The organism is Dielma fastidiosa, assembly GCF_000313565.1.
GTDB lineage: Bacteria > Bacillota_I > Bacilli_A > Erysipelotrichales > Erysipelotrichaceae > Dielma > Dielma fastidiosa.
In genome coordinates, this window is sequence record NZ_HE578929.1 from 126946 (window position 1) to 184616 (window position 57671).

The window sequence follows — 57671 nt, forward strand, 5'->3', positions numbered from 1 at the left end:
CTTTTAGGTTTATTGTCATTGGCTTCCTTACTGCTGGTTTTGTCAACCGTCTTTTCAATCAATCCTTCATTATCTTTTAGAGGTTCATCCAATCGCAATGAAGGATTTCTGACTTGGTGCTGCTATTTCACTTTGATGTTTGGTGCTTTGTGTATCAGTGAGGAAAAGCATCGGCAATGGATCTGTTTCGGTATCTTGGTCATGGGATGTGTGAATGGGTTTTATACCTTTCTTCAATATATGGACCTCTTTCCAAGGCTGACACATTACTCGACCTTATTTTACAAATATAAGCTAGTACCAGGTTTGTGCGGAAATGCAGTATTCCTTGCCACATATATGGTTGCTTTCAGTGGCATTGCGATGGGATTGTTGGTTAAGGCAAAGCATTGGTGGCAGGAGGCAATCGCCCTGTTCTGTTTATTGATAGGAATCGTCGTGATCGTCATGACTAAATCTACCGCAGGGCTCTTAGGCTTAGGGATGGTTTTGTTTTTGGCGTCGATTTATGTTTATACTCATCGTGATGAGCTGAAACGCTGGTACTTTGATGCTTATCCGTTGATGATTACATTGATGATTGCTTTCGTAATCATTTTGTGCCTGATGGTTTTAACTCAGAATGCATGGCTGCTTCGTTTTCAACATGAGCTAGAGGATGCAATTATGCCTCTTCTAAGTGGTGTGATCACTGAACAGTCAGGGTCCGGCCGTTATATGGTCTGGAAGAATGCAATCACATTGATTCCTGATCATTTGTTATTAGGGAGTGGCCCGGATACTTTTGGCAAGTTGTATCATTCGATTTTCCCGTTGAATAATGGTCAGTATTTTGATAAAGCGCATAATGAATATCTGGAAGTCTTGATAACGATGGGATTACCGATGCTGATCAGTCTATTAAGTATCTATGGAGTGGTGATTAAGGATGTTTTCAAACGGCTTTGGAGCAAAGAAGGGACGATGGTTAGTGCTGCCTGCTTCTTTGGCATCACTGCTTATCTCGTCCAAGCGTTCTTTGGCATTGCAGCGATTCTGTCAGCACATTTATTTTGGATCTTATTGGGACTTGGTGCAGGTCAGCTGTGGAATGAATCAAGAGTGAGAAGTCATGAATGAGCGGCCCCTGTTGAGTATCATCATACCGGTCTACAATGTCAGTAATTATCTAGAGGAATGTGTAAAGAGCATACTGAATCAAAAGAAGGTCTTCGCGTATGAAATCATTTTGGTGGATGATGGTTCGACCGATGGCAGTGGCAGTCTGTGTGACAGCTATGAGGGTGCAGGGGTCAAGGTGCTTCATCAAACAAACAAAGGTTTGTCGGCTGCCCGTAATGTAGGCTTTCGCCATGCCAAAGGGGAGTATGTCTGGTTTCTGGATAGTGATGACTGGCTGGTGGAGGATGCCTTCGATCAGCTTGCAGAATATATGAATAAAGAGAATGAGGTAATTTTTTTTGAATCGAGAAAGAGTATCAATGCGATGTTGAATCGAACACCGTTGGTGCTTAAACAGATCCTGAAAGAGCAGGTAGCAAAGGAGGGACTGTTAAAGACCATGATTCGTTTGAATTATCCGCTTGGCTGTGCGTGGAATCGCATCATCCGGCATGAATTGATAGAAAAGAATAAGTTGACGTTTGAAGAAGGTATCTATTGTGAAGATATAGAATGGAACGTCAAGCTACTGCGCGCGCAGCCCAAACTGGCATTATGTCCGCATGTGGTGCATGTGTATCGTCAGCACCCAAAATCGATCACAAAGAATTATCAAGGGATCGCCGAGGATTTTAAGAATGTTGTGCTGCGCTGCATCAAAGAATGTCAACCTGACAGAGAACCGGAGCTAGCCTCTTTTCTAGCGTTTCAATATGCATCACTATTGGAGTTTGTTCCCTATTTGGAACCAGCAGAGGGAGCAAAGGTCGAGGCCGAAGGGTGGATCATGGATTTTGCATCCGATAAAAAAGCACGGTGCTGTCAGAACCTGATCAGGGTAATTGGATTTAAAAGAGCGACACGAATATTGTATATCTATTTAAACAGTAAGCGTGGCCGGTGAATGAGGAGAAGAAAGAATGAAAAGGAAATTGATAAGTTTAAGCATGCTAGTCCTGCTAGCGGGATGTCAAAAAGAAGGTGTCGTGAATCAACAGGCAATCTGTACGTATGAAAATGAAGACGTGAAGGCAGAGACGATCTTTGAACATGATGGAAAAAATGTGATCATGCAGACCAATCATAATCAGATTGAATTGGAAAAGGTCGAAATAAGCAAAGAGGAATTGGAAGCAACGGCGATGATAGCCAGTGAAATCTATCGGCCGTTAAGTGGTGTGACATATTATTATGAAATCGATGACACATATTTTAATGAGACATTGATCATAGATTTCGACAAGGCATCATTAATTGAATTGGCAGATATTGGATTGGTGCGGAACATGAAAGAAGAAGTGACGTCAATTTCCATCGAAGCAACGATAAACAGTAATCGAGAAATGGGAATGACCTGTAGTGAGGGACAGTAATGAATGAAGAGGTGAAGCCTTCAATCAGTGTGATCTGTCCGGTATATAATGCTCAGGATTATTTGCCGGATTTACTTCAGTCGATCCTTCATCAGACTTTTCAGGATTTTGAGTGTCTGTTGGTGAACGATGGTTCTACGGATCAAAGTGAAGCAATCATTCTGCCTTATTTAAGTGATCCGCGCTTTAGATTGTGGAAACAGACGAATCAAGGAGCACCAGCGGCACGAAATCAAGGGATTCGGCAGGCAAAGGGACAATATTTGTATTTCTGTGATGCGGATGATGTGTTGGATGAGCATTGTTTGGCAGTCTTATTGGCCGCTGCAAAAAAGAATCAAGCAGAGATCGTCTCAGCCGGTATTGAGGCTTTGGATAAGCCTAAAAGTTTTAAGGACAAAATAAAAAAATAATTGGAAAGTTGGAACATCGTGAAGCGGGCTGGTTTGATTCACCCATTCCAGGAGGAAAATTATATCTTCGCTCTTTTGTTTTGAACCATGAGCTTCAATTTGCACCGCTTCGTTTAAGTCAGGATCTTCAATATTATTTAGAAGCATTACTTTGTGCCGAAAGCTTCTGTTTTATCGATGAAATCGTCTATTATCATCGCAGTGATGTGGCAGGCAGTATCAGCTGTTCCTATGGCAAACGAATCATGGATATCGAGAAGTGTTTTGATATCGTTCAATCAAGGATGGATCAAATGAATGAAGGCTGTGCTTTGGCTAAATTGATAAGAACCTTGAAGCTGCGTCATTTGATGTATCAATGGTGTAGGATTTCAACGCTTGCTTTCGAGGATCAACAAGAGGTGGAGGAATGGCTGCGTAAAAGAATAAAAGAAACGATCAAGCAAGGGGTCATTTGGCATGATTGTTACCTGCATTATGGTGAGTATTTATGTAAATTGATCCTGCATAGGAGGTAAGCATATGGAAATAGCAGTAGTAGGAGTAGGGTATGTAGGGTTGGCTGTCGGCTTGATCTTTGGTGAAATGGGACATCAGGTGACCTTTTATGATTGTGATAAAGAAAAGCTAGAAGGTCTAAAACAGGGAATCATGCCCCTTTATGAACCTGGAATGAGTGAATTATTGAATGAATTGTTAGCATTGGGTCGAATCAAGACTGCCATGGATGAACAGAACACCTATCGCAATAAAGCTATGATTGCGGTATGTGTAGGTACACCATCTACTGAAAGCGGTGAAACGGATCTTACCAGTTATTGGCAGGTGATTGAAGAGGCCGCCAAGGCAGCGAATCAAGAGTTTATCCTGCTGATTAAAAGTACGGTACCGATTGGAACCGGAAATCAGACTGCCACCTATCTGCAAGAGCATGCCAAGGATAAGAGTATGGTAGTGAATAATCCGGAATTCTTATCACAGGGAACGGCCCTGATGGATATGCGAAAAGCTGATCGCATCATTATTGGAACGGTCGATAAACAGGCTGCAGCCATAATGAGTGCATTTTATGCACCGTTATCACGGCCGATGCTGTTTACTGATAATTTGGGAGCAGAGCTGATAAAGTATGGCAGCAATGGTTTTTTGGCAGTGAAGTTATCGTATATCAATGAAATTGCGAAACTATGTATGCACTATGGCGCAGATATCAAAGAGGTAGCGGCCGGCATCGGTATGGATCATCGCATTGGTCACGGCTATATGAAGGCAGGGTGTGGGTATGGCGGCAGTTGTCTGCCCAAGGATACCCATTCCTTGATTTATCAGGCAGCGAAGCAAGGATATGAACTAAAAAGTGTGAAGGCAGCGGATGCCGTGAATGAGGAACAGAAACTAATATTATTAAAGCAAGCCAGAATTCAGATGCAGGGGTTTGATCAGAAAAGGATTGCGATATTAGGAGTAGCGTTTAAAGCAAATACGGATGATCTGCGGTGTTCACCGGCGGTTTTGAATATCAAGATAATGATTGCTGAAGGAGCAGAAGTGGTCGTCTATGATCCACAGGCGGCAGCCAAACTACAGGCAAGCTATCCGCTAATCAAACGATGTGAGAGCATAGAAGAAGGGTTAAGAGCCGCCGATGCGTGCTTCATCTTTACAGAATGGGAAAGCATTCAGCAATTAAAGCGAAAGGATTTTGCGCGGGCGATGAAACAGGTGCTGATTTATGATGAACGCCATTGTTTAGATAAGCATGAATTTGCACGGAATGAGTTATATACTATCGGTTAAAAGGGAGACCTCTATTAACATTAATTGTTATGAAAAACTTTACTTTTGAATTAAAAAGATGCCTAACGCCAATTAAAAGTAAATAAAGTTGAATTTTAAAGTTTGTAAAGTAAACAGAAAAAACCTTCCAGGGGAAGAAGGTTTTTTCCTGCTTAAAGAGATAGAATTTTAATACGAAAAAGGGATTAAAGGGGAATGGTTTTTCGTATGCAAGTTTCCTTGCACGTTTACTATACCAAATGCAATCTGCGGAATTTGTCGAAAAATAGGTTTAAAATAAGAAGTTTAATTTTATCGCTTATGATCTGCCGAATAAAATATTTATTGACGGGTATATTTAAAAATGATATGATTAATCAGTTATTGTTAATATAGGCTAGAGTACATTAGTTTGTACTCGAATCATTAGAAAGAAGGTACAAATGACAAATTTTAATGAATTAGGTTTAAGTAATGAAATTTTGAGAGCCGTCAGTGAGATGGGATTTGAAAATGCAACCGACATACAGGCACAGGCAATCCCATATATCTTACAAGGGAGAGATGTGTTAGGTCGTTCTAATACAGGTACAGGCAAAACAGCAGCCTTTGGATTACCAGCTATCGATAAGGTAGATCCAACAAATCGCAAGCCGCAAATTCTTATTCTAAGTCCTACCAGAGAATTGGATATTCAGATTGCGACTGAATTAAGAAAGTTTTCTAAATATAAAGAAGGTGTCAAAATCGTTCCGATTTATGGCGGTCAGCCAATTGACAGTCAGATTCAGCTGCTGAAGCGCGGCTGCGGTATTGTCGTAGGGACACCGGGCCGTGTGATGGATCATTTACGCCGCCGTACTTTAAAGCTTGATGAAATCAAGATGGTAATTCTTGATGAAGCAGATGAAATGCTGAATATGGGCTTTAAAGAGGATATTGAAGAAATCTTAAAGGGCATGCCAAAGGAACAATATCAGATGACTTTGTTCTCTGCAACTATGCCAAACAGTATTATGGAAATTACAAGACAGTTTCAGCAGGATCCAGTCAGTGTTGAAATCAAGAGTACACAGCGTACGATCGATACTGTGGAACAAAGCTATTATGAGTGTGGCCGCGGCAAGAAAACAAATGCGCTACGTATTCTGCTGAATGCTTTTGATCCAGAATTGACAATGATTTTCTGTAATACAAAAAAGATGGTGGATGAACTTGTCGATGAGTTGAATTCATATGACATTAAAGCTATTGGCCTGCATGGCGATATGAAGCAGCAGGCGCGTACTCGTGTCATGGATCAATTCCGTACTGGTAATTATCCGATATTGATTGCTACTGATGTTGCTGCAAGAGGCATTGATGTTGATAATATTGATCTGGTAGTCAATTATGATATACCGCAGGATAATGAGTATTACATTCATCGTGTAGGCCGTACAGGCCGTGCCGGTAAAAAGGGCAAGGCGATTACATTGATTGCCGGCAAGCGTCAGCGTCAGTTCATTCGTGATATCATGCGTTATACGAAGACAGCCATCGCGCATCGTCAGCTGCCAAGCAGTGAAGAGTTATTGGAAGAGAGCAAACGCGCATTTGTGGCTCAGGTCATGAGTGCATGCTCTGAGGATATCAATGAGGAAAGTATTGAAATAGCAAATGAAATTCTCGGTGAGGGAGTTGCTATTGAGAACGTATTAAGTGCTTTGATTTCAATGCTTTATAAGCCTGAGGTAATAGATGCCGGGGTTGTGGAAGAGGTTTTCAATAAGAAAAAGGAACGTAAGTTCAATGATGCTGACGCGACAACGCTGCATTTCAATATTGGCCGTAATCAAGGAGTTGCTGCTAATCATTTAGTATGCGCCATTGCTGAAGAGACAGGTCTGCCTTCATCGGTTATTGGTAAAATTGATCTGAAAGCCAAATATACCTTGGTTGATATCGCCAATGATTCAGTAGATAAGGTGCTTGAACATATGGCAAACTGCACGATCCGCGGATTCGAAGTAAATGTTAAGATTGACGGCGGTGCGCCAGTGCGCAAGACAGTTAAGAAAAATAATGAGGGCAGCTATAAGCCTAAAAAGATGAGCGAAGATTCATATAAGTCAAGAAAAACGACGGAACATGCCCGCCGCAATAGCTCAAAGAGCAAGAATGAAAAGCCGCGCCGCAAGACACGGTATGATGATTAAATAATCCTTGAACTGGTCATTAATTTGATCAGTTTTTTTTAAATTAAGAAGTGTGAGGGTTTCATCCGCAGTATAGAGACGAGTAATGAAACAGCTTTATTTTGCCTGCTTCATGGCCTTGCAATCATTAAAACTACCGTAAAACCTTGTTGCTTTGAAAAGCATAATGGGGTACAATTAAATTAATAATAGCGTAATTTTTGGGGTTTAATTAATTACTGTGGCAGTCATTCACAGCCGTTAAATTAAATGGAAGACGGGAGATTCAAACAATGAGAACGAAACGGGGATTTCAGCTATATACCGGCATGTGGCTGCTTGCCGTCCTGCTTTTGGCATTGATGCTTATAAGGACAGTTGGCGACGCTAGAATCATCAATTACAGTGGTTTAGTGCGCGGTGCAACACAGCGTTTGGTGAAGGAAGAAATGAATGACAAGCCGGATGATGAACTGATTGTGCAGCTTGATGGTATCATTTATGATCTTCAGACCGGTAAGGGTGACTTTGGGCTTACTAAAAATAATGATAAGGAATTTCAAAGACAGCTGTCTGAATTGAATGGGGTTTGGAGCAGTATTAAGGATGAGATATACGCTGTTCGTTCTGGCCGTTCAAAACTTGAATTGTATACATTAAGTCAGCAGCATTTTGAGATGGCAGACCGTCTCGTACTGCAGGCTGAACAAGATTCAAATCATAAGCTTGTAAATTTTATTTTAGTTTACTTTTTAATATTGCTTTTATCCATTGCTGTGTTTTTTGTTGTGAATAAGCGGAATGAGAAAACATTAGAAACGGCGGTATCAACTGATAAACTGACAGGGCTTTTGAATCGTTCCGGATTTGAAGCAGCAGCTGAAAATTTGCTTCAGCAATCTAAAGGGAACTATACTGTGGCAGCTTTTGATATAGATAATTTTAAGATTATTAATGATTCCTTTGGCTATGTTCAAGGGGATCAGCTTCTGAGGGCTATCGCTTCAGCATTAAAACATTGGAAAAATGCAAATTATCTATGCGCGCGTCTTGATGCGGATGATTTCATCCTGCTTGGTGAAGCGAGTGATACATTTGCTTCTGAGTTAATGGCTGTTCTAAAGCTTGCGGCAGAGGAACAGAGTTTTCTGAAACCTTTTGGTACTGTTGGAATTACATATGGCTGCTATCAGCTGCAAAATAATGATGAGCCGATTAAGACAATCATGGATAAGGCTAAGCTGGCTCATAAGGCTGCCAAGGCATCAGCTGATAAATCGCTTGTTTGGTATGATGAGCATTTGCTGGAAAAAATGATGCGGGAGCGTAAATTGCAGGAGCATCTGCAAAGCGCCCTTAGTAATGAGGAATTTGAGCTGTATTTCCAGCCTCGGGTTGAATTGTCCAATCTGCAGATTGTGGGAGCTGAAGCGTTGGTTCGATGGGAATTACCCGGCAGCGGAACTTTATATCCGGATTCATTCATTCCGATTTTTGAAGCAAATGGTTCGATTGCTGAATTAGATTTTTATATGCTTAAAAAGGTTTGCAGATATCTTCATGAGCGTATGATACAGGGTGTAGAATTGTTCCCGATATCAGTTAATTTTTCTCGTGTCACGCTTTATCGTGAAGCATTTTATGAGACTTTTCATGCGATTGTAGATGAATATGCCATTCCTCATGACTGCATTGAAATTGAAGTGACAGAAAGTGCCTTTAATGACATTGCAGATATTGTTCTTCAGATGCTGAATCAGCTTGATGAAGAGGGTTTTCCTATCGCGATGGATGATTTTGGCTCTGGTTATTCTAATATGAATTTATTAGGCAGCCTGCCGCTTCAGATTATTAAGCTGGATAAAGTTTTCTTACAGGAAGCAGATAGCAATGAGCGGGTAAAGGGGATTATCATTTGTGCAGTGGAATTGGCACATACGATGGGGGTTCAGATTGTGTGTGAGGGAGCAGAGACGCAGCAGCATGTTGATTTCCTGCGTGAAATTGGCTGTGATTTTGTGCAAGGCTATTATTTTACCAAGCCGATTCCTCACCGCGCGTTTGATGAAAAATATCCGCATTTTGAACAGCGTAATCTTTTACCGCATCGCCATATGACCAAGAGTGATATTTCTATGGTGCCGAATTGGGAAAAACGCAGCAAGCGAATGTTTGAGGAGATTTTGGCTGAAACATATCCCGGCTTCTTGAGTCTTCGCAATGAAAAGCATCAGATTGTCTATCTGAATCAAAATTTCCGTAACTGGATTGCTAAGTATACGGATGTTGATCCATTGGGAAAAACGAATATAGATTTGGCGGCCATTGTTCCGGAGAATGTGGCGGATACGTTTATGCAGTGTCATGACGGCAGTCTTGATCTGCAAAAGGATCAGGATAACATAACCGGTGTTAAGAAGCTGCTGGAATTTAAAGGGGCGGCGGGTACTGATGAACCATCTCAGTATTTTGATGCACTGAAATATTGGGTAACAATTGATGGTGCTAAATATATTTTTACAGTTGCCTATGATGTAACTGAGCTTTATCAGGAGGATATGGTTAATCTGCAGAATGCTTTGACGGACAGTTTGACAGGCGCGCAGAATCGCCGCTATCTGATAATGAATTCAGAGAAATTTTATGGACATTATGCGGCAGCCTTTGATTTAGATCATTTTAAGGCAGTCAATGATCTTGAAGGGCATCTCATCGGAGACAAGGTTCTGCGCGATTTTGTTAATTTTATCAGGGAACAAGTACCTGGTGTTTTGGCCATGGTTCGTTTAGGCGGTGATGAATTTCTTGCGGTTTTCCAAAGCGGTGAGAGTGCGGAGGGTATTTTAGAATCGCTGAAGCAGGCACGAACACGGTATGAGTCACTTTATCATCAGCATGCGAAGCTTTCCTTCAGTATCGGCATCGGTCAGTTAAAAGCACCCATTGAAGCTTCATTAGGTGAATTGGATCAGCTGATGTATGAGGATAAACATCGCAATCGATAATTACGAAAGGAGAGTGGCTGAATGAAAAAGGTAAAATTATTTGCGGCGGTATTATGTTTTTTAATATTAGGCAGCTTTTTGTATAATCAGAAGCAGGCAAGCGATTGTGTTAATCAACGGCGTGAAGTGATTGAGGCAATCTTTTCAGGCAGGGGCTATATGTTTGCTGATACAGAGGATATCACGGAAGCTTTCATCACTGATTATGCTGATGCCTATGCTGAAGGTGATTTGCTGAGTATCGCCAGAGCGATGGAGAAGCTTGAACCAGATGGACTCAGCATTATCTATCAATAAGATTAAAAGTGAATAATGAAAATCAGTGATAATATATGTTTATCATATTTTCAGAGTGTATATTAAATGCAATCTTGTATGTTATCGGCTATAATGATTCTCAGTAGGTGATGAGATGAAATTTCAAGCTGTTATTAATACAGATCGATGCATGAACTGCAGACAATGTCTGCGCATTTGTCAGGAACATATGTTTATTGAGGTTAATGGTCATACGGCAGCTATTAAGGATGGCTGCAGCGGCTGTAATGAGTGTGTGACACACTGTCCCTGCGCGGCAATAGAATTAACAAAAAAAGAATGCTGGTGCTGTGAAGGGGATTGCTGTGACGGCAATGATTCTGAACTATATAATTGGCCGGTTCATCTTTCAATGATCAGCAGTGATAACCGCTATCTGCCGCATGCTGATTTACTTTTAGCCGCTGATTGTGCTGCTTATGCTTATGCGGATTTTCATAAAGAATTTATGATTGATAAAGTCGTACTGATTGCCTGTCCGAAAAACGACGCTAATCACACATACGCAAAAAAACTGGCTGACATGTTCAGAAAGGCTGATTTTCATTCGATTCAAATTGTCCGCATGAACAGCGATTGCTGCATGAGTCTGAAAATGCTTGTGGATGAAGCTGTGCAATTAAGCGGTTTGCCGATTCAATACCACGAAGTAGTTGTCAGCAACGACGGTTGTATATATGAATAATAGAAGCAAAAAATAGTCTGCCGAGTACGGCAGACTATTTAATTCCAATTTAATTCTTGTTCAATATGCTTGATATTTTCCTTCAATGTCTTGCAGCTGTTGAAGAACTTTTGCTGATCAACATCATTTAATGGCAGACGAATGATTTCACGAACTCCGCTGCGGTTAATGACCGCCGGCACGCCGATATATAAATCACGTTCATGATATTCATCCTGCTGATAGGCAGAGATTGTCAGAATGGCGTTTTCATCATCCAGGATAGCTCGGACTAAACGATTTAAAGACAATCCGATACCATAATAAGTTGCTTTTTTCTTTTCGATAATTTCATAAGCAGCCTGCTGTACCTGACGATAGATTTCATGCAAATCATCAAGCCCCTTATGCTGTTCATCCAAAAGCTCCAGCATCTTTTTACAGCCTACATAGGCATGCGTCCAAGGCACAAAGGATGAATCACCATGTTCTCCCATCATATAGGCATGCACGTTGGTTGGTGATACATTCAGATAATCAGCCATCAAGGTACGCAGACGGGCAGTATCTAAGATCGTACCCGAGCCCAGCACCCGGCTGGTTGGCAGTCCGCTGACTTTTTGCGCGACATAGGCCATCAGATCCACCGGATTGCTGGCAATGATTAAAATGCCGTCAAAGCCGCTGGCCATAATACTTTCCGTAATCGATTTCATTATTTTTGCGTTAACCATTGTCAGATCAAGCCGTGTCTGACCTGGTTTTTGAGCTGCACCGGCAGTAATTACCACAATCGCTGCATCTTTGCAGTCAGCATAGCTGCCGGCTTTAATTTTAATGCGGCTGCTGGCATAAGGAAGACCATGACTTAAATCCATGGCTTCACCTATGGTTTTGTCTGTGTTCATATCGACTAATACAATTTCATCGATACCACCTGTATTTAAAAAGGTATATGCCATGCTCATGCCGACAAAGCCAGTACCAATCAGTACCAGTTTTCTGTTTTCTAAATTCATATTGTTGTCCTCCTGTTTTTATTATAGCCAATCAGCCGGAAAACAACAATTTTAACACTTTTTAATTTTGATGAATGACTACCTGCGGATAAGGAATCACAATGCCGGCTTCATCAAAACGCTTTTTGATACTGATGCGCAAATCGGACAGCATTGCATAACCTACCGCGCTGGAACGGCTTTGCAAGGCAGCTTTTAATTCAATACCGCTGTCTAAAAAATTTGTGCAGCGCACTTTTACGGCTGGAATGCCATCCGTCTTTTCGGCGGCACTGCGCAGATCAAGAAAATCTGGGTGCTTCATGATTTCCTCAGCAATGATGCTGATCGCAAGATCAAGATCACTTTCATAGGATATCTGCAGAATAAGAAAATCACCCTTAAAGTCAGCCGCTGTCACATTTTCGAGCGTAGCCTTATTAATTTCACTGTTGGGAATCATAATTTGAGTATTTTCATAGGTTTTAATTACCGTATGACGCAAAGAGATATCCAAAACAGTACCCACTAAGCCATTATTGGTTTTAATTAAATCACCAACCTTAAAGGGCTTGAAAAAGAGAATCATCATGCCGCTCACTAAATTGCCAACCGCTTCCTGAGCCGCAAGACCTAATACTAAAGCCAATACGCCACCGCCGGTCAGCAATGTTTTGACGATTTCCTTTAAAGCTGTGAATTGATAGCATATGCCTAGTATCAAAACGATATTCAGCCCTATTTTAATCAGCTTGATGATGATTTGCTGATTATCATTTTCATATTTTAAAACAATATGAATCAATAGCTTTTTTAATAAGGTAATCAATAAAAACAAAAAAAGCATTGTTAATAAAGCATCAATAAAAGTTGTCATAAAAAAGCTGTTAAGCATCGTTAAAATTTGCTGCATTGTACTTCCTCATTTCATTGTCTTTATTATACTCAAAAAGACTTAAAAAATCATTATAAAAAGGAATTTGTGGAATTGTGTGAAGCTATTGAAAATATAATGCTTTCAGTTATAATTAATACGTGAGAGGTGAGTCTCGTGAGTGAAATAAGAAGCAAACGTTTGTACTGTCATAATCTCCCTGAAGATCGTACGATTGAAACTAAAATTAATTCCAAGCCGACAGGCGGTCTGCTTGTCTTTGTCTTATTTGGCATTTCCTTAATGTGTGTCGGTAAGCTGTGGATTTTTGGTTTACTGATTACTTTAATGGCTCTGGCGGGCGTTGTCTTTATAAAGAATCACGTTATGACTGAATTAAGCAGTGATCATGCGGTATTCTATAAAGAAAGCAGCCGGGAGGAGTGCTTCTATCTTTATTGGGATGATGTAGAAGAATGGAAGATCATGCCGATGAAGACGGGACTGGATCAGCTGATTATTGAGCTGAAGGATGGCGAAAAGGTACGCTTTACAGTATTTTCAAGAAGAAAAATTGAAAAATATTTTAAAAAATACGCGCCGAATATCGCTAAGGTAGACCTTGATGATGACGATGAATAGAAGCAATCAAAGCATTGCTTTTTTTCTTTAAAGGAGGGAGACTGAATGAAAGAATTAGATCAGCGATTTCATGTATCAGATAAAAAAATCGTTTTGCTTTTCGCATTGCTTTGTGTTAATGTGCTTTCCGGTATTTTGATTCAGCTGACCGGTATGCTGAGCAGAGACAGCAGTGAGCTTTGGGTCATGCTTTTGGGCGGTTATCTTGGTTATTGCTTTTACTTCATGATGCTTTCTCTATATGTTTCAGCTTTAAGAGCGGATCGGACATTAAGGATGCAGGAAATGATTCAGACAATCCTTTACAGCCTGTTGTTTTCTCTGCTTTTTTATAGCTGTTCATCACTGTTAAGCTATTATGGTTTTGTCATGCTGATGGGAAAGGGATCATTCTTGCTGAGTCTTTTAATCATGCTGTTTATCCTTCTTTATATTCCTTATTCACTGTTATGCATGTTTCAGTTTATCGATGTTCAAAACCCATTCAAGATCATGTGGCATTCAGCCTGTCTTTTAGCCAAACATATCCGAGTCTGCTTAGGGCTTGTCTGTGTCATTGCGCTGCTTGAGGGTTTATATATGGCATTAAGCAATTCACTGTTTCAAACATCACTGAGCTTTCAGCCTTTGGTTTATGTCAGTGAGATTTTAACTTGCGCCAATCCTTGGTCAGCGCTGAATACAGAACCTTTCAGCTGGCTGTTATTTACGCTGCTTTACGGTGTGATTTTCGCTTTTGTTTTCTTTTATGGCCTGCATCTTGTAAAAGATCTTGTCGAAAATCAATAAAATACTGGCAGTGCCAAACTTCTAATGGTAAAATAAACTATATAGTCAGGATGTGATGAAATGAAAATTGTCATTGCCTGTGATTCTTATAAAGGTTGTTTAAGCTCATATGAAGTTGCTCAGTACATAGAAAAAGGTATTTCTATGGTTGATGAGACAATGGCTGTGAATAAGTATGCTATTGGTGACGGCGGTGAAGGCACCGTTGATGCGTTTGTCCGAATAACAAATGGCCTGCTTGTAGAAACAACGGTCTTTGATGCTTATTTTAAAAAGCGTAAAATCAAGTATTGTCTCTGTGATCATGGTAAGACAGCAATGATCGAGGTTGCCAGCATCATCGGTTTGACGATGACGCCTCGTGAAAAGCGGATGCCGATGATTGCCAGCAGTTATGGTGTCGGTACGGCATTGCTTAATGCCCTGCAAAGAGGTGCTCACCGCATAATCTTGGGGCTGGGCGGCAGCTGTACGAATGACGGAGGTATGGGAATGCTTCAGGCGCTGGGCGCTCGTTTTTATGATGTGAATGGCAACCTGCTGAATGCTCAGGCGGTTTCTTTAGAAAAAATAGCAAAAATTAATCTGGATCATCTCCAGCGTTTTAAAGATGTAGAGCTTATTGCGGCTTGTGATGTGGCAAATCATCTATTGGGAATGCAGGGGGCAACGCATGTGTTTGGCAAGCAAAAGGGATTGTTCCCCAACCAGATCAAGCGGCTGGAAAAAGGCATGCAGAATTATCGTGACCGGATGCTTGAGGCGTGCGGTCTTGATTTAGACAGCTTTGCCGGCGGCGGTGCGGCTGGCGGCATCGGTGCGGCGTTTATCGGTTTGCTGAATGCACGGATGATGCCGGGCATTGATTTGATTTGTCAATATTGTGATATTGAAGAAAAAATCGCTGACTGCGATTTGGTAATAACCGGTGAGGGACAGACGGATCGTCAGACACGTTTTGGAAAAGTACCAATGGGTATACTAAATATAGCCAAGCGTTACGATAAACCGGTGGTGGTACTCAGCGGCGCCATAGGTTTAGGTGTGCATGAATTGTATGAATGTGGTTTCTTAGGCATCTTTTCGATTGCTGATCGAGCCATGACTTTCCAGCAGGCATTGGAGAACGCCCCGGATAAGCTGGTAGCTGCCAGTTATGCCCTGGTGAATACAATTGCTCATTTTAATAAATGATGATATACTAACTGAGTATTAATGGAGGAACTTATGAAAAAATTCTTTATCAGTATAAGCTGTCTCTTTGTACTGCTTACATCTGCGTGCAGCAATAATTATGAACGTTCAACTGAATCAGGATCATTAAAGGCTGTTCAGCTTCCGGAAATGGAAGAGAAAATGGCTAACGGTGATACATTTATGATGATATTCTCACAAACCAATTGTTCACACTGCAAGAAGTTTAAGGAAGATGTGCTGGCTGGTTATATAGTTGATCACGGAATTGAGGTCTTTGATGTTGTGTTTGATAAACAGGACAGTATGGACCCGGTATTCGCATTTATTAAAGAACATCCGAATCCATCAGAATTTCTGACTGAGGACATGGATGCGGAAGCGCCTTATACACCGACATTCTATTTTATTGAAAAAGGTGAGGTTAAGGATATCTGGATCGGTGAAATGAGTGAAGAACGATTCGATAATTATGTTCAGAAGTATCGCCTTGATGAAGTAAAAGGTTAGTGTTGAAGAAAGAAACAACAGGCAAGTGTTTGCTGAATTGTTTCTTTTTATTTCGTTCGCCAAATCATTAACAAGAAAAACCTGAAAAAATATGAAAAAGCTTGAAAAAATGTTTCATTAAACGTATAATAGTTATTGGAAGTGGAGTGAAAGAATGGAATCATGGAATGAAGTGATGGCAAGCGCAAAGGGCAAAATGAGTTTGTGCAGAGCCTGTAAAAATTGCAACGGTATCGTGTGTGCGGGAGAAACACCGGGATGCGGCGGCAAGGGAAGCGGAAGTTCATTTATGCGCAATTACAATAAGCTGCGTGAGATCTGTATTCGTCTTGATACGATTGCAGGCAATGATGAAATTTCGACAGCTTCAGATTTTTTTGGTACACCTGTTTCATTACCGGTGTATGCGGCGCCGATTGGCGGCATTAAGGTAAATTATGGTGCTGAAATCAGTGAGGCTGACTATGCCAGAGAACTTGTAGAGGGTTGCTTGGCTGGCGGTACACTCGCTTTTACCGGCGATGGCATGAACCCTTCGATGTTCTCTGATCCGGTAGCTTATTTAAAAACGAAAAATGGTCTGGGTGTGCCAACGGTTAAACCTTGGGATATGCAGAATATGAAATGGCGGATCGAAGAAGCCAATGATGCTGGAGTATTAGCTGTCTGCAGTGATATTGATGCATCAGGACTTACCGGTCTTAGAAATTCTACAACACCGGTTGAATACAAGAGTGTAGAGGATTTGAAGCAGATATCTGCCTGCTGCCAGTCACCATTTATCGTCAAAGGCATATTAAGTGTTGATGGGGTAATGAAGGCTTTAGAAGCAAATGCTTCCGGCATTGTTGTATCAAACCATGGCGGCCGTGTTTTAGACGAATGTCTGGCCGGCATTGAAGTGCTTGAATCAATTGTGAAAGCAGTTGACGGCAGAATGAAGGTTTTTGTGGATGGCGGCTTTAGAAGCGGCAATGATGTCTTTAAAGCATTGGCTTTAGGGGCAGATGGTGTATTGATCGGCCGTCCATTCTCACATGCTGTCATCGGTGATGGCCATGAGGGCGTAAAGCTTTATATTGAAAAGATTCAGTTAGAATTAAAAGAGGCCATGGCAATGGCTGGCTGCAAGACCATTCGTGATATTACCCGCGATTGTGTCACAGTGAATTTTAGATAAAGGAGAAGATGAAATGAACGCTTATGAAAACAACGCTTTTTTCTGGCAGAAACTCGATACTTTGTATCTGTCAAGTAAACTGATTATTGATCGTGCAAAGAATACTTGTCATTATAAATATTCTAATCTTGTCTATCCTGTTGATTATGGTTATTTAGTTGATACAACAGGTACAGATCAGGCGCCGGTCGATGTCTTTAAGGGCAGTGAAAAGAGCAATTTGGTACAAGGTATTGTAGTGAGTGCCGATATCCTGAAGAAGGATTGTGACGTAAAATTGCTGGTGGGATGCAGTGAAGAGGAAGAACATGAAATTTTGGTTTTTCTAAATCAAACTGAATTCCAGAAATCTATTTTATTGCATCGCGGCGATGAAGTGCCTGAATGGGCAAGCAACGATTAAGCAACTTATTATAAAAAAGCGGCAAGTCATCATTGATTCTGCTTTTTTTTTCGAATTTGATGCATAATATAGTTGTATTAGGAGGGTTAACATGAAATTAAAAAAATTATTATGCGCCGCATCATTATTAATGGTAGTGGCTGGCTGTTCATCAAAACCATCAGCAACCGAGGTTGATTTAAGCAAGGTATCAGAATCAGTCTATGAAAAGGTTGAGAGCGGCGAGATCGAAATGGGTATGATGAGTGAGAATCTTGATGCTTCAGCAATGATGGATTTATATGGTTTAGATATTAAAGATTTAGAAAGCTATGATGTGCGAATGGCTTTGATCAATGTTCAGGCAAATGAGATTGCTATGTTTGAAGCAAAGGAAGGCAAGCTTGACACAGTAAAAAAAGGCGTAGAAAAACGTCTGGAGAATTTAAAGGAATTATGGAGTCAATATTTACCAGATCAGTATGAGCTAGTAAAGAATAGTGTAACCTATGAAAATGGTAATTACTATTTCTTTATTGTTGGTCAGGATGCAGAGAAAATATTAGAATTGATTAAAGCTAATTTCTAATCATAAATATAAAATCCCAATGGATAAATGAAAGTATCTGATTTCATTTCTCTGATTGGGATTTTTATTATGCGCTAAACCAATTATTTCCTTTTAATAGAATCATATAATTAAACACCGAAATTAAAGCATTATATGCAAGCTTAAAATGATAGCAAGCATCGAATTTCTTACTTCTATTGAAATCTAATCTTCAATTTAGTATGATACAGATACTGGTGGTGGGGATCTCTGGTTAGTATATTAAGAAAGCGGAGGTACCTGATGTCTAATTTAAATCGCAGAATAATATCAATAATGAAATACTTATTAAATAGCTCACAGCCCATCAGTTCAGAAATACTTGCTTCAATTCTTGGCACTACATCCAAAACCATCCGTGCTGATATAGAAACTATTGATTTGATTTTAAGCAGTGTAGGCGCTAAAGTCAGTTCTAAATCAGGCAGCGGTTATCTGATTGAAGTGGTGGATAAAAATGAATTTAATATTTTTCTTGATCGATTCAATGAGAAATATAATCACAGTGCTTCACCGCCGGTTTATAATGAAGAAAGAATTCGCTATATCATGCATTATTTATTAGTCAGTGAAGATTATATTAAAAGTGAAGTTTTTTTAGATAATCTCTATATCAGCAGAACAACCTTGACTCAAGATTTGCGGTATGTAAGGGGAATATTAGCCGATTATCATTTATCCTTAAAGCAAAAACCTAATCATGGTCTGGCAGTTGCCGGTGAGGAACAGCATTTGCGTATAGCTTTAATCAATTATTTGTTTTTAGATGAAGAATTAGCTGCTGCAGAATTTATGCCGATGGTTCTTAAACTGGATACCAAAGGCTGTCTTGATGTTATGCAGTATACGTTAATGAAATCTAAGATTCATGTAAGTTATCAATCCTTAAGAGAATTAGCTGATTTAATTTCAGTCAGTGAATATCGCAGGCGACATCATCATTTTGTCTTGTTTAATGAATTGCAGCTGGAAGAGTTAATGAATTTGGAAGAATATTCAATTGCTTCATGGATTTACAGTGAATTAAATATTGATACAACGCAGAGTGAGATAGCCTATTTAGCTTTATACATTGCTTCCAGAAGAATATATGAGATTAATGATGAATTTTCATTGCAAGAGAATAAATCTTTATTCTTCTTATGTGATGAAGTATTGAAATTCTTGTTTATTTATACTGATATTAATTTTCTATTGGATGAAGATGTACGATTGCTGATGTCGCGTGAATTTAGAGGCTTATTGCTGCGGATCAATTATAAGATTGAAAACCGCGGACTGCCGGTTATGGAATTGAAAGCAATGAGTCCTATTTTTGATTATGCGCTTTTAGCGGCTGATTATTTAAATAAGAAGTATAATTATAAAATATCTGAACAAGAAATTGCCCAATTAACCTTATTGTTTCAGCATTCTATCTTTAAGGATAATTTATTTTATCCAAAACAGCGTGTTTGTTTAGTATTTCATCATGGAAAATTATCAAGTTACAGTATTGATCACAGCCTACGTAAAAATCTAGGCGAATATATTGAGACAATAAAATTTTGCGAATTTCATGAACTTACCCGTGCAATCGATCAGGAATATGATTTAATCATTACTGATATGCCGCGTATAAATTTTAATTGCTCAATTCCTGTTTATCAGGTTTTAAATGATTTTAACAGCGATGATATTCTGAAGGTGAAACGCTTTTTGCTGCATCTTGAAGATGAATATGCGCTCTTTATGCAGGGCTTTCATGATAATTTAGTTCTATGTGAACTTAATTTTTCGACGAAAGAAGAGGTTATTAAATATTTATGCCAGCAAATTACAGAGAAGCATCATGTCTCCAATGCTTTGTATCAGGCAGTGCTTGCTGAGGAAAGTATTTCATCAGGTGAACGCGGGAATAATGTGGCAATCATGCATTCACTCTTTCCGGTTTGTGAGCAGACGACAATTGCCGTGGGAATCTTGAAAAAACCGATCCTTTGGCAAAATGAAATGGTCCAGCTGATATTTGTCATTGCCATTGGCAGCAATGAAAATTATGTTTTCATGAGCTCATCATTAATTCATTTATTAACTAGTAATATCTTTGCAATTCATGAATTATTGAAGATTAAATCATTGGATCAGCTTAAAAAAATCATTTATCAATATTTGGTTTTAGAAAGAAGTTAAGTAAAAAAACTGTTCATACAGTTTTTTTTACGCCATGCTGCGCGTTTTCTATCGCTGAATTTCATGAATATACCGGAAATTTCACTGCTTTAGTTTTATATTGAATGCTTTAAAATGAAAGTTGTGAAGAGGAGATATGAGCTATGAGAAAAATATTAATCGCGAGTCATTCAGAATTGGCAGAAGGCATGAAACAGACATTGAAGTTTTTTGCCGGCAATCAAATTGATGTAAGTGCTATTTGTGCTTATGTAGATGAAGAAAGTCTGCAGTCTAAATTGGATGCCTTCTTTGAAAAAGTATCTGATGAAGATGAGGTGCTGATTTTCACTGATCTTTTAGGGGGCAGTGTCAATCAAGCGATGCTATCATATTTAAACCGCAGACATGTGCATGTAATTACTGGCGTATTTTTAAGTATAATTTTAGAGTTGATTTTTAAAGAGGGTAGCTATCTAACTAAAGAGGAGATTCAGGCAGCACTTAAAAAGACAAAGAAGGGTATTGTTTATATGAATGATTATACGGTTGATATTCATGATATTGATGAATAATACCTTAATTATGCGGTAAATTTAAAACTTCAAGTTAAATTTACTCAGCGTTATAGTGAAGATATAGAAAGGAGAGATTGTTATGGCAATCATTCATACACGAATTGATGATCGTTTGATTCACGGTCAGGTAGCAAGTATGTGGACTAACCAATTAGGAGCGACACGCATCATGGTTGTTGATGATAAAGCAGCTTTTGATGATATGGTTAAGACTTCATTAAAACTGGCAACGCCTTATGGTGTAGCGCTTTCGGTACTGCCAATTGAAAAGGCGGCCAGCCGCATCATCGCAAACGCTTATGAAGGGCAGCGGGTGTTTATGATCGTAAGGGCACCCAATACATTGCTTCGCCTTGTTGAATTAGGGGTAAAAATAAAAGAGGTAAATGTCGGTAATCTGACTCATACAGAAGGTAAGATTAAAATTTCAAATCAAGTTTCGGTAACTGATGAAGAAGTGAAAGATTTCTATAAGCTGAAAGCAGCAGGGGTTGAAGTATCGCTACAGCTTACACCGAATAATCAAAGAGAGGATTTTATGAAAGTAGTGGAGCAAGCCACTAAGTAGGAGGAAGCAGAATGGAAGTTTCAATTATTCAAATGATTCTAGTCGTATTATTTTCCTGTTTTTTTATCTGGGATTATGTTAATCCATCTATCTTCGTATGTTGTCAAAAGGTAATCTGCGGATATGCTGTTGGTCTGATTTTAGGTGATCCTCTTGTTGGCCTTCAGATAGGCGGCACGTTGGAATTGATGTCTTTAGGGGTTGTCGCATTTGGTGGCGCCAGTGTTCCAGAATATCCGCTAGGTGCCATTTTAGGTACAATTGTAGCCATTATGGCAGGAAAGGGAGCCGAATACGGTTTGATGGTTGCCCTGCCAATTTCGTTAATCGCAATACAGGCAGATGTCATGGTTCGCACAGCTAATATTTTCTTTGTTCGACAGGCACAGAAAGCTGCTGAAAAGCTGCAGATGAAAAAGTGCTATACATGGCTTTGCAATGCGTATACATTATCATTTTTGAAATATGCGCTGCCGGTCATTGCCTTATTTATAATTGGGCCAGAACGAATGACAGCTTTCACTAATGCAATCCCGGAATGGCTGATCGGTGGTTTTAGGGTTGCCGGCGGTTTGCTGCCAGTTGTTGGTATCGCAATTCTCATGCGCTTTATGAATGCTAAAAATGACCTTGCCTATTTGTTATTTGGTTTTGCTTTAGTCAGCTTTTTAAATGTACCAATGATCGGTATCGCTATCTTTGGGGTAGGTCTCGGTTTATTGGAATATAAACGCGAAAATGAAAAAATGGCATATCAAACGAACAATGATCATGCAGTATTACAAGTAGGAGGCGATGAAGATGAGCTCTAATCAAGAATTCCGGCAAGTTGTAACTAAAAAGGATTTAAATAAAGTGTTTGCCAGATGGACCATAGGCGCACAAATGTCAGGAAATTATGAAGTTGCTCAGGCTGGTGGTGTGGTTGTAACACTTGGACCAGTTTTGCGTAAAATTTATCCTGATGATGAAGAATATAAACAGGCGATTGCTTCTCATTTTGCTTTTTTTAACACTAATACATGGATTGGCAATATTTTGATTGGGGCCGTAATCGCCATTGAAGAATCACATGAAATTAGTGGTTTTCAGGAAACAAGAGCGGCGGTAACCTCAATTAAAACTGGACTTATGGGACCGCTTGCCGGTGTCGGTGATGCTGTTTTAGTTTTACTGCCAATGACAATTTTTGGCGTTATGGCTGGCAATATGGCATTAGAAGGCAGTGCGTTAGGAATCTTGCTGGGGGTTGCTTATTGGGTTGTAAGTATGTTTTTGCGCCATTGGTTCTTGTTTATGGGATATAAGCAAGGAAATAAGTTTGTTACTACATTATCTAAACAATTAAAAAGCATTACGCACGCAGCAACCATTCTGGGTTTAATGGTTATCGGTGCGCTGATTGCCAGTTCAGTTCATGCAAATGTGCCTTTAGTTATAAGTCAAGGCGGAGTAGAGGTTGCAATTCAGGATACTTTAAATATGATTATGCCTAATTTACTGCCGATTCTATTAGTTTTCTTAGTTTATTGGCTGCTTGGCAAAAAAGGCTTTACAAGTACAAAAGCTGTTTTCTTGATTTTGATTATTTCTTTTATCGGTTATTTCCTTGGCCTTTTAGGTGCGTGATTTAAGGGAGAGAAGCGATGAAAATATCATTTCATAAAGTTAAAATCACGCCTAATCAGCCTGCTTATCTATGCGGTTATGAAGGAAGGAATCAATTATGCAGCGAAGTTCTTGATGATCTTTATGCATCCTGTTTAAAAATAATTGAAAAGAATGAAGTTTATGTTCTTTACAGTCTTGATTTACTGAGCCTTGATCCGGAGCTTTTGGAACAAATGAAAAGGCGTATCGTAAAACATGGTGTCAACTATGACCACATTTTAATATCAACAACTTGTACTCATAGTGCTCCTGAAACAATGGTAAATGGTATATTTGATGATCCTAATCATGGCGCCTCACCAGATTATCGTGAATTTTTAGTTAATCAAATGGAAGCGGCATGGCTTGGCTGCGGTGAAGGTGTTGAAGTTGAAGTCAGCTATGCAGTGCAAAAGATAGACGGCTGTTATGGGAATCGTAATGGTATGGAGCTGCCTTGTGATAAAGATGTCTCTTGCATCCGTTTTGATTATTTGAAAAAGCCTATTTATATGATTGTGAATATTGGCTGTTATCCAACTGTACTAGGTTCAGAGAACGTAAAAATCAGTGCCGATTTATTTGGCGCAATCCGAGATTCGATGCGGGAGCTTTATCAGGTAGAGGTATTTATGATGAATGGCGCTCAAGGCAATGTTTCAAATCGTTTATATCGGAAAAGTCGTGATGAACAAGAGCTGCAAAGAATGAATGAAGGGATTTGTTCGCAATTAAGTGATCTTCATTTCAAACTGATAGAAAAATCGGGTATATGCGTAAAAGATATTTCTTATAAGGTTGATAATCAAAAAAGTCTTATTGAATTAGCAAAGAAGCGTGATCGAATCATTCAGTTAATGAATAACGCTGATGAAAAGGAAAAAGCTTCCTTGAAATTTGGACTAAATTATTTAGAAATGAATCAAAGGCAAATGAAAGCACCTTATGAAATCATCAGTACACGGCTTTTGAGTATTGGTAATCTTTATCTGGTAATGGTTGGTGCGGCGATGTTTACCCAATTTTCGATTCAAATCAAAGCAGCATTCCCTGAGCATAAAGTATTGATATGGGGATTGACTGATGCTAATGCTGGGTATATAGTGGCTGAAGATGAATATGGAGATAATTTTGAATCGATGCTGACTAAATTTCCTAAAGGGGAAGGAGAAAAATATGCTGAATACATAATAAATCAGCTGAAAGAGTTTATTCGTGATAAGGAAAAGCAATGATAACCAAAATAATTAGTTAAAGTAAAAAGATACATATATTCTCTATCATTTCCTGTTTACAGGAGAGAATAAATGTATCTTTATTTATTTCCGTGATATGCTATGGAGTAATTTTTATGGCAGATATTTTAGTAATTGTGCTATGTTTTCAGGATGCGGAACAATAATTTCGATATCGACCTCGGGATGAGCACTTACATGGGCTGTAAGCATATCCAACAAATTATCTTTAGATTTCATATAATCTTCAATAATTACTTCATCACTGAATCCAAGCCGTTTTAAAATAATTGCTGAAACTACGCCAGTACGGTCTTTGCCTGCCGTACAGAAATACAGCACATTGGATTCTGCATTCAGAATTGTATCAATAATAGTATCCATCTTCGCATCGAGCATCTGTTGATAAATGGTATACAGATGGGCAAGTGACTTGGGGGTACCACCGCCGCCTGTAACTGGCAGATGGCTATATGTAAATCCCTCGCAATTTTTAAGAGTACATTTTTTTTCAGCTAATTCTTCGTCTGAGCGCAAATCAATAATTGTCGTTATATTATTGTCTAATAACCATTGAACTTCCTTATCACTCAATTTTTCCGGAAGATCACTTCTGATAAATCGCAGGCTGCCCGTTGGTAACGCACGTGTATTTCTTGTTGATTGTAATAAAGAACTCATATCAAACACCTCTTTTATTAGTGTCAATCTATCACACTGCCATGAATTGTCAAGCAGCTTATATGAAAAAGGCTGTAAATTTGAGAAAAATTAATTTTAATATCGAATTATTGATGAAAATGACCCTTTTACTTCAGACATTCTTAATTTAAGTCCCATTTATTTCCGCTAACAATTTTGTATAAAATATGATTTAATAGCCAAGGGTGAGGAAATGAAAATTGTATGTATATTGCTTTTATTTTTAACCGGCTGTGTAAATGTGAATGTGAATCATTATCATTTTACAGTTAATTCGGAAGGTGTCAAAGAGGAAGTGACACCATCAGATGATGAAGTAAATCAAGAAAACAATGAAGAAAAAAAGGAAAATAATGAGGTTGTACCGCCAATTATTATTCAGCAGGTTGTAAGACCTGTACTGCCAATTGAACCAGAAGAAGAGGCACCGGTAAATAAAGAAGTTTCATTTTTGGATATTGTAGCTCGCTTTAAAGATGCCGCGGCAATTTATGAACTGAATTATTTTACACCCATTTCAATCTATGAAATTTATGGTGTGAATGAGCTTTTGGTAGAAGAATTTGTAGGTGGCAATCGAATTATAGAGCAGGGTATTTATGAAGCAGCAGTATTTAAAGCCAGAGCGGGAATGAGCGATCAGGTCTATCAAAAAGTGATTCAGCGTCAAGCCTTTCTGCTGGCACAGTATCCGTCCGCTTTGAATGTCAATCAGGCATCGATCATACGGATTAATGATTGGATCATTTACAGCGTATTGGAAGAGAATCAGACATTAATTGATGCAGTCAGTGAATTAATCAATCAGAGCACTTAGGTGCTCTTTTACGTTTTATGGAATCATGCAGGTTGCCTTAGAATTTCGCAACTTATGGAAAATGACTGGTATCTTTTATTGAATCATGATTTAATAGGATAGCATTTTATGAAGGAGAATAAGAGATGAAAAACACAAAAACACTATTATGCTGCATGCTGATTTTATTAGCCGGCTGTGCATCTAAGAATGAGGAACCAAAAGATGACCAGAATAAGGTTGTAGAACCTGCAACTAATAATGACATTGCTTCTGATAAAGAGGATGAAAAGGAAGAAAATAAAGAAATCAATGATGAAGAAGAAAAGGATGAAGTATTAGATCAAAATGATCAGGAAAACGCGGAACCGATTGTACCTTCTAAACCGGCAGCTCCTGCACCTTCAGAGCCGGAAGCGCCTAAAGATGAGCCTGAGGAAACTTTAACTGCGGATCTTGACGCATTGGCAACTGCCATTCAGGCAACGGATCTTTTCTCTATGAGTATGATGATGGACAATCAGCAGATTGCTGATCTATACGGCGGAATCGGTACGGATCATTATGAGACAGCCATTGTGTTAAAGAATTTAATGTCACCGGGCGGTGATGAAGCAGCCATCTTTAAAGTAAAGGCTAATCAGATGGATGCGGTGAAAGCCGGTATCAATGCGCGTGATACTTATGGTAAGAATGAAGGCAGTTTTTACGAAATGGAACAAGAAATGTTTAATAATTCAAAAATTATTGAAATCGGTGATATAATTGTGTATATTGCTGCCAGAAATGTGGATGAAGTGGCATCAATTGTTGAAACGAATTTAAAATAGAAAGTTGGGAAAATATGATTTTCAGCAGTGTATTATTCCTTTATATATATTTGCCTTTAGTGCTGCTGATTTATCAGCTGACACCTTTAAAATATCGTAATCTATTATTATTGATCGTCAATTTGATATTCTATGGCTGGGGTGAACCGGTCTATATACTCTTGATGTTCCTATCGATCGGCATTGATTATGTCAATGGTTATTATGTCGCCAAGTATCGGGACATTGATCGGCAAAGAGCAAAAAGGTTTGTAATCATATCGGTAGTAATGAATCTTTCATTGCTTGGTTTCTTTAAGTATTATGATTTTCTGGCTGGCAGTCTGAATAGTCTGCTGAACGCACAGGTACTGCATCCGTTAGGTTTAGCATTGCCCATCGGTATTTCGTTTTATACTTTTCAGACAATGTCCTATACGATTGATATTTACCGTCATCAGGCGGATGCCCAGAAGAACATTATCAATTTCGGCACCTATGTTACCTTATTCCCGCAGCTGATTGCCGGTCCCATCGTTCGATATAATGATGTGGCGGATCAATTGGAACATCGTGAATCTTCGGCAGATCAATTTGCTTATGGTGTGCAGCGTTTTATATTAGGTCTCGCTAAAAAAGTGCTGCTGGCTAATAACATTGGATTATTATGGGAAACTGTTCAGAAAATGGATTTTGGCAGCATGAGCGTATTAGCAGCCTGGCTGGGAATTATCGCATTTGCTTTCCAGATATACTTTGATTTTTCAGGATACAGCGATATGGCTATTGGCCTTGGTAAAATGTTTGGTTTTACCTTCTTAGAAAACTTTAATTATCCCTATATTTCTAAAAGTATCACTGAATTCTGGCGCCGCTGGCATATTTCTTTATCCGTATGGTTTAAAGAATATGTCTATATTCCGCTTGGCGGCAACCGCAAGGGAACATTTAGAATGATATTGAATCTTGCAGTGGTTTGGATGCTGACCGGTTTTTGGCATGGCGCAAGCTGGAATTTCCTTTGGTGGGGATGCTATTTTGGTGTTCTGCTGATCATTGAAAAACTCTTTTTGAAGCGGCTGCTTGATGCTTGCCCGGCAGTTATCACGCATTTATATACGCTGATATTGGTTTTGATTTCTTGGGTATTGTTTGCCCTGAGTGACGGACCTTCGATATTCACTTATCTGCGGGCGATGTTTGCCCTGAATGGCAATGGCCTTTTTGATAGCTCATCGATTTATTTATTAGCTAATTATGCAATCATGCTAGTAATCCTGACGATTGCATCATTGCCGCTTGGCAAAAAGCTGTATCATCGATTTATTGAAAATCAGCCTGGTTATGTGCTGGTTCCGCTTGTATTGATGTTCCTGCTGCTTGCAAGTACAGCTTATATTGTCGATGCCAGCTATAACCCATTTTTATATTTTCGGTTTTAGGAAGGAGGCAGAATTATGAAAAAAATGATTGACCGTATCACCATCGGTATGTTTGCATTTATTCTAAGCGGTTTATTTATCATGAATATTCTGCGTCCGGTTCGCTCTTTCTCACCGAATGAAAATCGCATACTTGCTCAGTTTCCGGAATTTTCAGTGAAAAAGCTGCTGAATCATGAATTCACAAGTAATTATGAAACCTTTATCACTGATCAATTTGCCGGCCGTGATCAATGGGTTGCGGCAAAAACTTCAATGGAGCGCCTGCTCGGCAAGGTTGAAAATAATGGCGTTTATTTCGGTAAGGATGATACGCTGATTGAAAAACTGTCTGCTGTTGATGCAGCACTTGTTGATAAGAATATTCGTTATGTAAATCAATTCGCTGACGCGTTGGATCAGCAGGTAAAGATTGATATGATGCTGATACCAGGTGCCGCCGCGATTCAAAAGGCCAAGCTGCCATGGATCAGTGATGATATTGATCAGCTGGCATTGATTGATGATATTCAAAGTAAATTAACTTCACGGATTAATTTTGTTAATGTGAATGAAACTTTTCTGGCACATGCAAATGAGGATTTATATTTTAGAACTGATCATCATTATTCAATCTATGGCGCGGGTTTGGCTTATCAATGTTATGCAGAAACCCTTGATCTGCCAATCAGCGACAGCTATGTGTATGAGGTTGTGGCTGATGATTTTCTTGGTACACTAGCTTCACAGTCAGGTGCCTATGGCATTAAACCCGATGTTATTATCAAATTGGTTAATGATGAACAAATTACTGTGACTTATCCGGATACGGGATTGATAGATAATAATGTATATCTTGAAGATAATTTGAATGTTAAGGATAAATATACTTATTATTTGAATGGCAATCATTCTCTGGTACAGATCAAAACGAATGCTGATCGGCATGAAAAATTACTGATTCTGCGTGATTCATATGCTAATATATTTACCCCGTATCTGCTTCAGGCCTTTAGTGAAATTGATCTGCTTGATCTACGCTATTACAAATATTCAATTTCTGAATATATCAATGAGCATGAAATTGATCGGGTATTGATTCTGTACAGCGGCAAGAATTTCATGAGTGATGTGAATTTTACTTTCTTAAAATAGAGGAACTTTCCTCTTTTTTGCTTTTTAAGCAAAGAATAAGGTATAATAGTAAAGGTGGTAAAGGTGAATAAAATTAGAAAGCTGATTGAACAGTTTACTTCATTTGAAGGCAGTCTGTTTTGTTATTCATTATCTTTTTCGTTTTTGTTGGCACTGGCACCGGCGCTGACAATCTTTGTCATGCTCTTTGTCATTTTTTACCTTGATCCTCAAATTATCATCGAGTTTGGTACAAAATTTCTGCCAGCTGATTATATAACCCCCTATGTAGATTTTATCTTAAGCAAAGAAGTCAGCGGATTAGTGCCGTTGATTACAACGCTGGCAATTTCTATGTGGCTGGCTTCAAGAAGTATTTATTCATTTCTTTTAGTCAGTGCTCAGCATGAAGAAATCACCTATCCGAAATGGTCGATCAGAATCAAATCATTAATTGTGTCGTTGGTATTATGCGGATATGTGATTGCGTCAATTTATGCGTTGATTCTGCTTGGCACCTGGCTGCCGTATTTGATGCCGGCAGGGGTCTGCGCGATCTTGCTGATTGCCTTTATTTTGTTTTATCGAACGATATCTTTTGAAAAAAAGGAATTGTCTTATGGGGCAGTCGGCGGTTTATTCGCGACAATCAGTATCAGTGGTGTCGGCTATTTGTTTTTCTATATCGTAAATCGTTTTACCAGTTATTCACTGGTTTATGGGCCATTGGCATCGTTAGTCGTCTTGCTGTTGTCGATTTATGTGATTTCGAGTATTATTTATTTTGGTTATTTATTGAATGTGGTTTTTGAAGATAAAACCGAGCATCCGAGAATGAAGGCTGCTGGTTTATTTGATTTCTGTACGTCAGTTCATGAAGGCGTACAAGGCTTTTTAGAAAATAAATTCATGAAGAAATAGGAGAAGCGTATGCGTGTAGTAATAGAAAAAATGGGAATAAACGGTGAGGGGATTGGTTATATCAACCGCAAGCCGGTGTTTGTTGAGGGGGTATTGATTAAAGAAGAGGCAGATATTGAGATAACTGCTAACAATAAGACTTATGCGGTTGGGAAAGTAAAGAAGATCGTGAAGACCTCCGAGCATCGCGTTAAGCCGAAATGTAAGATACAGGGGCGCTGCGGTGCTTGTCCGCTGATGATTACTGATTATGAGAATCAATGTGCTGTCAAAGAAGCTAATCTGAAGCAGGCGCTGATTAAGTATGCTCATGTAAACCCGCGGCTGATTAAGAAGATTATTCCTTCAGAGAACGTGTTTAATTACCGTAATCAGCTGAAACTGCCGTTTTCAATGAATGAGGAACGTGAATTAGTGACAGGGATGTATCAGCCAAATTCAAATTATTTTAATGAGATCGATCATTGTGTAATTCATGATCAGGATCTGGAACAGACGCGCAAGGCTGTTTTAAAGGTACTGAATGATTATCGGTGCAGGAGTTATGATTATCATCAGAAAAAGGGCTTCCGTTCTTTAATTATTCGTATGATTGACGGCCGCTCACAGATTACCTTGGTAACGGGTGAGGAGGAACTGCCAGCGTCAATGATTGAAGCTATCATGCAGATTAAGGGTGTAGTTTCGTTGTGGCAGAGTGTGAATACAATCAAAAAGACACCGGAAATATTCGGGCCTAAGATGGTGCTTCTGGCAGGCGAGCGTACTTTGGATATCCGTATGGATGATTTAAAGCTTCAGCTTTCGCCGCGTTCTTTCTTTCAGCTGAATACTTTGCAGGCTAAGCGGCTCTATTCAACCGCCAAGGGACTTCTTAAGGAGCACTATGGCTTGATTGTAGAAGCATACAGCGGGGTAGGCGGGATTTCATTATATTTAAAAGATAAAGCTGATGAAATTATCGGTATTGAAAGTATTAAGGATGCGGTGGTTAACGCGAATGCGAATGCTAAGTTGAATCATGCTGATAATGTATCTTTTATTTGTGCGGATGCCGCTGATAAGCTGACTTATATATCAAAGAAAAGGGAGATTGATCTGCTCGTGGTCGATCCGCCGCGCAGTGGTCTTGATGATGCTATGCTGGAAACAATCTTGCGAAGTAAAATCAGGGAGATCGTATATATTTCATGCAATCCGGCGACGTTGGGAAAAAATCTGGATATTCTGCTGGATCGTTATGAGGTAAAGGTGGTGCAGCCTGTCGATATGTTCCCAAATACGGCGCACGTCGAATCTATTACTCTGCTTGTAAGAAAGTAATTTTAATAAATATTAAATTGGGTGCTGATTTTATGAAATACAGATCCTTGAAGTAGTTAGTGAGATGGCGATTCTATAATGAAAAGTGTTTTCTGATTCAGACATGAATTGAAAGACATTGCCCCCAATGATATTAAATTATTAACAAAAGATGTACGTCCATGTTGACTTGCATCTTTTTTTAAATGCATTGCATCAATTATTACGAATTGGTTCTTACATTAAAATCTTGTTAAATAAGTGCTTTCGGCTTTAGAAAACCGCTGATTTATGGTATTTTAATGCTGGTGATAGTATGAAAATAATCATTTCTCCGGCTAAACGGATGAATCGTGATAATAATTATTTTGAAGTGAATCAGCCGCTTTTCTTAAAGGAGAGTGCCGGACTTTTGGAAATCGTTCGCTCATTCACTCAGCCGCAGCTTCAATATATTCTTGAGTGTAATGAAGTGATTGCTCATGAGGCATATAAACAGTATCAGCATATGGATTTGAATGAATGCGGAACAGCGGCTCTGCTCAGCTATCAAGGGATTCAGTACACATCAATGGCACCGCACGTATTTACCGATGAACAGCTTGCTTATTGTGAGGCACATGTGCGTATCTTATCTGGTTTTTATGGCCTTTTGCGGCCATTTGACGGTGTGCTTCCTTATCGGCTGGAATTAAACAATCGCTTTAAATATGGACCATGGGACAGCTTGTATGCGTTTTGGGGAAATAAGCTCTATGAAAGTCTTGATGAATCATCGTGTATTCTTGATTTATCAAGTGTTCAATACAGTAAAATAATCAGAAGATACAAAAAGAGCCAAGTTCGTATGATCAAATGCTATTTCATGGAACAATGTGATGATGGATATAAAGAGAAGGGTGTCTATGTGAAAAAAGCTCGTGGTGAAATGGTGCGTTATCTGGCCGAAATAAAAGCTGAAGAGCCAGAAGCTGCACAAGGCTTTGATCGGCTTGGCTATCATTTTCAGCCAACCCTTTCAAATCATGAGCATTATGTGTTTACACGTGATCGTTTTTCAATGAATAAATACAAATGATTTAAAATATCGCTTGTTTCAATGCTGTTAAAAGTTTACAATTAAAAGTGATAGAGTGAGTAAGGTGAGCCAGCTATGAAATCAGAAAAAGACATGAGCAGTGAATTTCATTCTGTGGTCTTGAATCAATTGGACACAGGTGTATTTATAACAGAAGCTGATACGGATCGGATCGTTTACATGAACGAAACGATGAAACAGCGGTTTCAGCTTGTAGATCCTGAGGGAAAGCCATGTTATAAGGTGCTTCAAAAGGATATGAACGAACGCTGTGCTTTTTGTAACCGGCGTGAATTACTGACGAACCGGCAAATGAAAGACTGCGTATGGAATGAAGTAAATACAATCAATCATCGTTTGTATAAAAATTATGATCAGCTTTTTGAATGGCAGGGGAAGCAGTATTTTATTGAAAATTCAATCGATATTACGGATTTAATGTCAATTAGTGAAACTAATTCAGCTGCTTTTAATCTGAACGCGAATGACGGCTCTTTTATGCAGCTGATTCGCTTAGGTAAAAATGAAAATAAAAGTGTGACGGTGGTCATGTGTGATATTAATGATATGAAGCTGATTAATGAACAATATGGCTGGTCGGCGGGTGATCGTCTGCTTAGTGCCTTTGCTGATTATTTTCGCCGTCAGCTTCATGAACAGGAGCTGTTCTTTTCTCTGAAAAGCGATCAGTTTATGGCTGTGTTCTATGGTGAGAATTATCAAAGTGCTGAGAAACGTGTCCAGCAAATTCAAAAAACGATGGCTTTTGATAAGGATAATGGTCAATTACCTTATGAATTTACATTTAGCTTTGGTTTGTATGAGGTTTATCCCAGTGATCATTACAGTGCTGAGGATATCATTGCCAGAGCGGATGAGCGGCTGTATCAACAGCAGCGGGCTTATCATATCATGAAGTCTAAAAATCAATATTTAAAGCATGCCGGTGCCACAACCGCCGTTGATTTTGAATACGATAAGGAACATTTGTATGAGGCGTTGGCTGCCAGCAGTGATGATTATCTGTTTGTCGGCAATATGAAAACCGGCGTATTCAGATATCCGGAAACAATGGTACAGGAATTTGGCCTGCCAGGTCAGATTGTCGAGAATGCTGCAGCTTTCTGGTCTGAGCTGATTTATCCTGAAGATATTGAGGATTTTTTGGCAAGCAATCAAGAAATAGCCGATGGCCGTGCTGAATCACATAATATTGAGTATCGGGCAAAAAATGTTCGCGGTGAGTGGATCTGGCTGCGCTGCCGCGGCAATATGATTCGCGATGAACAGGGCAGCCCGAATTTATTTGCGGGAATTATTTCAAACCTTGGCAAACAGCGCCAGATTGATCCGATGACGGGTTTGGATAATAAATTTGCGTTTGAAGACTTAGTTAAGAAAAGCTTGATGAATAAGGATCAGGTTAAACAATTGGGTATCATGGTATTAAATATTGATTCATTTAAAAATATCAATGATTTATACAATCGTTCTTTTGGTGATGAAATTTTGCGTCTGACCGCTTCCAAGCTGAATTCACTATTGCCTGAGCAGGCTAAACTGTATCGATTGGACGGCGATGAGTTTGGTGTCGTATTATTTAATCCAAGACTGAATGAGGTTTTATCTTTTTATCAGCAGATTCAGACGGTTTTCAATCGTCAGCAGGAATATGACGGCAGAAAATATTATTGTACATTGTCGGCAGGTTATGCGCTTTATCCGCAGGATGCAGAGAATTATCAGAATTTATTAAAGTATGCCAATTATTCACTGGAGCATTCAAAGCATATTGGTAAAAATCGTCTCACCCTTTTTTCAAGTGATATATTAAAACAGAAGGAGCGAAAGCTGGAACTGATGGAAATGCTTAGAGAAAGTGTTGACCGAGGTTTTGTCGGTTTTTCTGTTGCTTATCAGCCGCAGGTAAACTCTAAGGATCAGAAGCTGCATGGCGCGGAGGCATTAGCTAGATGGAGCTGTCCTAAATATGGCAATATATCACCAGTGGAGTTTATCCCCTTGTTGGAACAAAGTGGTTTGATTGTGCAGTTTGGTAATTGGATTGCTTATCAGGCAGCGCAGCAGTGTAAAAAGTGGTGTGCCTATCAGCCGGATTTTAAAGTCAGTATTAATTTGTCTTATCGGCAGCTGATTGAGGGAGATATTCTTCCTTTTATGAAAGAAACGCTAAAGAAGCTGAAGCTCAGTCCGGATAATGTGATCATGGAGTTGACGGAGACTTATTTAGCTCAGGAAGATGGTTCAATACAGGAAGCAATCAGCGAATTAAAGCGTATTGGCATTCAGCTGGCAATGGATGATTTTGGCACTGGTTATTCATCGCTGTTTTCATTAAAGAATATGCCGGTCAATGTTGTGAAAATCGACCGCGGTTTTGTGAAGGAAATTACGACGGATATGTTTAATGCAACATTTATTCGTACAATTACTCAGCTGTGTCATGAGGTTGGCAAGACGGTATGTCTGGAAGGCGTTGAGTCGGCTGAGGAATATAATGTTGTTAAATACAGCGGCATTGAACTGATTCAAGGCTATTATTTCGGCAAGCCGATGTCCGCCGCTGATTTTGAAGAGAAATATTTTAAATAAGCAGCGCTAACCAGCGTTCAATAATTAAACAATAGGAGGAAAGCATATGACAAAAAGAATGTGGGCGGCAGCCGATGGCAAATTAGAGATTGAAGGTAAAAGAGGTTCATTTGATATTGCCTATGGCAATGCTTCAGAGTTACAGAAGCTTGATATTTGGCTGCCTGATACTGAGCAGGAAAAGGTACCGTTTATTTTTATTATTCATGGCGGTGGTTTTATGGCGCTGGATAAGCGTGACTGTGAAATGGCACACGCAATTAAGGAAACAATTAAGCGCGGTTTTGCGGCCGTGAGCTTGAATTACCGCATGACTCAGGAAGTAAAATTTCCGGAACCAATCAGAGATATCAAGCAGGCGATTCGTTTTATAAAAAAACATGGTGCTGAATATCAGCTGGATACGGAAAAAATGATGGTATGGGGCGGCAGTGCCGGCGGTTATTTAACTTTAATGGCAGCTTTGTTTAATAATGAAGCCTATTTTGATAATCCGGATGATGAAAATGCGGATGTGCAATTCAAAATCGATGGGGCTATCGCCTGGTATCCAATTACTGAATTTGCAACTCTGGATCATCAGCTGCAAACAAATAGTTTGATTAATAAGTATTTGCGCAAGGAAATTAAGGATCAGCATGAATGCTATGTCAACGCGATGCCGGAAAGTGAAGAAAATGCGTTCCCGTATCATGCTTCTTTGGATTCAGCAGGCTCTATTCTGCTTGGTGAAAATTGCTGTGTTGATAATGAACTAACCCGTAAAGCCAGCCCGATTTATTATATTAAATCAGATATGCCGAGAATTTATATTCAGCATGGCAGCGGTGATGAAATCGTGCCGATGCAGCAATCCATTGACTTTGCTTTAAAAGCTAATGAGCTGTGCGGTGAGGAAAGAGTTATCTGTGAGATTGTTCCGGATGCGATTCACGGCTCGATGCTTTTTGAAACTGCAGATAATTATGATAAGTTATTTGCATTTATCCATGCGATTATGGATTAGGAGTGGTTATGTCATTTACAATCAATAAAATAAAAATTGAAAGTTCTACGCATCAGTATCAGATTCCAGCTGTTTTGACACTTCCCCAGCAGCATGATTGTCCGGTTGTGATTCTCTGTCACGGTACCGGCAGTGATAAAGATGAGGCAGGCAATGGGTATGTTTACTTGGCAAATCGGCTGGCGGCGAAAGGTATTGCTTCTCTGCGTTTTGATTTTATCGGAACCGGTGAGAGCCGTGTCGATTATATTGAATATACCTTTACATCAGCACAGCGGGATATTAATGATGTGCTGGCTTATCTTGATACTTGTCCAACCATCAGCAAGCATGCTATAGGTATTTTAGGCTGGAGTCAGGGCGGTACAATGGCAATGCTGGCGGCTGGTCAAAATCCGCGGTTTAAATCAATTGTTACTTGGGCAGGCTCATGTGAAGTTCAGCAGCTTTATGATGAGGCCGATTATGCGCTTGCGCAGAAACAAGGATATGCGATGTTGGAGCTGGGATTCAGAGCCCCCTTGCGGCTGAGTCTTGAATGGATGAACGACGCGCGGAATTGTGATGTGCTGTCGGTGTTTGCGAAAAGTGATGCAAGCGTGCTGGCAATTGCCGGTACTCGTGATGATGTTGTCGATCCTGAATGCGCGTCAAAAATTGCGGCTGTCAGTCATCATGAACTATCAACATCGAAGCTAATATCAGGAGCTGACCATTGTTTTAATATTTTAACCGGTGATCACAGCGCCTTTAATGAATTAATGGCGATGAGTGTCGATTGGTTTGAAAATACGCTGAATAGGGAAGCGCGGATTGAACGCTACTGGCAGCAGTTTTTAGCGGACAGCAAACGGCCTGCGGACACTCGATATTTAGAGGCATTTCATTTTGATCTAAACCAAAGAAGTGCCGATGAATTGCTTGAATTAGTGCTGACGGGCAAGAAAAAAGCCACCTCAAGCAGTTACTATGAGCTGGCGGATAATTTGCCTGAAGTCGGCAGTTTGAGTATTGTCACTGACTGGCTGGGCAATCCTGCCTGTGTTATTGAGACAACTCGCCTGCAGACACTACCTTTTTCTGAAATTGATTTTGCTTTATGCAGTCTTGAAGGTGAAGATACATGTCTTGAAACATGGCGGCAGAATCATGAGCATTACTTTACGGCTGACGGCAAGCGGCGCGGATATGAATTCAGCTGGGATATGCCGGTGATTTTCGAGGAGTTTAATGTGATTTATGCAGAGCCGCTGCGCTGTCCGACTGAATTTAGAGCTCTGCGGCGCAAGGCACAGGCATTAAGTGAAGAAAGCTGCCGAGAAATTCTGCGCCAAGCAACTACCGGCGTTTTAGCTGTGCTTGGGGATGAGGGATATCCGTATGCGGTGCCGCTTAATTATTGTCTTGAAGGAAATAAAATTTATATTCACTGTGCAAAAAACGGCCATAAGCTTGATGCAATCAGACAATGTGAAAAGGTATCCTTCTGTGTAATTGGTCAAGATGATTTGAAGCCAGAGCTGTTTACAACATTTTATAAGAGCGTGATTGTGTTTGGCCGTGCTTCAATAATCGATGATGAAACGGCAAAGCGCCATGCTATCTCCATGCTTTGTGAAAAATACGCCCCCGATTTAATTGCGGAAGGTCAGAAGGAAATCGATGCCTTCTGGAATGGACTCACCATGCTTCAAATTGATATTGAAGCGATCAGCGGCAAACAGACTAAGGATCTTGCTGAGGAATAATAAAATAAGCTTATACCATGTTATGAGAATGTGGCATAAGCTTTTTAATTTTATACGTGTTTGATTTTTGTATGTGCTGATATTTCTGAATTGGTTGTAGCTAAATCTTTAATTGAAAAATCATGAATGCTGCGATGACCGCAGATACGGGCAAAGGATTTTAATTCTTCACGCAAAGCGGTAAGGAAGTTTTCTACTTGTTTAGCACTCTTGTCAACATCCAATCGTTTCCGCAGCTGTTCGTCTTGGGTGGCAATTCCCATCGGACATTTGCCGTTATGACAGATTCGGTATTGCTGACAGCCTAAGGCCATCATTGCCGCTGTCGCAATTGCTACCGCATCAGCTCCCATCGCCAAGGCCTTGACAATATCGCCGCTGGTTCTAAAGCCGCCGGTGATTATTAGCTCTTGAGGCATATCGTGTGCATCCATATAGGCACGGGCTCTGGCTAATGCAAAGAGGGTTGGTACAGAAGTATTATCTTTCAGATATTTGGGTGAAGCGCCGGTAGCACCGCCGCGTCCGTCAATGGTAATAAAGTCAGGATTGGCTGCTTTGATCCATTCAAGATCTTCTTTGATGTGACCTGCCGCGATTTTAATGCCGATCGGTCTGCCTAAAGAGCGCTGACGCAGTTCATCAACTAAATGCTTCAAATCCTCTTTTGTATTGATTTCACTGAAACGGGAAGGGGAATGGATGTCCATGCCCATTGGTTTGCCGCGTACTGCCGCGATTTCTTCAGTAACCTTATCCGCCGGCAAATGACCGCCCATGCCCGGCTTGCAGCCCTGACCGATTTTTATTTCAATCGCGCCGCTGGTCTGCAGATTTTCATCAGTAAGACTGTATTTATTAGGAATGTATTCAAAGATGTATTGATAAGCATGTGCTTTTTCTTCCTTAAGCACACCGCCTTCACCGCCGCATTCTGCTGTTTTCACTGCTGAACTGCCAATAGCTAAAGCTGTTTTTGCTTCTTTGGAAAGGGCGCCAAAGGACATATGTGAAATATACACCGCATGATCAAGCACCATCGGTTTTAATGCATGACTGCCGATGATTGTTTGTGTACAAACCTCTTCATCATCTAAAAGCGGCGGATTGGCAAGCTGACCGCCCATAATTAAAACATCATCAAAATTAATAATTGGTTTTTGCGTCCTCATAGCATCAATTCTGCTTTTTCCCTCAGCCGCCATTTCATGTATTAAATCCATCGCGGTTTCAATTTCATCATTCCTTCTTAACCGGGCTGACGCATTATCATTATTAGCTGGCACCGATGGTTCATCAGCACATGAAAAAATACTTTTACTTGCTGTACAGAAAGGACAGACCCATTCTTCATCAAGCTGATCCCAGCGTTTACCTTCTGTTTCCTCATCATAAAGATATCCGCATATCCCACATTTATAGATCATAAAATATACCTCCTGTTGTTTTTATTGTAAGCCTTTTCTTGGCTCGTGGGCAAGTAAAATAAACAGGATCTTTTTTTAATGAAGCAGCAGCTGGATTTATTGGCTAATAAGTACGGCTGGACTATCCTAAGTATTAAAACTATGCTATGATAAATAAAAACTATAGGGTATCTTTATGACGAAAAACAAAAAATCTGTTTCAGTTCTTATTACTTCTGCACTAGCCGTCTGTATGCTTTTTATTATGCTTTCCGCATGGCTGATTGCTGATACGCTGAATGAGAGCCGGCAGCAGGGCATAGCCTCGATGCAATCTTCACAGCTTCAGACAAAGAATGCGGTTAATTTGAAAATTAAAGGTGATCTTGAAATATTAGATGCCTTGGCAACATTTATCAGTGCCATGGATGAAGCGAATGTCGATCTGCTGATGTCGCTGATCAAGGATGTCAACAGCCGCAATAGTTTTATTCGCCTTGGCTTGATACAGCCTGATGGCTCAGGGTATCTTGCTGATGTAGACGGTACAGTGTATTATGATGATTTTGCTGATGAGCCGGTGATTGCTGAGGCGCTTATGGGAACTGGCGGTGTTTCAAATACAATGGCAGATCGGTTTAGTGATCATATCATTTATATTTATGCGGTACCGATTATGCAGGAGGGGGCTGTAATCGGTGCGCTGACAGCAACTAATTATGGTGTGATTCTGCGTGATATCATTGATGATGCGTCATTCTTTGAGGCAGGATATTCACATCTGATACGCTCTGACGGCCGCTATCTGATACGCTCAAATACTGACTATCTTGATCAGGAAATGGTTACTATTGATGAGAAGATTAAGTATAAGAATCAGGGATATGATGCTTTTATGGCTGATTTGAAGGCATTTGGCACAGGCTTGTACAGCTATAATGACGATGCGGGCGAGATGCTTTTAATGTATACACCGATTGGTATCAATGACTGGATGCTGGTAAGCTTTGTCCCATCAGTAAATCTGACAGAAAATAATTATCGGATTCTATATGGTATCTGCGGAATTGTCTTATTAGCGCTTTTAATTTTTATCTTCTTTGGTTATCAGCTTTATCGAATCAACCGCCAAAATGTGAATCATTTGAAGTATTTGGCTTATACGGATCCGTTGCTGGGCTGCGCGAATCTGACAAAATTCATTGAAACCGGTGAAAAGCTGCTTCAAGAATCACATCATAACTATACTGTCTGGTATATCGATATCACTAAATTCAAATATTATAATGATATCTATGGGTATGATGCCGGTGATGCACTGCTTCAAAAATTATCAGATCTTTTCGCAAAGGATCCGCAATGCAGCTTATATTGCCGTGTTGGGGCTGATGATTTTGCCGGTTTGCTGTGTGATCTGGATAAGCCTGCGGTAAGCTTATGGTTTGCCCATCTCTGCGGGCAGTTTGATAAACTTGAACATATGGAAAGGCATGGCAATTTCATGCGCCTGACGGCTGGCTTTTATATGCCTGCAAATGATGGCAGTCAGCTGCCTTTACAAACCTTGATTAATCGTGCCAATATGGCTCATAAATCAGGTATGAGCGGCCGAGAGAATTATGCATTTTATTCAGAAGATGACCATCAGCGGGTATTGATTGAGAATGCGATGGAAGCCCATATGCATACAGCCCTTAAGGAACATCAATTTAAGGTATATCTGCAGCCTAAGGTGGACATTCAGCATCAGGAGAAAATAATTTCTGCGGAGGCATTGGTGAGATGGGAGGCAGCGTTGGGTTCATTGACAAATCCGGATTTATTTATCCCTTTATTTGAGAAGAATGGTTTTATTGTCAAGCTTGACCGGTATATGTTTACAGCTGTCTGCAGCTGGCTCAGACAATGGCTGGATGCGGGTAATCCGCCATTGATGATTTCAATTAATGTATCACGTTTAAGTTTGTTATGTGATGATTTTCTGGCTTTTTATACAGGTGTGAAGGCTGAGTATCAGATTCCGGATCAGCTGCTGATCTTAGAATTTACTGAGAGTATCGTGCTTGATAATGATGATGTATTTGCCAAGGATGTATTGAATTTAAAGGCGGCTGGTTTTATTTGTTCACTGGATGATTTTGGCAGCGGTTATTCATCATTGAATCTTTTAAAGGATTTACAGATTGATGAGGTAAAGCTTGATCTTGTGTTTTTCAAAAAGAGTGCTGGGCTTGAACGCGGTCAGATTATTGTGAAAAATATCCTGCATATGGCTGAAGAGCTGAATATCAAAACGGTTGCGGAGGGTATTGAGGAGCGGGAACAGGTTGATTTTTTGAAAGTGAATGGCTGCAGTATGGTTCAGGGTTATTATTTTTATAAACCGGTAAGTCTTGATGCTTTCGCAGGGATTTATTATCAGAATCAAGCTTTGTGAGTAGGGTTGGCATAGATGCTTATAATAATGCTGAGGAGATGGCACAATGAAAAAAATATATACTAATGGTGTGATCATAACGATGAGCGGGCAATGCGCCGAGATGGTTGTTTGTGAGCATGGCAGGATCATCGGTTTTGAAGCATTTGATAATGAAGAGGCAGAATGGATTGATTTGCATGGCTGTACGCTGATGCCGGCTTTTATTGATGCCCATTCACATATTACGGCTTTGGCCAGTGCACTGGGTTATGTGGATTTATCTAATGCGGCAAGCTTTGAAGAGATCGTGACGCTGCTTATAAATTTTAAACAGACAAGAAAGCTGAAAGCAGCGGATTGGATCATCGGTTTTAATTATGATCATAATTATCTGCGTGAGAAACGGCATCCGAGTCGTTTTGATCTTGATCTTCCTTCTCTTGAGAATCCTATCATGCTGACTCATGCCAGCGGCCATATGGGGGTTACCAATAGTGTCGGATTGAAGGCTTTAGGCTTAGATGCAAAGACTGTTGATCCTAAAGGCGGCCGTTTTGGCCGGGATGATGCCGGTGAATTGAATGGTTATATGGAGGAGAATGCATTTATTAACGCAAGTGCAGGGATTCCTCAGCCTGCTGTTGAAGCACTGCTGAAACAGCTGAAGATGGCTCAGGATATTTATTTGAAAAATGGTATTACTTTTGTTCAGGAGGGAATTGCCAGAGAGAAGGAATGGCGGCTGCTGAAAAGGGCGGCAGAGGAGAATCAGCTAATCGTTGATGTGGCAGCTTATGTGGATGTGAAGCAATGCGCTCATATTCTAAGTGATGAGAAGCGGTATCGGCATGCGCAGAAGCGATTGCGGATAGCGGGCTATAAGCTGTTCCTCGATGGCTCGCCGCAGGGCAGAACGGCTTGGATGCTTAAGCCTTATTTGCACAGTGATAATTATTGCGGCTATCCGGTATATGATGATGAGCAGGTGAAAGAGTATGTGAAAAAGAGTCAGTCTGAGGGAGTGCAGCTGTTAGTTCACTGTAATGGCGATGCGGCGGCTCAGCAGCTGATTGATGCATATCAGAGTGTTTTAGGGGATAAACAAAGTATGCTGCGGCCAGTCATGATTCATGCGCAATTGGTAAACCGGGATCAGCTGCATGCTATGAGTGCGATGCAAATGATCGCGAGTTTCTTTATTGCTCACGTTTATCATTGGGGCGATATTCATTGTGAGAATTTTGGTATTGCGAGAGCTTCTGAGATTTCACCGGTGCATTCAGCAATCCTTGAGAATGTTGTTTATACATTCCATCAGGATACACCAGTGATTCAGCCCGATATGCTGGAAACATTGTGGTGTGCGGTGAATCGAGTGACGAAAAGCGGGCGCCGGCTTGGCAGTGATGAAGCAATCAGTATCGAAGATGCATTAAAGGCAGTGACAATTAATGCTGCTTATCAGTATTTTGAAGAAAATGAACGCGGTTCGATTGAAATGGGCAAATTGGCGGATTTTGTGATTTTAAGCCAAGATCCAAGACAGGTTGATCCGATGAAAATCCGTGATATTGAAGTTTTAGCAACAATTAAAGAAGGACGATGCTGTTATCGAAAAAATACTTTTGAAAAATAAAGTATTTTTTTTAGGCTTTTTAATTATTGCTGCTTATATAGTAAGTGGGGGGATCAGTATGCGCAGCGTCAGCTTCTTGTTAATACTAATTGTTTTAGGTTGTTTAATGGTTTACCGTTTAGATCAATCAGTGATGAAGGGCAGCCGTCATATTGCTTACTGGCAGTCATCAATACATCAGCAGGCGCCTGTAAAAGAAATGGGAAAGGAGGCAGCAGAGCCGCTGGTCAGGGATGAAATGATTTTATCCGTATTGTCAATCCCTGCCTTGGCAATCCATGAGCCGGTTGTTTGGGGGTTGGATAATGAATTTTATTTAAGCCATGACGCAAAGGGTGAGCCTGACGCATATGGCTGTGTGTTTTTAGACGCGGACAATCGGTTAAATGATCCGCTGCTGATTGTTTATGGACATCATGTAATAGGAACCAATCTGCGTTTCAGTCCGCTGGTTGATTTGATCAATCAGCCGATAGATGAAATTTCAATCACTTTTCTTGATAAAAGCTGGTTGGTAAAGGCGGTCATGCAGACCAGTATCGCATCCGCTAATGACTTGTTTGATCCATGGACGATAGATTTTGTCAATGCGGATCATTTTAAAGCCTATCTGCGTTATCTGGGTGCGCTGAGCGGTCAGTCATTTTCGGCTGCTGAAGGAAAACAAGTTTTATTGCTGAGTACCTGCTTAACGTTAGACAGTAATGAGCGGGTCTTGGTATTTGCGGTGGAGGAATGAGAGGGAGAATCATGAAAAAAGTAGTTAAAGCTTTAATGGTTATGTTTATGTGCTTGACGCAGCTGATGCCGCTCCAATCGATGGAGCAGGGCGGTATCATCGGTGTCATTGATCAAAATCTGTTTGGTGTTGAGGATGTGCCGAGCGGGCCGATTTATGGAAAGGCGCAGATGCAGTATGAGTTTACCTTGGATAATGGTGAACAACGCGTCGATATGGGAGGCAATCACTTACGGGGGATAGCTTATCTGAACACTGCTCAAGGCAGCGTATACTGCATTGATCCAACTACCGGCGCGTGCGGCAGTGTTGGTGATGCGCCGGCTGACAGCTATTCAGTAGAGTCTTATGAAAATGAACTTGCGGATGCGATGGGTTTAATCTGGTATTACGGCAATCAGCAGCATGCTCATGACGCTAATTACATGGATTATGTTGCTGTTACCCAGCTTATGATTTGGGAATTATATGGCTGGCATGCTGAGCTGATCCGTGGCTTTGACAATTATCAAACCATTCGTGATGAAATTGATGCAAATCTTAACGCGCATCAACAAACACCGCAGTGGGAAGTGAAGAGCATTCAGCTGAATCCGGACAATTATGCGGATGATGAGAGAGAGGATGCAGTTAAAATCAATCTGCAGCTGGGTGAGAAGCCTTCATTTACATTGAAACCCGGCGACAGTATCGTGTTGGATGATCTTAACGGTGTATTTGAAAAGTATTATACCGATTGGCCGACCATACCTGCCGGTATTAAGACTGAAAGAGTGGGAAAAAACGGCATTCGCTTTACCGCACTGAGCAGCTTTAAAACAACAGCGTTAGGTTATACAAAGGTAGATCCGCAGGTTATCGGTCATGCGTATTTATTGAAACCTAAAAATGATCTGTCGTGCCAAAAGCTGGTTCAGCCTTATGTCAGCAAGCAAAACAGCGGACGAATTGAATTTTTAATTGGCAGTGAGGGATCTGCGGCAGATTGGCAGTCACCGATTACATATCCGGAATTTGTCAAGGTAGATGCTGAACATAAAATTATGCCGCTGCCAGGCAGCCTTTATCAGCTTTTCAGCAGTCAAAGCATCAAGGTACCTTTTGAACGGCGGACAATGACTTGCAGTGTAAATGCTGAGGGAGAGACAAACTGTTCTGATGAAAGAATCACTTATCAGCAGGAAACGATTTTTAAAACCAATGAGATGCTTCTTGAAATGGTTACCGATCAGCAGGGACAGCTGGATTTAAGTCTGATTGGCAGCTTGTTTGAACAACGTGTAATGGATCAATCCTATGATCGTGATTTAGCGAATGGCGGTTATGAATCTTACGCGCCTGCTGATGATTATGAGGGCTTTAACGGCGGTAAGTTTTATTTAAGCGAAAAGCAGGCATTTGGTCAAACAGGGAGTTATGTCGGCTATTACAATGATGGCAAAAGAATTAGCTTCACCATTGATGCCAATGCGGATCAACGCAAAATAACAGCGGTCAATACCCGTCAGAAAGCTAAGCTTATTTTGCATAAAGCGGATGCTGATGATTTGTATCTGAATCATAATGATAAGCTGCTGCCGCAGGGAGACGCGAGTTTTGCCAATGCGGTATTTGAGTTAAGAGCAGATATGGATATTACCTTGCTGGATGGCACGATTCTTTATGAGCGCGGTGATCTTGTCGATACAATCCGCTGTGATGCGTTTGGGGTTGGTGAATCCGCTGAGCTTGAGCTGGGGCGCTACACGCTGAAGGAAATAAGCCTGCCTGAGGGTTATTGGTATTATCAATATGCGGATGAAGCTCAGAGTGTCACTGTGGATATCCGTTATACTGGTCAGGAACACTCCTTGCAGATTTATACCTATGATAAAAACGAGCTTGGTGATACGAGTCCGTTTGAAGCTGTCGATATTCATGAACTCAGCAGTGATGATCCGCAGCAGTCGCTGATTTACCGGAATTCTGTACAAAAAGGGCATTTGATGATTACGAAGTTTTATGAGGGTGAAGTGGGAAATGAGAGTGCCGGTATGCCGGCGGCTAAAAAACCGGCGGCTGACATCTATTTTGGTATTTATCTGAACAGTAAGGCAGTCAATAATTTGACGGCGGATCTTGATGATGCCTTCTTTATGGCGAAGCAGCTGGATGGCACATATAAAAATAATAAAGGCACAGCCTTACAGATTGCAAAGGATCATGAATTGGCATTATGTGATGTCTATATGGTTATCAAGAGTGATGTGAATGGTGAAGCATCAACACAGCGTCCGGAATCGATCGTCTATGCGGCTACCCATGGTACGATGCAGAAGGATGAAACTATTACCAAGCCGCTGCCGCTGCCGTATGGAAAATATACGGTTATTGAACTGAATACACCAGAAGGCTATAAACCGCTTAGCTTTCAGTTTGAAGTAGCGAAGGTCAGCGGCGAACAGGCAGCAGATCCGATTAATAAGTATGCCATAGTAGCTAAGCGGCAGCTTTTAGAAAACCAGCCGTCGATGCAGAAAATCACCTTAAGCAAACGGGACGCGGAAACCGGCAGTCTGATTGTCAGCGATGATACGGTATTTAAAATTTGGCAGTGGAATTACGATGAGCTTTTCAGTGATGATCAGATCCGCTCTTGGTGGGATGATGAAGAGCAGGAATGGCATATTGGGCTTATCAAAAGAAAGGATCAGCTGCTTTCTGGTTCCAATCAGCAAGTATGGCTTGATGAGACATGCGGACATTGGATTTATCAGCGTTACCAGACACTTACCGGCATGCAGATATTGGCGGAATATAAAACATCTGATGGCTCTATACAGCTGCCGCAGCCGTTAGCGGTTGGTAAATACATGCTGTGTGAAATCAAATCGCCGCAGGGCTATCAGCTGCATAACCAGCCATTATCTTTTGTGGTTGAGGGGGTAAAACATGCTGTTGATGCTGATGATCCAGGCTACATCATGGTACCTAAGCTTGATGAAAACGGACAGCCGGTATTAGATTCAATCGGTAATATCGTGCAGGTAGCGGTACCTAAAAACATTCATCTGTTTATCGATATGGCAGATAAGCCTCAAAAAGGCAGAATTGTAATTGAAAAAACCGGCAGTCAGCTGATTGGCTTTCAAAATGAAAATCAGCAGTTTAAACCGGTATGGGAGACTGCAAGACTTCCTTATGGGGCAGTCTTTGAAATCAGTGCAGCTGACGATGTCATCGTAAATAATCAGTTGGTTTATGCCAAGGGAGATTGGGTTGAAACCATTGTAAGTGATATATATGGAAATGCCTCTACCCATGATCTGCCTTTAGGTACTTATCAGGTTTGTGAAACCGCAAGTGCAGAAGGTTATCTGACAGATCAGGCATGCTATGAGGTAACCCTTGATGCCGATCATTATCTTAAACGGGTTTTTCCGCAGTTTTTTACGGTAGAAAATGAACGTCAGCGGGCAATATACAGCTTTGAGAAGCTATTCCAGACATCATCAGGACGGATACCTGCCAATGATGTTGAATTTGGTTTATATGCCGGTGAATCATTATCAGTAAGTAAACCGGTTAAAAGAGCATCGCTTTACGAGATGAGTGCAATCAGTGCGGCTGATTTGATCTATACGGAAAATGAGCAGGGAATTACAATTGATGCATATATCGGTGATGCTAAGCGAATAGAAATCCCTAATGAAATTAACGCGCAGGCGGTCGTTCAAATTGCCGCTGATGCATTCCGCGGCTGTGATTTAGAGTCAGTTTTGATTCCCGGTAATGTGCAAATGATCGGCAGCCATGCCTTTGCGGACAATCAGCTGGAATTGGTGATTTTACAGCCGATGAGCGTAACCTTTGAGGCCGCTGATGTATTTGCGGATAACCCATTGAAAACATTGGAGGTATATGATTTACCAGCCTATGATCAAGTCAAAATTGGTTTTGGTTTAACGGCTTCTTTCGATCCGCTTGATGGCCGCTGTCTAGGCTTTGCTTTACGCCTGCATGATGCCAGCGATGATGTGCTTGATGATTTTGCCTATGAACCAGCGTCTGAAAGCTTAGTTTTTAATGAAGCCATTGACCCTGCCTTGATTCAGCTGACTAGTCTGACGCTGATGGGCAGCGAATTAAATGTTATCAGCAGGGTAGACAGTGGTGCATCCTCAATCCTGTTGCCGGAAATGATTGATGGTGTTGCCATTGATGGAATATTAAGCCTTGGTAATGCCAGCATTGAAAGCTTGTCAATCCCTGACAGCTATCAATATTTTGGTGAAAATGCCTTGGCAAATCTGCCGAATCTGAAAGGTATTCAATTCAAAGCTTCAGAGAATGCGGCTGAAGCGATGATTATTCATCTGAATAGCTTTGATAACAGTCCCAATCTCGCGGTTATTGAAGCCGAAGCTTCCAGCGCGGCAATTCTTCGTAATCAATTATTTATTTATGATAATGGCGAATTAAAAACAATGGATGAATTTGATGAAAGCAGCCTGCCAAGCTTCTGTTTGCTGCCAATAACAATCTACAGCCATGATAATGAGGGTGGACTTGATGATGAATTCACCTTACCGCCGCATGAAGAAATACTGGGAAAAGACTTTGTGACAGAGATTCCTGAGCACACGCTGATTGAAAGGATAAAGATCAGCAACGGTAAGGGAATCATTGAGTCGCAGCTGCCGCCGGGCAAATATTATCTGAAAGAATTATCAGCACCGGCAGGCTATATTAAGGCATATCACACTTATGAATTTGAAGTTAAAATTGATGATGAGGGAATGCTGAATTTGTTTGCGCAGCCGCTGATAAACGTGGCTGAATCACTGCCTGATACACCTTCCTCAGCCTCTAAGAAGCATGCGGTAAAATTGATTTTATACAAAGCATTTGAGCTTGATTTGAATCATCCACAGCGTGAATTATCCGCCGAATTTGAAATTGTAGAGGCTGGCGGAAAACGGCTAGATACCTTTACTACGGATGCCAGCGGAGCCGGTATTTGGCAGGGAAACTTAGCGCCGGGAAGTTATACCGTTAAAGAAATCAAGACCGCCGAAGGCTATTTGGTCGATACACGCAGTTTTAATTTCCAAGTTGGTGAAAAGGGAAATGATGTCATCGTAATCAATGAAGGAGAGGCAGTAGTCAACCGCTTAGAGCGTCATACATTAAAGCTATTCAAGACTGATGATCATGATATGCCGCTGAAAGGTGCGGAATTTACCCTATATGATGCGCAGTTTGAAAGCTATGCAAAGGCGGTTACCGATGATTTGGGCTATGCGGAATTTTCAGGAATTAAAGCAGGAACTTATTATCTTAAAGAAACGAAAGCACCGGCAGGCTTCATTATTGATGATGTGTTAAAAACAGTAGAGCTTTATGATGATCTCGAGATGATATTCATTAATCAGCCTGGTGAAACAATGAAAACCTATCCGGAAACTGGCACCGCGGCATCTGACAAGTCTGTCAATGAGCCTCTCTTGGTACTTTGCTTATCCGCGTTCTTGTTTGTGCTGATTAAAATGCTTAAAAAATCGCTATAAACCGGTAATATCTGACTTTCATGGAAAAACATATCCTTTCTCTTTCAATTAAAAATGTTTCATGATATATTAGTACAGAAGTTAAGGAAAGTGTGAGGTGTTAAAGCATGAAAATCGGATTTATATCACTTGGATGCAGTAAGAATTTAGTCGATAGTGAAAGAATCATGGGGATGCTGAGACAGGGCGGTCACGAATTTGTTGCCGATCCTAAGGAAGCAGAAGCCATATTAATTAATACATGTGGATTTATCAATCCGGCAAAAGAGGAAGGCATTAATACAATTTTGGAAATGGCAGAGTATAAAAATGGTCATTGCAAGAAACTGATTGTGCTTGGCTGTTTGGCTCAGCGCTATAAGCAAGATTTAATCGATGAGATTCCTGAAATTGATCGGGTCGTATCAATTTCAGAATATCCGAAATTGAATGAGATTTTATCGGAAGTCTTGGAAATTGAGCCGCTGGTTTCCTATGGGAAAAGTGAGCGTTTGGTATCCAGCAAGCCTTGGACAGCTTATCTGAAGATTGCTGAAGGCTGCAGCAATAATTGTACCTATTGTGCTATTCCGCTGATTCGCGGCGGCAATGTCAGCTTTAAGATGGAAGACATCGTGGCAGAAGCGAAACAGCTGGCAGCAAACGGAGTAAAAGAACTGGTGCTGATTGCACAGGATACAACTAAATATGGATTGGATCGTTATGGCAAGTTAAGTCTTTTAACTTTGCTTCAGCAGCTTCATGAAATTGAAGGTTTTCATTGGATTCGCATTTTATATATGTATCCGGATGAAATTACCGATGAATTGCTGGTTGGCATGACGAAGCTGCCTAAGGTTCTGCCTTATTTTGATATCCCGATGCAGCATGGCAATGATAAAATGCTAAAGCTGATGAATCGCCGGGGCAGTGTAGAAGATGCTTTAAAACTGGTAGAACGGATTCGTGAGCTTTTCCCAAGCCCAACATTAAGGACAACTAATATTGTCGGTTTTCCTCATGAAGGTGAAGCTGAATTTAACGATTTAATGGCATTTACTAAAGCAGTACGCTGGGATCGGATGGGGGCTTTTACCTATTCACCGGAAGAGGATACCGTTGCTTATGATATGGATGAAACAGTGGATGAGGAAATCAAAGAAGCCCGCCTTGCAGCACTGATGGAAACTCAAGAGGCAATCTCTTTGGCTAATAATCAGCAGCATATCGGTGAAGTGATGGAGGTACTTGTTGAAGCACAGGATGGCTTAGTGGGTAATTACCGCGGCCGAGGAAAAAACAGTGCACCGGATGAAATCGACGGCTGGGTCATTTTCAAAGCAGATCGCATGATTGAATTTGGCAGCTTTGTGCAGGTTAAAATCACAGAAGCCCGCGTCCATGATTTAATTGGTGAAGAAGTCTATGCTTAAAGGCTTTGAACCGATTTACAGCGATCATTCTAAAACATTGATACTAGGTTCTATGCCATCGGTGGTATCATTAGAGAAGCAGGAATACTATGGCTTTCATCTGAATCGTTTCTGGAAAATAATGAGTGTATACAGCGGCCGCCAGTTTCCTGATTATGATGCCAAAAAGCAAATGATTCTTGATTATGATTTTGCTTTGTGGGATGTCATTCAAGGCTGTGAACGTGAGGGAAGTCTTGACAGCAAGATTAAAAATCCGATCTGCAGTGATATTTTAGGCCTTTTGGAAAAAGCGCCGGCCATTTGCAGAATCATCTGTAATGGAAAAAAAGCCGCCGAGCTTTTTGACCGCCATTTTAAAGCTCAGGTTGACTGTGAAATCATCTATCTGCCGTCAACCAGCAATGCGAACCGCACAATCAAAGAGCATGAGCTGTTTGAGGTTTGGTTAAAGGCTTTGAACACTTAACAATTGAAGGTGATAAAATGAAAAAAGCTTTACTGCTGCTGCTGGCCGCTTTACTGAGCGGCTGCAGCAGTGAAAATAATCTGATTCAGATCTTTGCGATGGATCAGACAGCGCCAGTGATTACTTTTGTCGAAAAGCCCTATCTGGTTGAAGGACAGTATGACTTGAATAAGCTCGCTATTGTGACTGATATCAGTAACTTTACGGTGGAAACCATGGCTGAATCAGCCGACGAAAATCATATCGAGGTTTGTGTTGAAGCAGAAGATGAATATCAAAACAGCAGTACGCTGTGCAAGACCTATGCGTTGATAAGGGATGATGAATTTATGATGTATGATCTGCAGAATAATACCCCGGATGAGCTTGTGGAGCAATATCTGGATCATCATGATCTGGATAGCGATAGTATTGGCTTTTTCTATCAGAATACGGTAAGCGGTGCGGCCTATCTATATAACGGCAGTGAATTGTTCACTGGCGCAAGTACGATAAAAGTACCGCTGGCTATGCTTTACACCGATATGATTCATGCGGACAAGCTCAGCTATACGACAGTGCTGCAGTTTATTGAAGAGGATATAGAAGCCGGCGGCGGTCGAACTGCCCTTGACAACGCGGTTAATTCAGCACTCAGCGTTGACTATCTGCTTCAGCAAAGTATCATGAATTCAGATAATACAGCGACCAATATTCTGCTTAGAAATTACAATCGGTTTACTAAAGATTTATTCCGCATGGACTATGCCGCTTTTTATCCTAAACGATATCCTGCTGCTTTTTATTCAGAGAATTTGATTACTGCAGAATTAATGCTGAATGTTATACGTTCGCTTTATCAAAACGCAGAAGATTATGCAAAAATCATTCGGGATATGAAAGAGGCAGAACCCGATGCCTATTTTAAACAGCTGATTGATGATATTGAAATTGCTCATAAATATGGTTTGTATGGTAATGTCGAACATGATATGGGAATCTTGTATACAGAGGAACCCATTTTATTGGGCGTGTTTACTAAAGATATCATAAATTCTAAACAAGTAATTGCTGAATTGGCAAGAATGATGGAACTCTATGCCGCTGTTCATTATGGAGAAAATGTTTAATTGGTAATTTTATATGGATAAGAAAAGCGCCTGAACAACGGGCGCTTACTTCATACATTGTTACAGAGCATATACATTTAAGCATTTGTCATACACCAAATTTACACCATATTATTTAATGATATATTAAAAGCGCCCATAATCAGGCGCTTATCTTTTATCTGGCGGAGAGCACGAGATTCGAACTCGCGGTAGCTTGCACTACGCCACCTTTCCAAGATGGTGCCTTAAACCGCTCGGCCAACTCTCCGCTCTCTATTTTATCTGATTTTTGATTTTTGTCAATAAACTTCGAAAATTTGCTAGTGAAAATCACAATGAATGGAAAGCTGCAGCTTACAGGTTAATGACATAAATACATTGTTCTTCGTTAAATCTTATTAATTTCTGCTTTAATTCACCGTTTAGCTTTTCTGCCAATTTGCGTGAAGCAATGTTCTTGCTTTGTGTTTCAATAAGAATATGTGTCAGTTTTAATTGAGTACGGCAATATTCGAGTACAGCCTGCAGACATTCAAAAGCATAGCCCTGACTCCAATATTCTTTTAAAAAAATATAAGAAATCTCTTTATCTATCATATTATGGTGAGGTGTAATTTCAATTAAACCTATTAAAGTGCCGTCATTTAGTTTTACCGTAAGATGAATTCCTTGAGTGTCAGCAATAATAGCTCGTATGTTTTGCTGCGCCTGATTATCACTGAGACTGCCGCCCAAAAAAGTTCTAAGCAGTGAATCCGTGTAAAACGGCATCAAATTTTCAAAATCAGCAGGCATGGCATGAGCGAGTCGACATCGCTGAGTGGTTAAGAATGTAGTTTTTTCTTTAAGAAGAATCTGCGCTGTTGTCTTGCGCGGTCTTGGTGCTGGTGTTTCTGCTGGTTTGCCGATTGCAATGGCGGATATCAGTCTTAAATCCGGATAACCGACAGCCTGAGCTATTTTAGCTTCTGTATATACCGTATCTCTGATCCAAAGCGAACCTAAACCAAGATGGACAGCCTCAAGACAAATATGCTCGATCATAGCGCCGATTGATACTAAATCGCTGGTCTGCCATGCTTCATCAACTTCCTGAAAAATCAAAAATAAAAGCGGGGCATTTTTTATAACTGCAGCTGAAGCAGCGGCGCTGTTCGCACAATCATTAAATGATGGCTTATAGCAGGTTAGCATGATATCCGCGATTTGATTTTTAGTTTCTCCCTTAAGCACCATGATTTTCCATGGCTGCCGATTTTTCGCTGACTGACAAAGCCTGCCGCACTCAATCAGCCGGCCGATAGTTTCAGCATCAATATCATCAGATAAATAGCGGCGGATGCTGCGCCTATTTCGTATTATATTTTCTAAATCCATAATTAGTCCTCCTATACTTACATTTTAACTGATTTATAGGAATACTGCTTGTCTATTTCTGCTCAATGTAAAATGAAGCTAGGCTTATCTGACCAGCAGTTTCCATTTGTCTGAATAAGAATGATCGGGACTTCAAAAATGTTGATACAGATAAAGAAGAAAATTAAATCTTTTTTTATAAAATGTTGTTGACAAATATTATTATTTATCGTATCATAATCAAGCAAGATGACTTGTTAGCTCAGCTGGCAGAGCAACTGACTCTTAATCAGTGGGTCCAGGGTTCGATTCCCTGACAGGTCACCATTTAAATAAATATCGGGATATCATCTGGGAACAGAGAATATATCCCGATTTTTTATATATTTGATGAGATTTATGTGTACTTATAGTATAATGATAAACAGCAGAAAAAGGAGGTGGTAGGCATGCGTAAGTCAATTTTAGAATTTCCATCTGATTATACGGTTGTCGATATTGAAACAACAGGCTTAAATGCGGCCAATGATGCGATTATAGAAATCGCGGCAATTAAGGTAAAAAATCATGAGATAGTTAATACTTTCAGTGAATTGATCAATCCGCTGCGGCCTATTTCAAGATTTATTACCAACTTAACAGGTATTGATGATGAAATGGTAGAAATGTGTGAATCAATCGAAATGATACTGCCGCAGTTTTTGGATTTTGTGGAGGATGATAAAATCTTAGGTCATAATATTAATTTTGATTTATCCTTTCTCAGAAAAAAATGCAGTGAATTCGGTATTATTGAATTGAATAATACAAGTGTTGATACATTGAAATTAAGCCGGCATCTGCTGCCGCAGCTGCCTCATCACCGACTTCAGGATCTGGTTCAATATTTCCGTGTCACTTCAAACGGTGCCCATCGAGCGCTGGCTGATTGTATGTCAACGAAAGGTGTTTATGATGAGCTTCGCAAGCTGAATGAATTGAAAGAAAAGAAGCGTTTGCTGCAGAGCTGTAAGAATTTTGAAACACTTGCCAATTGTCATATTGTAATTGCCGGTCCCCTAAGCGCGATTGACAGTAAAAATTTAGTGCTTCAGCTTTCAGCGGTTAATGCTGTACTTGATGAGAAAATGAGCACGGATACAGATATCCTTGTATTGGGTGGTATGGAGAAGCCTTATCAGCGATCCATGGAACTCAGCGATCATCCTTTTATTATATTATCGGAACATGAACTACTTCAGCGTTTTAAGGTTAAGGTGCAGTAAGCTGCATCTTTTTTTTAATCACTTTAATTTGTTTAGCGTATATAGAAGTAGAGGAGGTGAATCGATGATCCCTTTAAATGAAAAAGAAATGAAGCAGTTGAAGGGAGGTCTCGTCACTGCTACGGCTTTGCTTGGTTATGTCGCGGTAGCTGCCGGTGTTGCTGCAATAATTAAAATTATCACATCATCACGGGGTAAAATATCCATCCCAGGCATCAACATTCAATGGGGTGATTAGGTCTACCTGATTTTGTAATTTCATATGCTTTATTGAGGTGAAGCTATGAATAAAAAACGCTCAGTTATTTTTTTCGCCCTGTTGCTAAGCTGTCTGTTTTCCGCAATTTATGTGATAGGCTTTATGATGATTACTCCCCAAAGTACCATTACCCGGCTGTCGATGAATCAAATCGGTATTTATCAGAATCAGGACAATGCCAATAAAGTCATGGAATCACTGACGGCGATGAATCTTAAACCATACAGCTATCAGCAGGATTCACTAACCATTGTTGTTTGTTCATTGTCAGAAGATGGTGTAAAGACTAAAGCGGATCAGACAATTTTGGCCGGTGCCGGTTACGCATACATATACAAAGAGATTGAATCAAAGGACAGTGCCTTCAAAGAAGCAGTAAAAAATCAGGATTTTGAAAAAGTTATGGAGTTGATGCAAAATCAAGGTAAAGGAAATTAATGAGCGGGAGCGGCCCCGGGAGAAGGTGCTTCGCTATGGTATTGAACAGTGCAGCAATCGGGATTTACTAGCCATCATTCTGCGCAGCGGTGTCAAGGGGCAGTCAGTTTTAGAACTCGCTGATCAAGTATTGTCGATGCAGCAAAATCTGGCAATGCTTACGCAATTGACTTACGAAGAGCTGATTCAGATCCGCGGTATTAAAAAAGCGAAAGCGATTGGCCTTTTGGCATGCTTTGAATTATCTAAAAGAATCTCCTGCGAATCTGTCGCACCTACATTTAGGATTGACAATCCTGCCTGTCTTACCGACTGGCTGAATAAAAAGATCGGTTTCATGGATCAGGAGCATTTCATCGTGGTTTTTCTGGGTACTAAAAATCAGATTCTCAAGGATAAGACAATTTTTATCGGCTCGCTTGACCGTACAATCGTCCATCCCCGGGAAATCTATAAAGAAGCGGTTAAATTGAATGCCAGTAAAATCATTTGCGTACATAATCATCCCAGCGGCGATGTAACGCCAAGCCCCAATGATATTACGGCTACGCAGGCAATCAGCGAGGCAGGGAGGACGGTCGGTATCCCATTGCTTGATCATTTGATTGTTGGCAACAATGCTTATTTAAGCTTTAGGGAACAAGGTTTGCTGCCGCAAATTGAATAAAATCATAAAATGATATTGAAAACAGAACCTCTGTGTTATAATAATCAAAGGTGATGTTATGTCTAGATTTACAAGATTTCAAAAAATCATGCTGGCCCTGATTACCGTGTGTCTGGCATTTGCGATAGCTACTAGCGGCAGGTCTAATATTGTATTAGATCTTGTATATGATCCTTTAATCATGCTTAAATACAGTTTGATTGATGCACCGATTGAAACCATCAGCAACTGGTATAAGGATTTTAACTCCTTATGGAGCGTCAAAGAAGAAAATGATCGGCTGCGCTATGAATTATCAATGCAGGAACAGTATTCAGCCATGCTTGATGAAAAAACGCGGGCATTGAATGAGCTGGAAACACAGCTTAACGTTTATCAGAACTTTGAAAAAGTTTATGCGAATGTCATCAACCGCAATCCAGAAACATGGAATAATGTTATTACTGTTGATGTGGGAGCCACGGACGGCATTCTTAAAGATATGGCTGTGATCAGCGGCAATGGCTTGATCGGCAAGGTTATCGATGTTGGTCAATTGACCAGCAAGGTGCGTTTGCTGACTTCGCAGGATCAATTAAGTAAAGTATCAGTTAAAATAAGCATTGACGAAAACAAAGCGGTTGAAGCCATCTTAGAAGAATATAACCTTGAGAAGAATTCCTATGTTGTCAGATTGTTCAGTGAAACTGATGAAATCGGTGTCGATATGGATGTAGTTACTTCCGGCAGCGGCGGTGTTTTTCCTAAGGGAGTATTGGTCGGCAAGGTCAATGAAATCGTAGAGCTTCAAAATGAGATTGGTAAAATTGTTTATGTGACACCAGCTGTTGACTTCAACGCGTTCAATTATGTAGCGGTTATCAATAAGGCAGGTGACTGAGATGCTTTTTCATAGTCTTTTTATTCTAGCCTGCTTCTTGCTGGACGGTTTGATCATGATTCTGTTTCCCAATTCATTTGACCCTTATGCGATGACCTTTGTGCCATGTCTGGGTTTGTCAGCGCTTGTGCTGGCCAGCCGCCACATGGATAAAACTGACTCACTGCTGATGTTTCTGATGTTTGGTATGTTTTATGATTTCTTTGTTACACGGGAATATCTGATTTATGCCTTAATTTTCGTACTGCTGAGCTTTATCGTGCGAATCTGGTCGAATCATATGATGGAATCGGTATTAGAATGCCTG

At 40.4% G+C, this 57671-nt stretch carries 51 protein-coding genes, 2 tRNA genes and 1 pseudogene (2 of these 54 only partly in view); 48 read left to right on the forward strand and 6 right to left on the reverse strand.

The features are described from left to right. The 10 genes from DAHG_RS14150 to DAHG_RS14195 form a co-directional block, all read left to right on the forward strand. Positions 1 to 1119, forward strand: the 3' portion of a protein-coding gene (locus tag DAHG_RS14150) for an O-antigen ligase family protein (RefSeq protein ID WP_022939005.1). 222 nt of this gene lie to the left of the window's left edge; the window shows 1119 of its 1341 coding nt (coding positions 223-1341); its start codon lies beyond the left edge, outside the window; its stop codon occupies positions 1117 to 1119. Then, on the forward strand, positions 1112 to 2065 hold the full coding sequence (locus DAHG_RS20640; protein ID WP_022939006.1) for a glycosyltransferase family 2 protein: 954 nt from the start codon (positions 1112 to 1114) through the stop codon (positions 2063 to 2065). The genes DAHG_RS14150 and DAHG_RS20640 overlap by 8 nt, the downstream gene beginning before the upstream one ends. A 16-nt stretch (positions 2066 to 2081) precedes the next feature. Further along, positions 2082 to 2534 carry a DUF1307 domain-containing protein gene (locus DAHG_RS14160; RefSeq protein WP_022939007.1) on the forward strand — a complete coding sequence of 151 codons (453 nt, stop codon included), beginning with the start codon at positions 2082 to 2084 and terminating at the stop codon, positions 2532 to 2534. After that, positions 2534 to 2947: a glycosyltransferase family 2 protein gene (locus DAHG_RS14165; protein WP_022939008.1), complete on the forward strand. Its 414-nt coding sequence runs from the start codon at positions 2534 to 2536 to the stop codon at positions 2945 to 2947. The genes DAHG_RS14160 and DAHG_RS14165 overlap by 1 nt, the downstream gene beginning before the upstream one ends. An 8-nt stretch (positions 2948 to 2955) precedes the next feature. Beyond that, positions 2956 to 3465 carry a hypothetical protein gene (locus tag DAHG_RS14170; RefSeq protein ID WP_147576406.1) on the forward strand — a complete coding sequence of 170 codons (510 nt, stop codon included), beginning with the start codon at positions 2956 to 2958 and terminating at the stop codon, positions 3463 to 3465. A 4-nt stretch (positions 3466 to 3469) separates the two neighbouring features. Beyond that, complete coding sequence (locus DAHG_RS19795) at positions 3470 to 4744, forward strand: UDP-glucose dehydrogenase family protein (protein ID WP_022939010.1); 1275 nt, start codon at positions 3470 to 3472, stop codon at positions 4742 to 4744. Between the two features lie 422 nt (positions 4745 to 5166). Then, positions 5167 to 6921 (forward strand): DEAD/DEAH box helicase, encoded by a 1755-nt coding sequence (locus DAHG_RS14180; RefSeq protein WP_022939011.1) that lies wholly within the window; start codon positions 5167 to 5169, stop codon positions 6919 to 6921. 272 nt (positions 6922 to 7193) lie between these two features. Beyond that, a complete protein-coding gene (locus DAHG_RS19800; RefSeq protein WP_022939012.1) occupies positions 7194 to 9905 on the forward strand; it encodes a bifunctional diguanylate cyclase/phosphodiesterase in 2712 nt (903 codons plus the stop codon). A gap of 21 nt (positions 9906 to 9926) precedes the next feature. Continuing rightward, the gene (locus DAHG_RS14190; RefSeq protein WP_022939013.1) at positions 9927 to 10202 is read left to right on the forward strand and encodes a hypothetical protein; all 276 of its coding nucleotides are present in this window, start codon (positions 9927 to 9929) and stop codon (positions 10200 to 10202) included. 115 nt (positions 10203 to 10317) lie between these two features. Then, positions 10318 to 10908: an ATP-binding protein gene (locus DAHG_RS14195; RefSeq protein WP_022939014.1), complete on the forward strand. Its 591-nt coding sequence runs from the start codon at positions 10318 to 10320 to the stop codon at positions 10906 to 10908. A gap of 38 nt (positions 10909 to 10946) precedes the next feature. Here the strand turns inward: DAHG_RS14195 and DAHG_RS14200 are convergent, their stop codons facing one another. Together DAHG_RS14200 and DAHG_RS14205 are read right to left on the reverse strand one after the other, a co-directional pair. Next, the gene (locus DAHG_RS14200) at positions 10947 to 11906 is read right to left on the reverse strand and encodes an L-lactate dehydrogenase (protein ID WP_022939015.1); all 960 of its coding nucleotides are present in this window, start codon (positions 11904 to 11906) and stop codon (positions 10947 to 10949) included. A 61-nt stretch (positions 11907 to 11967) separates the two neighbouring features. Next, on the reverse strand, positions 11968 to 12798 hold the full coding sequence (locus DAHG_RS14205; RefSeq protein WP_022939016.1) for a mechanosensitive ion channel family protein: 831 nt from the start codon (positions 12796 to 12798) through the stop codon (positions 11968 to 11970). A gap of 138 nt (positions 12799 to 12936) precedes the next feature. On the opposite strand from DAHG_RS14205, the gene DAHG_RS14210 reads away from it, so the two are divergent. The 13 genes from DAHG_RS14210 (at position 12937) to DAHG_RS14270 (ending at position 24248) form a co-directional block, all read left to right on the forward strand. Then, on the forward strand, positions 12937 to 13401 hold the full coding sequence (locus DAHG_RS14210) for a hypothetical protein (RefSeq protein WP_022939017.1): 465 nt from the start codon (positions 12937 to 12939) through the stop codon (positions 13399 to 13401). 45 nt (positions 13402 to 13446) lie between these two features. Further along, a complete protein-coding gene (locus DAHG_RS14215) occupies positions 13447 to 14190 on the forward strand; it encodes a hypothetical protein (RefSeq protein WP_022939018.1) in 744 nt (247 codons plus the stop codon). A 60-nt stretch (positions 14191 to 14250) separates the two neighbouring features. After that, complete coding sequence (locus tag DAHG_RS14220; RefSeq protein ID WP_022939019.1) at positions 14251 to 15384, forward strand: glycerate kinase family protein; 1134 nt, start codon at positions 14251 to 14253, stop codon at positions 15382 to 15384. A 33-nt stretch (positions 15385 to 15417) separates the two neighbouring features. Next, complete coding sequence (locus tag DAHG_RS14225) at positions 15418 to 15894, forward strand: thioredoxin fold domain-containing protein (RefSeq protein ID WP_022939020.1); 477 nt, start codon at positions 15418 to 15420, stop codon at positions 15892 to 15894. A 154-nt stretch (positions 15895 to 16048) separates the two neighbouring features. After that, positions 16049 to 17074, forward strand: coding sequence for an alpha-hydroxy-acid oxidizing protein (locus DAHG_RS14230; protein WP_022939021.1), 1026 nt, complete (start codon positions 16049 to 16051; stop codon positions 17072 to 17074). A gap of 13 nt (positions 17075 to 17087) precedes the next feature. Next, on the forward strand, positions 17088 to 17477 hold the full coding sequence (locus DAHG_RS14235; RefSeq protein WP_022939022.1) for an inorganic diphosphatase: 390 nt from the start codon (positions 17088 to 17090) through the stop codon (positions 17475 to 17477). 91 nt (positions 17478 to 17568) lie between these two features. After that, positions 17569 to 18045 carry a DUF4358 domain-containing protein gene (locus tag DAHG_RS14240; protein ID WP_022939023.1) on the forward strand — a complete coding sequence of 159 codons (477 nt, stop codon included), beginning with the start codon at positions 17569 to 17571 and terminating at the stop codon, positions 18043 to 18045. A 264-nt stretch (positions 18046 to 18309) separates the two neighbouring features. Then, positions 18310 to 20238 carry a BglG family transcription antiterminator gene (locus DAHG_RS14245; RefSeq protein ID WP_022939024.1) on the forward strand — a complete coding sequence of 643 codons (1929 nt, stop codon included), beginning with the start codon at positions 18310 to 18312 and terminating at the stop codon, positions 20236 to 20238. Between the two features lie 143 nt (positions 20239 to 20381). Next, positions 20382 to 20792, forward strand: a complete 411-nt coding sequence (locus DAHG_RS14250) for a PTS sugar transporter subunit IIA (RefSeq protein WP_022939025.1) — start codon at positions 20382 to 20384, stop codon at positions 20790 to 20792. Positions 20793 to 20874: 82 nt separating this feature from the next. Further along, positions 20875 to 21363 carry a PTS system mannose/fructose/N-acetylgalactosamine-transporter subunit IIB gene (locus DAHG_RS14255; protein WP_022939026.1) on the forward strand — a complete coding sequence of 163 codons (489 nt, stop codon included), beginning with the start codon at positions 20875 to 20877 and terminating at the stop codon, positions 21361 to 21363. An 11-nt stretch (positions 21364 to 21374) separates the two neighbouring features. Continuing rightward, the gene (locus DAHG_RS14260) at positions 21375 to 22175 is read left to right on the forward strand and encodes a PTS mannose/fructose/sorbose/N-acetylgalactosamine transporter subunit IIC (RefSeq protein WP_022939027.1); all 801 of its coding nucleotides are present in this window, start codon (positions 21375 to 21377) and stop codon (positions 22173 to 22175) included. Then, positions 22165 to 22992 (forward strand): PTS system mannose/fructose/sorbose family transporter subunit IID, encoded by an 828-nt coding sequence (locus DAHG_RS14265; RefSeq protein ID WP_022939028.1) that lies wholly within the window; start codon positions 22165 to 22167, stop codon positions 22990 to 22992. The genes DAHG_RS14260 and DAHG_RS14265 overlap by 11 nt, the downstream gene beginning before the upstream one ends. 17 nt (positions 22993 to 23009) lie before the next feature. After that, positions 23010 to 24248: a hypothetical protein gene (locus DAHG_RS14270; RefSeq protein ID WP_022939029.1), complete on the forward strand. Its 1239-nt coding sequence runs from the start codon at positions 23010 to 23012 to the stop codon at positions 24246 to 24248. Between the two features lie 114 nt (positions 24249 to 24362). Here the strand turns inward: DAHG_RS14270 and DAHG_RS19805 are convergent, their stop codons facing one another. Next, a complete protein-coding gene (locus DAHG_RS19805) occupies positions 24363 to 24929 on the reverse strand; it encodes a tyrosine-protein phosphatase (RefSeq protein WP_022939030.1) in 567 nt (188 codons plus the stop codon). Between the two features lie 214 nt (positions 24930 to 25143). Here DAHG_RS19805 and DAHG_RS14280 point away from each other — a divergent pair, with 214 nt between their 5' ends. From DAHG_RS14280 to DAHG_RS22155, 11 genes and pseudogenes are all read left to right on the forward strand, one after another. After that, complete coding sequence (locus DAHG_RS14280) at positions 25144 to 25767, forward strand: hypothetical protein (protein WP_022939031.1); 624 nt, start codon at positions 25144 to 25146, stop codon at positions 25765 to 25767. A gap of 125 nt (positions 25768 to 25892) precedes the next feature. Then, positions 25893 to 26576 (forward strand): DUF4358 domain-containing protein, encoded by a 684-nt coding sequence (locus tag DAHG_RS14285; RefSeq protein ID WP_022939032.1) that lies wholly within the window; start codon positions 25893 to 25895, stop codon positions 26574 to 26576. 14 nt (positions 26577 to 26590) lie between these two features. Beyond that, the gene (locus tag DAHG_RS14290; protein ID WP_022939033.1) at positions 26591 to 27997 is read left to right on the forward strand and encodes an MBOAT family O-acyltransferase; all 1407 of its coding nucleotides are present in this window, start codon (positions 26591 to 26593) and stop codon (positions 27995 to 27997) included. A gap of 15 nt (positions 27998 to 28012) precedes the next feature. Continuing rightward, a complete protein-coding gene (locus DAHG_RS19810) occupies positions 28013 to 29131 on the forward strand; it encodes a DHHW family protein (RefSeq protein ID WP_022939034.1) in 1119 nt (372 codons plus the stop codon). A 63-nt stretch (positions 29132 to 29194) separates the two neighbouring features. Further along, on the forward strand, positions 29195 to 30031 hold the full coding sequence (locus DAHG_RS14300; RefSeq protein WP_022939035.1) for a YihY/virulence factor BrkB family protein: 837 nt from the start codon (positions 29195 to 29197) through the stop codon (positions 30029 to 30031). Positions 30032 to 30040: 9 nt separating this feature from the next. Further along, positions 30041 to 31354, forward strand: a complete 1314-nt coding sequence (gene rlmD, locus DAHG_RS14305) for a 23S rRNA (uracil(1939)-C(5))-methyltransferase RlmD (RefSeq protein ID WP_022939036.1) — start codon at positions 30041 to 30043, stop codon at positions 31352 to 31354. Positions 31355 to 31649: 295 nt separating this feature from the next. Next, complete coding sequence (yaaA, locus tag DAHG_RS14310; RefSeq protein WP_022939037.1) at positions 31650 to 32411, forward strand: peroxide stress protein YaaA; 762 nt, start codon at positions 31650 to 31652, stop codon at positions 32409 to 32411. 75 nt (positions 32412 to 32486) lie between these two features. Continuing rightward, positions 32487 to 35024: a bifunctional diguanylate cyclase/phosphodiesterase gene (locus DAHG_RS14315; RefSeq protein WP_022939038.1), complete on the forward strand. Its 2538-nt coding sequence runs from the start codon at positions 32487 to 32489 to the stop codon at positions 35022 to 35024. A 46-nt stretch (positions 35025 to 35070) separates the two neighbouring features. Then, a complete protein-coding gene (locus DAHG_RS14320; RefSeq protein WP_022939039.1) occupies positions 35071 to 36030 on the forward strand; it encodes an alpha/beta hydrolase in 960 nt (319 codons plus the stop codon). 8 nt (positions 36031 to 36038) lie between these two features. Further along, positions 36039 to 37259: pseudogene (locus DAHG_RS20970) on the forward strand (alpha/beta fold hydrolase); the annotation flags it as partial. Between the two features lie 21 nt (positions 37260 to 37280). After that, positions 37281 to 37778: a pyridoxamine 5'-phosphate oxidase family protein gene (locus tag DAHG_RS22155; RefSeq protein WP_034457319.1), complete on the forward strand. Its 498-nt coding sequence runs from the start codon at positions 37281 to 37283 to the stop codon at positions 37776 to 37778. A gap of 50 nt (positions 37779 to 37828) precedes the next feature. On the opposite strand, the gene DAHG_RS14340 is transcribed toward DAHG_RS22155, so the two are convergent. Beyond that, complete coding sequence (locus tag DAHG_RS14340; protein WP_022939041.1) at positions 37829 to 39205, reverse strand: glutamate synthase-related protein; 1377 nt, start codon at positions 39203 to 39205, stop codon at positions 37829 to 37831. 175 nt (positions 39206 to 39380) lie between these two features. Between DAHG_RS14340 and DAHG_RS14345 the strand changes: the two genes are divergently transcribed. From DAHG_RS14345 to DAHG_RS14375, 7 genes are all read left to right on the forward strand, one after another. Further along, positions 39381 to 41621, forward strand: a complete 2241-nt coding sequence (locus tag DAHG_RS14345) for a putative bifunctional diguanylate cyclase/phosphodiesterase (protein ID WP_022939042.1) — start codon at positions 39381 to 39383, stop codon at positions 41619 to 41621. Between the two features lie 46 nt (positions 41622 to 41667). Further along, the gene (locus DAHG_RS14350; protein WP_022939043.1) at positions 41668 to 43239 is read left to right on the forward strand and encodes an amidohydrolase; all 1572 of its coding nucleotides are present in this window, start codon (positions 41668 to 41670) and stop codon (positions 43237 to 43239) included. Between the two features lie 58 nt (positions 43240 to 43297). Then, positions 43298 to 43978, forward strand: coding sequence for a class B sortase (locus tag DAHG_RS14355; RefSeq protein ID WP_022939044.1), 681 nt, complete (start codon positions 43298 to 43300; stop codon positions 43976 to 43978). An 11-nt stretch (positions 43979 to 43989) separates the two neighbouring features. Continuing rightward, a complete protein-coding gene (locus DAHG_RS14360; RefSeq protein WP_022939045.1) occupies positions 43990 to 49527 on the forward strand; it encodes a SpaA isopeptide-forming pilin-related protein in 5538 nt (1845 codons plus the stop codon). A 107-nt stretch (positions 49528 to 49634) separates the two neighbouring features. Beyond that, positions 49635 to 50939, forward strand: a complete 1305-nt coding sequence (gene rimO / locus DAHG_RS14365) for a 30S ribosomal protein S12 methylthiotransferase RimO (protein ID WP_022939046.1) — start codon at positions 49635 to 49637, stop codon at positions 50937 to 50939. Further along, a complete protein-coding gene (locus tag DAHG_RS14370; RefSeq protein ID WP_022939047.1) occupies positions 50932 to 51408 on the forward strand; it encodes a DNA-deoxyinosine glycosylase in 477 nt (158 codons plus the stop codon). The genes rimO and DAHG_RS14370 overlap by 8 nt, the downstream gene beginning before the upstream one ends. 17 nt (positions 51409 to 51425) lie before the next feature. Continuing rightward, positions 51426 to 52517, forward strand: a complete 1092-nt coding sequence (locus DAHG_RS14375) for a serine hydrolase (protein ID WP_022939048.1) — start codon at positions 51426 to 51428, stop codon at positions 52515 to 52517. 162 nt (positions 52518 to 52679) lie between these two features. On the opposite strand, the gene DAHG_RS14380 is transcribed toward DAHG_RS14375, so the two are convergent. Then, positions 52680 to 52767: transfer RNA gene (locus DAHG_RS14380), tRNA-Ser, on the reverse strand. A gap of 86 nt (positions 52768 to 52853) precedes the next feature. Next, positions 52854 to 53876 (reverse strand): GNAT family N-acetyltransferase, encoded by a 1023-nt coding sequence (locus DAHG_RS20975; RefSeq protein ID WP_022939049.1) that lies wholly within the window; start codon positions 53874 to 53876, stop codon positions 52854 to 52856. A 230-nt stretch (positions 53877 to 54106) separates the two neighbouring features. Between DAHG_RS20975 and DAHG_RS14395 the strand changes: the two genes are divergently transcribed. The 7 genes from DAHG_RS14395 to DAHG_RS14425 form a co-directional block, all read left to right on the forward strand. Continuing rightward, positions 54107 to 54182: transfer RNA gene (locus DAHG_RS14395), tRNA-Lys, on the forward strand. Between the two features lie 122 nt (positions 54183 to 54304). After that, the gene (locus DAHG_RS19835) at positions 54305 to 55120 is read left to right on the forward strand and encodes a 3'-5' exonuclease (protein ID WP_022939050.1); all 816 of its coding nucleotides are present in this window, start codon (positions 54305 to 54307) and stop codon (positions 55118 to 55120) included. A gap of 64 nt (positions 55121 to 55184) precedes the next feature. After that, a complete protein-coding gene (locus tag DAHG_RS21195) occupies positions 55185 to 55358 on the forward strand; it encodes a hypothetical protein (protein WP_022939051.1) in 174 nt (57 codons plus the stop codon). Positions 55359 to 55403: 45 nt separating this feature from the next. Beyond that, on the forward strand, positions 55404 to 55817 hold the full coding sequence (locus DAHG_RS14410) for a hypothetical protein (RefSeq protein ID WP_022939052.1): 414 nt from the start codon (positions 55404 to 55406) through the stop codon (positions 55815 to 55817). Beyond that, positions 55813 to 56484 carry a RadC family protein gene (radC, locus tag DAHG_RS14415; protein ID WP_261797471.1) on the forward strand — a complete coding sequence of 224 codons (672 nt, stop codon included), beginning with the start codon at positions 55813 to 55815 and terminating at the stop codon, positions 56482 to 56484. The genes DAHG_RS14410 and radC overlap by 5 nt, the downstream gene beginning before the upstream one ends. A 58-nt stretch (positions 56485 to 56542) precedes the next feature. Then, positions 56543 to 57364: a rod shape-determining protein MreC gene (gene mreC, locus DAHG_RS14420; protein ID WP_022939054.1), complete on the forward strand. Its 822-nt coding sequence runs from the start codon at positions 56543 to 56545 to the stop codon at positions 57362 to 57364. Position 57365: 1 nt separating this feature from the next. After that, positions 57366 to 57671, forward strand: partial view of a hypothetical protein gene (locus tag DAHG_RS14425; protein ID WP_022939055.1) — the 5' portion only. Its footprint extends 252 nt past the window's final position; 306 of the gene's 558 nt are visible here — the first part of the coding sequence; its start codon is at positions 57366 to 57368; its stop codon lies off the right edge, out of view.

What these genes read in the sequence shown, in the direction of transcription:
- DAHG_RS14160 (WP_022939007.1), top strand. Translation starts at nt 2,082, where the DNA reads ATGAAAAGGAAATTGATAAGTTTAAGCATGCTAGTCCTGCTAGCGGGA.
- DAHG_RS14410 (WP_022939052.1), top strand. Translation starts at nt 55,404, where the DNA reads ATGAATAAAAAACGCTCAGTTATTTTTTTCGCCCTGTTGCTAAGCTGT.
- DAHG_RS19805 (WP_022939030.1), bottom strand. Translation starts at nt 24,929, where the DNA reads ATGAGTTCTTTATTACAATCAACAAGAAATACACGTGCGTTACCAACG.
- DAHG_RS19800 (WP_022939012.1), top strand. Translation starts at nt 7,194, where the DNA reads ATGAGAACGAAACGGGGATTTCAGCTATATACCGGCATGTGGCTGCTT.
- DAHG_RS14225 (WP_022939020.1), top strand. Translation starts at nt 15,418, where the DNA reads ATGAAAAAATTCTTTATCAGTATAAGCTGTCTCTTTGTACTGCTTACA.
- DAHG_RS14205 (WP_022939016.1), bottom strand. Translation starts at nt 12,798, where the DNA reads ATGCAGCAAATTTTAACGATGCTTAACAGCTTTTTTATGACAACTTTT.
- rlmD (WP_022939036.1), top strand. Translation starts at nt 30,041, where the DNA reads ATGCGTGTAGTAATAGAAAAAATGGGAATAAACGGTGAGGGGATTGGT.
- mreC (WP_022939054.1), top strand. Translation starts at nt 56,543, where the DNA reads ATGTCTAGATTTACAAGATTTCAAAAAATCATGCTGGCCCTGATTACC.
- DAHG_RS19810 (WP_022939034.1), top strand. Translation starts at nt 28,013, where the DNA reads ATGAAAAAAATGATTGACCGTATCACCATCGGTATGTTTGCATTTATT.
- DAHG_RS14165 (WP_022939008.1), top strand. Translation starts at nt 2,534, where the DNA reads ATGAATGAAGAGGTGAAGCCTTCAATCAGTGTGATCTGTCCGGTATAT.
- DAHG_RS14260 (WP_022939027.1), top strand. Translation starts at nt 21,375, where the DNA reads ATGGAAGTTTCAATTATTCAAATGATTCTAGTCGTATTATTTTCCTGT.
- DAHG_RS14285 (WP_022939032.1), top strand. Translation starts at nt 25,893, where the DNA reads ATGAAAAACACAAAAACACTATTATGCTGCATGCTGATTTTATTAGCC.
- DAHG_RS14190 (WP_022939013.1), top strand. Translation starts at nt 9,927, where the DNA reads ATGAAAAAGGTAAAATTATTTGCGGCGGTATTATGTTTTTTAATATTA.
- DAHG_RS14340 (WP_022939041.1), bottom strand. Translation starts at nt 39,205, where the DNA reads ATGATCTATAAATGTGGGATATGCGGATATCTTTATGATGAGGAAACA.
- DAHG_RS14220 (WP_022939019.1), top strand. Translation starts at nt 14,251, where the DNA reads ATGAAAATTGTCATTGCCTGTGATTCTTATAAAGGTTGTTTAAGCTCA.
- rimO (WP_022939046.1), top strand. Translation starts at nt 49,635, where the DNA reads ATGAAAATCGGATTTATATCACTTGGATGCAGTAAGAATTTAGTCGAT.
- DAHG_RS14240 (WP_022939023.1), top strand. Translation starts at nt 17,569, where the DNA reads ATGAAATTAAAAAAATTATTATGCGCCGCATCATTATTAATGGTAGTG.
- DAHG_RS14195 (WP_022939014.1), top strand. Translation starts at nt 10,318, where the DNA reads ATGAAATTTCAAGCTGTTATTAATACAGATCGATGCATGAACTGCAGA.
- yaaA (WP_022939037.1), top strand. Translation starts at nt 31,650, where the DNA reads ATGAAAATAATCATTTCTCCGGCTAAACGGATGAATCGTGATAATAAT.
- DAHG_RS20975 (WP_022939049.1), bottom strand. Translation starts at nt 53,876, where the DNA reads ATGGATTTAGAAAATATAATACGAAATAGGCGCAGCATCCGCCGCTAT.
- DAHG_RS14360 (WP_022939045.1), top strand. Translation starts at nt 43,990, where the DNA reads ATGAAAAAAGTAGTTAAAGCTTTAATGGTTATGTTTATGTGCTTGACG.
- DAHG_RS14255 (WP_022939026.1), top strand. Translation starts at nt 20,875, where the DNA reads ATGGCAATCATTCATACACGAATTGATGATCGTTTGATTCACGGTCAG.
- DAHG_RS14315 (WP_022939038.1), top strand. Translation starts at nt 32,487, where the DNA reads ATGAAATCAGAAAAAGACATGAGCAGTGAATTTCATTCTGTGGTCTTG.
- DAHG_RS19835 (WP_022939050.1), top strand. Translation starts at nt 54,305, where the DNA reads ATGCGTAAGTCAATTTTAGAATTTCCATCTGATTATACGGTTGTCGAT.
- DAHG_RS14375 (WP_022939048.1), top strand. Translation starts at nt 51,426, where the DNA reads ATGAAAAAAGCTTTACTGCTGCTGCTGGCCGCTTTACTGAGCGGCTGC.
- DAHG_RS14215 (WP_022939018.1), top strand. Translation starts at nt 13,447, where the DNA reads ATGAAAGAATTAGATCAGCGATTTCATGTATCAGATAAAAAAATCGTT.
- DAHG_RS14350 (WP_022939043.1), top strand. Translation starts at nt 41,668, where the DNA reads ATGAAAAAAATATATACTAATGGTGTGATCATAACGATGAGCGGGCAA.
- DAHG_RS14280 (WP_022939031.1), top strand. Translation starts at nt 25,144, where the DNA reads ATGAAAATTGTATGTATATTGCTTTTATTTTTAACCGGCTGTGTAAAT.
- DAHG_RS14355 (WP_022939044.1), top strand. Translation starts at nt 43,298, where the DNA reads ATGCGCAGCGTCAGCTTCTTGTTAATACTAATTGTTTTAGGTTGTTTA.
- DAHG_RS14235 (WP_022939022.1), top strand. Translation starts at nt 17,088, where the DNA reads ATGAACGCTTATGAAAACAACGCTTTTTTCTGGCAGAAACTCGATACT.
- DAHG_RS14245 (WP_022939024.1), top strand. Translation starts at nt 18,310, where the DNA reads ATGTCTAATTTAAATCGCAGAATAATATCAATAATGAAATACTTATTA.
- DAHG_RS14370 (WP_022939047.1), top strand. Translation starts at nt 50,932, where the DNA reads ATGCTTAAAGGCTTTGAACCGATTTACAGCGATCATTCTAAAACATTG.
- DAHG_RS14180 (WP_022939011.1), top strand. Translation starts at nt 5,167, where the DNA reads ATGACAAATTTTAATGAATTAGGTTTAAGTAATGAAATTTTGAGAGCC.
- DAHG_RS21195 (WP_022939051.1), top strand. Translation starts at nt 55,185, where the DNA reads ATGATCCCTTTAAATGAAAAAGAAATGAAGCAGTTGAAGGGAGGTCTC.
- DAHG_RS14290 (WP_022939033.1), top strand. Translation starts at nt 26,591, where the DNA reads ATGATTTTCAGCAGTGTATTATTCCTTTATATATATTTGCCTTTAGTG.
- DAHG_RS14320 (WP_022939039.1), top strand. Translation starts at nt 35,071, where the DNA reads ATGACAAAAAGAATGTGGGCGGCAGCCGATGGCAAATTAGAGATTGAA.
- DAHG_RS14230 (WP_022939021.1), top strand. Translation starts at nt 16,049, where the DNA reads ATGGAATCATGGAATGAAGTGATGGCAAGCGCAAAGGGCAAAATGAGT.
- DAHG_RS14200 (WP_022939015.1), bottom strand. Translation starts at nt 11,906, where the DNA reads ATGAATTTAGAAAACAGAAAACTGGTACTGATTGGTACTGGCTTTGTC.
- DAHG_RS14250 (WP_022939025.1), top strand. Translation starts at nt 20,382, where the DNA reads ATGAGAAAAATATTAATCGCGAGTCATTCAGAATTGGCAGAAGGCATG.
- DAHG_RS14345 (WP_022939042.1), top strand. Translation starts at nt 39,381, where the DNA reads ATGACGAAAAACAAAAAATCTGTTTCAGTTCTTATTACTTCTGCACTA.
- DAHG_RS19795 (WP_022939010.1), top strand. Translation starts at nt 3,470, where the DNA reads ATGGAAATAGCAGTAGTAGGAGTAGGGTATGTAGGGTTGGCTGTCGGC.
- DAHG_RS14270 (WP_022939029.1), top strand. Translation starts at nt 23,010, where the DNA reads ATGAAAATATCATTTCATAAAGTTAAAATCACGCCTAATCAGCCTGCT.
- DAHG_RS20640 (WP_022939006.1), top strand. Translation starts at nt 1,112, where the DNA reads ATGAATGAGCGGCCCCTGTTGAGTATCATCATACCGGTCTACAATGTC.
- DAHG_RS14265 (WP_022939028.1), top strand. Translation starts at nt 22,165, where the DNA reads ATGAGCTCTAATCAAGAATTCCGGCAAGTTGTAACTAAAAAGGATTTA.